Raw genomic sequence first — 57,302 nt, 5'->3', positions numbered from 1 at the left:
GGCGCCTTCCTCACCGGCTACCCGAAAATCATCGCCACCGGCCCGAATGCGGAAGGGGCGCCGCAGAACAACCGCACCCGCACCGGCCACGCCATCGTGCGCGACCGCCTGGCCGCGGCCGACGGCCTGGCGGGCAACCGCTTCACCATGGCCAACCTGCAGCAGATCTACCTGCAGGCGCGCTTCTTCAAGGCGCAGAAGTGGCTGCCGGAATTCACCAGCGCCTGCCTGGCGTCCGGCAGCGCTTCGGCGGCGGCCAAGGATGCCTGCACCGTGCTGCAGGATTGGGACAAGACCCATGCGCCGGGCAGCGCGGGCGCCATTCTTTTCTTCGAGCTGTATGCCGCGCTGGGCGAGCTGAATGCCGGCTCGTGGTGGAGCGTGCCTTACAACCCGGCCGATCCGCTGGAGACGCCGCGCGGCGCGGCCAATATCCCGGCCGCCATGGCCAAGCTGGAGGCCCTGGTCGCCGGCAGCCAGTTCGACACGGCGGCCAAGCGGCGCACCCGCCCGGAAGAAGTGCAGACCCTTTCGCGCCCGGATGGCAGCCTGGCGCCGCCGGGTGGCCGCTACACCTTCATGAACTGGCGCGGCGTGAAGAACCAGATCTACCCGGGCATCTGGATCTACACGGCCGATTCCAAGACCAATGCCGGCGCCTACGGCAACAGCTATCTCCAGTTCGTGACCTGGGACGACGGCGGCCCGGTGGCGGAAGGCATGCTGACCTACGGCCAGTCGTCCAATCCGGACAGCCCGCATTTCAACGACCTGACCAAGCTGTACGTCAAGGGCCAGTGGGTCAAGCTGCCCTACACCGAGGCGCAGATCACCGCCGACCCGAACTACAAGTTGCTGAATATCTCGGAGTAGCGGCGGCGATCGCGCCCGGTGTCCTAGCGGACGGTCCAGCCGTTGCGCGCCATGAGGGCGGTGGCGGCTGGATAGGCTGCGGTGTGGATGCTGACATCGGTGAAACCGGCCAGCATCGGGTAGGTCCAGGCGTCGGCGCCGAACTCGGTCTGCACCACCAGGTCGTCGCTGGCGGTCGCCGGGTTGCCGTGGAAGCTCTTTTGCAGACCGCTGCGGTCGCGGGTCATGCGGCCCACGATGGTCGGCACCGTATAGCACAGCGCGCCGCCCGGCTTGAGCACGCGCCGGCACTCTTTCAGCGCATGCACGAAGTTCGGCACATGTTCCAGCGTATCGGAGTGGATCACCACGTCGAACGTGGCGTCGGCGTACGGGATGGCGTGCATGTCCACCTCCGGGTAGGCGCCGAAGACATAGCCGCCGAAGCGCCGCAGGAAGGGAGTGAGCGTGCCCGCTTCATTGATTTCAAGGATAGACAGCGTCCGGCTATCCGGGCCATGCAAGGCTTCCTGCAGCGTCTGCGCGGTGCCGAGGAAGGCGCGCACGGCGTTTGCCAAGGCGATCGAGCGCAGGTTCGCGCCGCACTGGTCGCAGGTTTCGCCCTGCTGGCGGTCGATGTAGTCCGCCTCGCTCCGGGAGAGCTGCCACTCTTTGATCAAACCGTCCCACAGCACCGGCCTGCAGGAAAAAACAGTACCACCACAAACCCCGCAATGCATTTTCAGCCTTTCGATCGTGTGTCAGAGGCTGGCAGTATCGCACACACAGCACAACTTGATTGGCCCGGGCCGGCCAATATCATGAAAACAGCCACCGGGTTTTGCGGTATCCTCGACGCATGACCGATGCCCTGGAACGCTTGCCCGAGCTGTTGATGGATGCCGTCTTCATGGTGGAGGAGGGCGGGCGCATCGTGTTCGTCAATCCCGCCTGCCAGGTGATCTTCGGGTACGCGCCGGAAGAAATGGTCGGTCGCGTCATCCTCGACTTCATCCATCCGGACGACCAGGCGCGCACTGTGGCGGAAATGGGACAGGTGCTGAACGGCCGCCCCGGCCTCGGTTTCGAAAACCGCTACCTGCGCAAGGACGGCAGCGTGGCCCACATCATGTGGAGCGCGCGCTGGTCGGCGCAGGACCGCCTGCGCATCGGCGTGGCGCGCGACATCAGCGAGCGCAAACTGGCCGAGCAGCGCCAGGCTGGCATGCTGGCCCTGGCGACCGCGGCGCACGGGGCGGAAACGCTGCCCGAGCTGTTCCGCGCCGTCGAGCGCATCCTGCAGGAGCTGCTGCCGCTGCGCGCCATGGCCGTGCTGCTGCAGCCGGGCGATCGCTTGGCCTATTCCAGCGCGCGGACCGGCGCCGGCGTGGGCGGCGCCGCCGGCTGGCACCACGTCACCTTGTCGGGCTCGGGCATCGCCTTCGGTGAAATGCGCCTGGACCTGGGCCGCCGCGGCGCGCTCTCGGCCAAGGAAATCGACCTGCTGGAATTCACCGCCGGCCAGGCCGGCGCCGTCATCGAAAGGCTGGCGCTGCATGCCGACCTGGCCCACGCGGCGCGCTACGACGAGCTGACCGGCCTGCCCAACCGGCGCCTGTTCCAGGACCGCATCCTGTCGGCCATTGCGCGCTGCCGGCGCGGCCAGTCGCGCGGCGCGCTGCTGTTCATCGACCTGGACGACTTCAAGCAGGTGAACGACGAGTGCGGCCACGTGGCCGGCGACCAGCTGCTGCAGGCCATCGCGCGCCGCATCACGTCCTGCGTGCGCGAAGCCGATACAGTGGCGCGCATCGGCGGCGATGAATTCGTCGCCTTGCTGGAAAACGTCGCCGACCAGGCGCAGGCCGCGGCGGTGGCCGGCAAGATCCGGCAAGTCATCGCCACCCCGCTGCTGCTGGCCGGCCGCACCCTGCAGCCGCATGCCAGCATCGGCATCGCCCTCTATCCCGAACACGGGGAAGTCATCGACCAGCTGATGCGCCATGCCGACCAGGCCATGTATGCCGCCAAGGCTTTGCGCAAGGCCGCCGCCGCGGACTGAGGCCGCTGCGCCCATCGATTTTCTTCATGCCGTTGGAAACTTCGTCATAGCGCCGTCATAAAGCGCCGCTATCGTGGCAGCTTTTCAACCATGCTGGAAATACACCACATGAAACGCAAAGCCTCCCTGTTCACGGCCATCAGCGTTGCAGTCGCCACTTTGCTGGCCGGATGCAGCCAGAGCGGCACCAACACGTCCGCCGAAAACGGCCAGACCCCCGCCACGCCGCCGACCAATGTCATCTTCTTCCTCGGCGACGGCATGGGCATGACCACCATGACGGCGGCGCGCATCTACGCCGTCGGCGAGGACGGCGAGCTGACCATGGACACGCTGCCGGAGACCGCTTTCGTCAAGACCTTCTCCAACGACGCCCAGGTTACCGACAGCGCGCCGTCGATGTCGGCCTACATGACCGGCGTGAAGATGAACAATGAAGTCATTTCGATGTCGACCGAGACCCAGGCCATCGATCCGGTGGCCGATGCCAACGGCAACAAGCTGGGTAACAACTGCGGCGCCGCCAACGGCAAGCCGGTGCCGACCCTGATCGAGCAGGCCAAGGCCAAGGGCCTGTCGACCGGCGTGGTGACGACCACCCGCGTCACCCACGCCACCCCGGCCGCGACCTATTCCCACGTCTGCCACCGCGACCTGGAAAACGATATCGCCGCGCAGGCGGTGCCGGGCGGCACCGGCTACAACAGCGCGCTGGGCGCCAACGGCCTGGACGTGCTGATGGGCGGCGGCCGCCAGTTCTTCCAAAGCAGCAAGGACGGCGGCAAGCGCGCCGACGGACGCGACCTGATCGCTGAAATGAAGGCCAAGAACTACGCCTACGCCAGCAACGCGGCCGAATTCAACGCCATCGACGCCAGCAAGACCGACCGCCTGCTGGGCCTGTTCACCTCCGGCCATATGAGCTACGACCTGGACCGCGACCCGGCCAAGGAACCCAGCCTGGCCGAGATGACCACCAAGGCGATGGATGTGCTGGCCAAGAACAGCAAGGGCTACTTCCTGATGGTGGAAGGCGGCCGCATCGACCATGCGCTGCACGAAACCACCGCCAAGAAAGCACTGCAGGACACCGCCGCTTTCGACAATGCGATCAAGGCCGCCCTGGCCAAGGCGCGCAGCACCGATCCTGAACTGAAGAACACCCTGATCGTGGTGACCGCCGACCACGACCACACCCTGGTGCTGAACGGCTACGCCAAGCGCACCGGCAAGACCACCGCGTCCAACGCCGGCGTGCTGGGCGTGGTCAAGGATTACGTCACCGGCGCCGTGACCAAGGACAACGACGGCGCACCGTACTCCATCATCGGCTTCGGTAACGGCGAGAACCGCACCCAGAGCAGCCGCGCGGCGATGGCCAGCCTGGACGACAGCGTCACCGGCGCCAACACCTACCACCAGGAAGCCGTGGTACGCGTCAGCGCCGGCAACGAGACCCACGGCGGCACCGACGTGTTCCTGGGCGCAATCGGCAAGGGCGCCGACACCTTCAACGGCACCATCGACAACACCCGGGTCAACGCCCTGGTGAAGGCCGCCGCCGGACTGTGATCACATACTAAGAACTGGAACCGCATATGAAGCACACTATGATTGCCGGAGCACTGGCGCTGGCATTTTTCAACGTGGCCAACGTCGCCAACGCGGCTGGCGAAGCCAAGAACATCATCTTCTTCCTGGGCGACGGCATGGGCCCGTCCACCATCACCGCGTCGCGCATCTACAAAGTCGGCGAAGACGGCAGCCTGAACATGGACAAGCTGGAGCGCACCGCGCGCGTCAAGACCTACTCCTACGATGCCCAGACCACCGACAGCGCGCCGTCGATGGCGGCCTACATGACTGGCGTGAAGATGGCCAATGAAGTCATCTCCATGTCTTCCGACACCGTGGCGACCTCGCCGTCCAAGGACGCCAACGGCAACCTGACCATCGACAACTGCGCCGCCGGCAACGGCAAGGCGGTTGCCACCATCCTGGAACTGGCCAAGGCCAAGGGCAAGGCGGTCGGCTCGATCACCACCACCGAACTGACCCACGCCACCCCGGCCGCGACCTATGCGCATATCTGCAACCGCAATGCGCAGTATGCCATCGCGGCCCAGGCGGTGCCGGGCGGCGCCGGCTACAACAGCGCGCTGGGCGACGGCGTCGACGTCCTGATGGGCGGCGGCCGCAACCACTTCACCCCGTACAATGCCAGCAGCAACAAGTCCGGCCGCGCCGACGGCCGCGACCTGCTGGCCGAACTGGCCGCCAAGGGGTACACCGTGGCCGCCACCAAGGCGGAAATGAATGCGGCGCCGAACGGCAAGAAGTTCATCGGCATCTACAGCAGCAAGAGCCACCTGGAGTATGAGCTGGACCGCAGCGCCACGCCGCCGGTCGGCGAGGGCGCCAACCAGCCCAGCCTGGCCGAGATGACCGTCAAGGCCATGGACTTGCTGTCGCAGAACGGCAATGGCTACTTCCTGATGGTGGAAGGCGGCCGTATCGACCACGCCCTGCACGGTACCAATGCCAAGCGCGCGCTGACCGATACCATCGCCTTCGACGACGCCATCAAGGCCGCGCTGGACAAGGCCAGGCTGAGCGACCCGACCCTGGCCAACACCCTGATCGTGGTCACCGCCGACCATGACCACACCTTGGCCTTCAACGGCTACGGCAAGCGCGGCAACCCGATCCTGGACATCAACCGCGACTACAAGAGCGGCCAGCCGAGCAAGGATGCCGACGGCAACACCTACACCACCCTGGTGTTCGGCAATGGCCCGAACCGCCCAGCCCTGCGCACCAGCGTCGACAGCGCCACCGCGCTGGGCAACGACTACCTGCAGGAAACCGGCGTGCGCCTGTCCAGCGAAACCCACGGCGGCGGCGACGTCAAGCTGTTCGCCACCGGCGCCGGCGCCAAGTCCTTCAAGGGCACCATCGACAACACCAAGGTGTTCACCCTGCTGAAGTCCGCCTTCGGCTTCTAAAGAAGTACGGGGGCGGCCCGCGGGCCGGCCCCCGGTTTACCGGTTCCAACAAGCATGCTCCTGCGCACCCTAGTCCTCGCCCTGGCGCTCGCCGCCCCCACAACCCAAGCCGCCACCAGCGCCCCGCCGCTCGACCTGCGCGTCGAGTACTACAGCAAGGCCGTCAGCCCGGAAGGCGTCACGCGCGAAGTGCGCTATGCCGAAACCATGCTGCGCCGTCCCGGCCATGTATGGGTCATGCGCGTGCTGCCGCAGCAGGCGCCGGCCGCCGAGCATGAACACAGCGTGCACAAGCATTTCAATCCAGTGCTGCTGCCGCGCCACGTGCAGCAGGACGGCGACAAGACGCGCCTGGAATACGTGGACGCCCGCAACAAGGAAGTGATCGCCGTGCCGCCCGGCGAATACGGCAATGTCGACTTCGACGGTTCCTGGACCAATGCCTATTACCTGTTCGACCCGAAACTGGTGCAAGCCATGCCGCTGTCGCAGCGGCCGTCGGCCGTGGCCGGCGCACGCTGGCGCGAACAGCAGCGCAACGGCTCCTTCCGCCGCGTGCTGTGGGATGAGCAGCGCCAGATCCCGCTGCGGATCGAAAGCGGCGACCTGGCCGCCACCACCTTTCACCGCGTCGAAGTGCAAGCCCAGGCCAACCTGGCCACTGCGCTGCCCTGGCAGCAGACCAAGGGCTACGCGCAGCGCGAATACGGCGACTTCCTCGACTGACAGCACGGCGGTGCTAAACGCCTGAAATATGGTTAAAATGGCATCTTTTTAGCGGAGATGCCCCGTGAACAGCCCGACCGCCTTCCCGCCGCCCCCGGGGCCGCCCGGCCCCCATCCTTCCCTGAACCGCTGGCCCACCGCCGCCGCCCTTGCTGGACAGCGCGGCGCGGCATCGCTGCCGCGCTGAGTTATCATCTCTTGCTTTGCCGGATCAACGCCCAATTCATATTGCCGCGCCGGCAAGAATAATAATCTGGCATCTTAGACCCGGGTGGTGCGATGTAATCGCGCGGCGTGCGCCGGGAGCCAGGCGCAATCACGACCGGACTGTTATTCAGAAAAGGATGCGCATGAAGATTCTCGTAACAGGCGGCGCCGGCTATATTGGATCGCACACTTGCGTCGAATTACTGGCGGCCGGGCATGACGTTGTGGTGTTCGACAATTTCAGCAACAGCCAGCCGGCGGCCCTGGCGCGCGTGGCGCAGATTGCCGGGCGCTCTGCCGTGCTGGTCGAAGGCGACATCCGCGACCAGGCCGCCATCGAAAGCGTGCTGCGCCAGTACCGCTGCGCAGCCGTGATCCACTTTGCCGGCTTGAAAGCGGTCGGCGAATCGGTCGAACAGCCGCTGGCCTATTACGACAATAATGTGGTCGGCACCCTGCGCCTGCTGGCGGCGATGCAGGCTTGCGGCGTGCGCACGCTGGTGTTCAGTTCCTCGGCGACGGTCTACGGCGAGCCGCAGCGCCTGCCCTTGCGCGAGGACCATCCCCTGTCGGCGACCAACCCGTATGGGCGCAGCAAGCTCATCATTGAAGAGATGCTGCGCGACCTCTACCGTGCCGATCCGGCCTGGGGCATCGCCATCCTGCGCTACTTCAATCCGGTGGGCGCGCATGAGAGCGGCCTGATCGGCGAAAACCCGCTGGGCATCCCGAATAACCTGATGCCTTTTGTGGCCCAGGTTGCCGTGCAGCGGCGCGAGTTCCTGCATATCTGGGGCAGCGACTACCCGACCCCGGACGGCACCGGGGTGCGCGACTACATCCATGTGGTGGACCTGGCGCTGGGCCACCTGAAGGCGCTGGAGCGGCTCGGCACGCCCCAGTGCAGCGCCATCAACCTGGGCACCGGCATCGGTTACAGCGTGCTGGACGTGGTCCAGGCGTTTGAACGCGCCAGCGGGATCCGTATTCCCTACCGCCTGTCGCCGCGCCGCGCCGGCGACGTGGCCGCCTGCTACGCCGATCCGGCGCAGGCCGAGCAGCAACTGGGATGGAAGGCGCAGCGCGATCTTGCCGCCATGTGCCGCGACCATTGGAATTGGCAAAGGCAGAATCCCGAGGGTTACGCCTAAATGGATAAGGTTGTGACGAGATGTTAGAATGTTGGCCAATTTTTGTGTATGCGGGCAGAATGTCCGCGCCTGGCCGGAAGGCTGGCGCACCTGCGACCGGTGATGGTGACAAAAGGCCCGCGAGGGCCATTTGGCGTTAACCATAATTATTTATTTGGCAAAAGTAACAGGTTTGGTCGGCATGACTGCACCAAACGATAAGGCGTTTTGAATATGCAAGTGAACGATGCTTTGCCAAAAGTGGCGATTCTGCTCTGTACTTACCACGGTCAGCACTATTTGGCGGAACAGCTCGATTCGATCGAGCGGCAGACCTATACGAATTGGGAAATATGGGCATCCGACGATGGTTCGGAGGATGACACGCACGCGATTCTCGAGCGCTATCGCGCCAAGTGGGGCGCGCACCGTATTTCCGTGCATAACGGCCCGGCCGAAGGCTTTGTCTCCAACTTCCTGTCCCTGACCTGCAAGGCCGATATCCAGGCCGACTTCTACGCCTATTCGGACCAGGACGATATCTGGGAAGACGACAAGCTGGAGCGGGCCATGGACTGGCTGCGCAGCATCCCGCAAGGGGTGCCGGCCCTGTACTGCTCGCGCACCCGCCTGGTGGATGCCGAAAACCGCGACATCGGCCTGTCGCCGCTGTTTGCCAAGCCGCCCAGCTTCGCCAATGCCCTGATGCAGAATATCGGCGGCGGCAACACCATGGTGTTCAATGAAGCGGCGCGCCAGCTGTTGCGCGAGGCGGGCGAAAACGTCAAGGTGGTCTCGCATGACAGCTGGGCCTATATGGTGGTGACCGGCTGCGGCGGCCAGGTCAAGTACGACCACTATCCTTCGCTGCGCTACCGCCAGCACGGCGGCAACGTGGTGGGCATGAACTCGGACTGGGCGGCGCGCCGGGTGCGCATCCGCATGCTGTGGGAAGGCCAGTTCCGCGCCTGGAACGACCGCCACCTGGTGGCGCTCAAGCGCCTTCACCCGCACCTGACGCCGGACAGCCGGCGCACCCTGGAGCTGCTGGAACGGGCCCGCAAGCGCTCGCTGCTGCCGCGCCTGATCGGCCTGAAGAAATCCGGCATTTACCGCCAAACCCTGCTGGGCAACCTGGGCCTGGTGGCGGCGGCCATTTTTAAGAAGATCTGACACTATGACTATTCTGGTAACCGGCGGCGCGGGTTTTATCGGCGGCAATTTCGTGCTGGACTGGCTGGCCCAGTCCGATGAGAAAATCGTCAATCTCGACAGCCTGACCTACGCGGGCAACCTGGACACCCTGCGCAGCCTGGACGGCGACGCGCGCCATGTGTTCGTGCACGGCGATATCGCCGACGGCGCCCTGGTGGCGTCCCTGCTGGCTGAGCACCAGCCGCGCGCGGTGCTCAATTTCGCCGCCGAGAGCCATGTCGACCGTTCGATCCACGGCCCGGCCGCCTTCATCCAGACCAATATCGTCGGCACCTTCAATCTGCTGGAAGCGGTGCGCGCCTACTGGAACGGCCTGGACGCGGCGGCGCAGGCCGCGTTCCGCCTGCTGCACGTGTCGACCGACGAAGTCTACGGTTCGCTGGACGCGGAGGCGCCGGCCTTCACCGAGCAGCACCGCTACGAACCGAACAGCCCGTATTCGGCCAGCAAGGCCGCCAGCGACCACCTGGTGCGCGCCTACCACCACACCTACGGCCTGCCGGTGCTGACCACCAATTGCTCGAACAATTACGGCCCTTACCATTTCCCGGAAAAGCTGATCCCGCTGGTCATCCACAATGCCCTGGCGGGCAAGGCCCTGCCGATCTACGGCGACGGCCAGCAGATCCGCGACTGGCTGTACGTCAAGGACCACTGCAGCGCCATCCGCCGCGTGCTCGACGCCGGCCGGCTGGGCGAAACGTATAACGTGGGCGGCTGGAATGAAAAGGCCAACCTGGACGTGGTGCACACCCTGTGCGCCATCCTCGACGAGCTGCAGCCGCGCGCCGACGCCCAGTCGTACCGGACCCAGATCACCTTCGTCAAGGACCGTCCCGGCCACGACAAGCGCTACGCCATCGACGCCGGCAAGCTCGAGCGCGAACTGGGCTGGAAGCCGGCCGAGACGTTCGAAACCGGCATCCGCAAGACCGTGCAGTGGTACCTGGACCACCAGGGCTGGGTGCAGAACGTCACCAGCGGCAATTACCGCAACTGGGTGGAGCAGCAGTACGCATGAAAATCCTGCTGATCGGTAAAAACGGCCAGGTCGGGCAGGAGCTGCAGCGCACCCTGCTGCCGCTGGGCGAGCTGGTGGCCCTGGGGCGCGCCGAGCTCGACCTGGGCGACCTGGCCGCCGTCCGTGCCGCGCTGGCGCAGCACGCGGCCGACGTGGTGGTCAACGCCTCCGCCTACACGGCGGTGGACCGGGCCGAAGCCGACGAAGCCGGCGCGCAGGCCGTGAATGCCAGCGCCGTCGGCGCGATGGCCGAGTACGCGCGCGCCAGCGGCGCCCTGCTGCTGCATTATTCCACCGATTATGTCTTCGACGGGACCAAGGACGCGCCCTATGTGGAGGGCGACGCCACCGCGCCGCAAAGCGCCTACGGCCGCAGCAAGCGCGCCGGCGAAGAAGCCATCGCCGCCAGCGGCTGCAAGGCCCTGGTGTTCCGCACCAGCTGGGTGTTCTCGGCCCATGGCGGCAACTTCATCAAGACCATGCTGCGCCTGGCCGGCGAGCGCGACAGCCTGAACGTGGTCGCCGACCAGTTCGGTGCTCCCACCTCGGCCGAGCTGATCGCCGATGTCAGCGCCCTGGCCCTGGCCGCCTACCGCCGCGGCGCCCTGGCCGACGGCATCTACCACCTGACCGCTGCCGGCGCCACCAGCTGGCACGGCCTGGCCAGCTACGCCATCGCACGCGCCCAGGCGCGCGGCGCGGCCTTCCAGGTCGACCCGGCGCGGATTTGCCCGATCGCCACCGAAGCCTACCCGCTGCCGGCCAAACGGCCGAAGAATTCCCGCCTCGACACCAGCAAGCTGGCCGCCGCCCTCGGGCTGCAGCTGCCGGACTGGAAAATCCACGTCGACCGCCTGATCGATCAATTGTCCTGAATGGAATCCCGCATGAAACGCAAAGGCATTATTCTGGCCGGAGGCTCCGGCACGCGGCTCCATCCCGCCACCCTGGCCATCAGCAAGCAGCTGCTGCCGGTGTTCGACAAGCCGATGATCTACTATCCGCTCAGCACCCTGATGCTGGCCGGCATCCGCGAGATCCTGATCATCTCGACGCCGCAAGACACGCCGCGCTTCCAGCAGCTGCTGGGCAGCGGCGCGCAGTGGGGCTTGAACCTGGAATACGCGGTCCAGGATTCGCCCGACGGCCTGGCCCAGGCCTTCCTGATCGGCGAGCGCTTCATCGGCGACGACCTGTCGGCCCTGGTGCTCGGCGATAACATCTTCTACGGCCACGACTTCCACGACCTGCTGGCCAATGCCATGGCGCGCAGCGACGGCGCCAGCGTGTTCGCCTACCATGTGCACGACCCGGAACGCTATGGCGTGGCCGAATTCGACGCCCAGCGGCGCGTGCTCTCGCTCGAGGAAAAACCGGCCCAGCCGAAGTCCCATTACGCGGTCACCGGCCTGTACTTCTACGACCAGCAGGTGGTCGAGCTGGCCCAGCGCCTGAAACCGTCGGCGCGCGGCGAGCTGGAAATCACCGACCTGAACCGCCTGTACCTGGAGCAGGGCAAGCTGAATGTGGAAATCATGGGGCGCGGCTACGCCTGGCTGGACACCGGCACCCACGAATCGCTGCTGGAAGCCAGCCAGTTCATCGCCACCCTGGAAAACCGCCAGGGCCTGAAGGTGGCCTGTCCCGAGGAAATCGCCTTCCGCCAGCGCTGGATCGATGCCGCGCAGCTGGAACAGCTGGCGCGCCCGCTGGCCAAGAACGGCTACGGCCAATACCTGCTGCGCTTACTGAAAGAGACGGTGTACTGATGAACGCCACCCGCTTGAGCATCCCCGACGTCGTCCTGCTCGAACCCAAGGTGTTCGGCGACGAGCGCGGTTTTTTCTATGAAAGCTTCCACCAGGCCCGCTTCGATGAGGCGGTCGGGCGCCGCGTCAACTTTGTCCAGGATAACCATTCGCGCTCGGCCAAGGGCGTGCTGCGCGGCCTGCACTACCAGATCCAGCAGCCGCAGGGCAAGCTGGTGCGGGTGGTGGCGGGCGCCGTGTTCGACGTCGCCGTCGACCTGCGCAAGAGCTCGCCGACCTTCGGCCAATGGGTCGGGGAAATCCTGAGCGCCGACAACAAGCGCCAGCTGTGGGTGCCGGAAGGCTTCGCCCACGGGTTTGTCGTGCTCAGCGACAGCGCCGAGTTCCTGTACAAGACCACCGATTACTACGCCCCGCAGCACGAGCGCAGCATCGCCTGGAACGATCCGGCGCTGGCGATCGACTGGCACTTCGACGGCAGCCCGGCGCTGTCGGCCAAGGACGCCCAGGGCGTGCTGCTGCGCAACGCGGAGGTATTTGCCTGATGCAGCAATTTTCCATCGCCCCCCGCGAATTGCTCGCCACCTCCTGGCGCAACCGCGGCCTGATCAAGGCCCTGGTCGAGCGCGAAGTGATCGGGCGCTACCGCGGTTCCGTGTTCGGCATCCTGTGGTCCTTCTTCCATCCGCTGTTCATGCTGACGGTGTACACCTTCGTCTTCAGCGTGATCTTCAAGTCGCGCTGGAGCGGCGGCAGCGATTCCAAGACGGAATTCGCGCTGGTGCTGTTCGCCGGCCTGATCATCTTCAACCTGTTTGCCGAATGCGTGAACCGGGCCCCGACCCTGATCCTGAGCAACGCCAACTACGTCAAGAAGGTGGTGTTCCCGCTGGAAATCCTGCCCTGGGTGGCGCTCGGTTCGGCACTCTTCCACGCCTGCATCAGCTTGCTGGTCTGGCTGCTGGCCTACGTGCTGTTGTTCGGCATCCCGCATGCGACGGTGCTGCTGCTGCCGCTGGTGGTGCTGCCGCTGCCGTTCTTCATCCTCGGCCTGAGCTGGGCCCTGGCCTCGCTCGGCGTCTACCTGCGCGACGCCACCCAGTTCATCGGCATCCTGACCACCACCCTGATGTTCCTGTCGCCGATCTTTTACTCGGCCGATACGCTGCCGCCGAAATACCAGCATTTGCTGGCGCTCAACCCGCTGGCGCCGGTGATCGGCCAGGCGCGCGATGTGCTGTTCTGGGGCCGCATACCGGACCTGACCTTCTTCGCCGCTTACCTGTGCGGTTCGGCACTGATTGCCTGGCTGGGGTTCGCCTGGTTCCAGAAAACACGGAAAGGATTCGCCGATGTCATCTGAAATCGCGATCAAGATCGAAAACCTCAGCAAGTGCTACCAGATTTACGACCAGCCGCATGACCGCCTGAAGCAGTCCATCCTGCCGCGCCTGCAAAGGCTGGCGGGCGCGCCGGCCAAGCAGTATTTCCGCGAGTTCCAGGCGGTGCACAATGTTTCCTTTGAAGTCAGGAAGGGCGAAACGGTCGGCATCATCGGCCGTAACGGCAGCGGCAAGTCGACCCTGCTGCAAATGATTTGCGGCACGCTGAACCCCAGCAGCGGCAGCATCGTCACCAATGGCCGCATCGCGGCGCTGCTCGAGCTCGGTTCCGGTTTCAACCCGGAATTCACTGGCCGGGAAAACGTCTACATGAACGCCGCCGTACTGGGCCTGACCCATGCCGAGACGGCGGCCCGCTTCGCCGACATCGAAAAATTCGCCGATATCGGCGACTTCATCGACCAGCCGGTGAAGACTTATTCCAGCGGCATGATGGTGCGCCTGGCCTTTGCCGTCATTGCCCACGTCGATGCCGACATCCTGGTGGTGGACGAGGCGCTGGCCGTCGGCGACGCCTTCTTCACGCAAAAATGCATGCGTTTCCTGCGCAGCTTCATGGCAACCGGCACCGTGCTGTTCGTCAGCCACGATACCGGCGCCGTGGTCAATCTGTGCAACAAGGCGGTGCTGCTCGAGCACGGCAGCCTGACCATGCTCGACACCCCGAAAAACGTCATCGAGCAATACCTGGCCAAGCTGTATGAATCGAGCCAGGACATCCAGGGCGTGGCCGAGGTCCAGGTTGCAGCCGAGGCGGTGCGCGCCTTGCCGGCTGAATACCGCGATATGCGCGCCGACCTGATCAACGGCTCGACCCTGCGCAACGATATCGAAGTGTTCAAGTTCAAGTCGGACGGCGAGGGCGGCTTCGGCGCGGGCGGCGCCATCATCAATTCGGTGCGACTGCTGGACGCCGAAGGCGCCCCCCTGTCCTGGGTGGTCGGCGGCGAAGACGTGGTGCTGGAAATCCGCTGCGCCACCCTGCATGCGATGTATCAGCCCATCATCGGCTTCCAGTTCAAGGACCGGCTGGGACAGGTGATTTTCTCGGACAACACCTTCCTGACCTATAAGTTCAATGCGATCGAGGCGGCGCCGGGGCAGCAACTGGCGGCCCGTTTCAGCTTCCGCATGCCGGTGCTGCCGACCGGCGACTACAGTATCTCGCCGGCGATTGCCGAAGGCACCCAGGAAAACCATGTCCAGCACCATTGGCTGCATGATGCGCTGATCGTGCGCGTGCATGCCAGCTCGGTATGCTTTGGCCTGGTCGGGCTGCCGATGCGCGATATCAATATTCAAGTTACATCGCCTGCGAACCGAGCGGGCGAGCATACGGAACAGAGTTTATGAAATTTACCGGCGAGCGTTTTATCCCCACCGAACAAGGCAAGATCCGCCTTGAGCATTACCACCGCTATGCCACCATTCTTGAGATGGTGGCCGGCAAGGTTGTCCTGGATGTCGCCTGCGGCGAGGGTTATGGTTCGGCCATGCTGTCGCAGAGCGCTGCCACGGTGACCGGCGTCGACATTTCCGCCGAAGCGGTGCGGCATGCGGCCAATACCTACCGCCTGCGCGACAATCTGCGCTATCAGCAAGGCAGCGCCACTGCGCTGCCGTTCGCCGACGCGTCCTTCGATGTCGTGGTGTCGTTTGAAACCATCGAGCACCTGGCCGAGCAGGAAGAAATGCTGGCGGAAATCCGCCGCGTGCTGCGTCCCGAAGGCTTTGTCGTGATTTCCTCGCCGAACCGTCCGGTGTATACCGAGGAGAGCGGCGAGCACAACGAATTCCACGTCAAGGAACTCGATTTTGTCGAGTTCGACACCCTGCTGAAGGCGCGCTTCCCGGCGGTGCAGTACTACGGCCAGCGTATCCAGATGGGGTCGGTGATCCAGTCGCTGCAGGGCGGCGAGGCGGCCTTCAATGCCTGGCGCGACGATGGCCATCACATCCTGCCGCAGACGGGCGAGATGACGGCGCCGGTGTACTTCATGGCCATTTGCGGCGCCCAGCCCGGCCTGCCGGGCCTGCCGGCCTCGCTGATGCTGCCGGACCAGCTCGACCTGGTCAAGCATTACGTCAGTTTCGCCAAATGGGCCCAGGACCTGGACAAAGAGGTGGCCCAGCGCGACGCCCTGGTACGGCATTTGCAGGCCGAGCTGGCCAAGCACGAGCGCTTCGAGGAAGCGCAGGCGGTGCGCCTGGAAGAACGCGAACACGCCATCGAACAGTTCGTCCAGTCCCACTCCACGGCCGGTCTGCTGCACGAGATCGAGCTGCGCAATGCCGCCATTTTCCGCCTGGAGCGGCGCTGCCAGGAACTCGATGCGGAAGCTGTGCGGCGCGGGCAATGGGCACAGCGCCTGGAAGGCGAATTGCAGCAGGCCTCGAGCGATATGCTGGCCATCACCCAGACCAACTCCTGGCGCTTGACCAAGCCGCTGCGCGAGGCGCGCCGCTGGGTCTCCATGCCGCGCATCCAGGGCAAGCGCTACGCCAAGGGCGGCTTGCGCGTCGCCAAGCGCCTGTACCAGGCTCTGCCACTGAGCCACCAGACCAAGGCCGCCCACCGCCAGCTCCTGGCGCGCGTGATGCCGCGCGTCCTGCTGGCGACCGGCAGCCATTCCAGCACGATTCCGGCGCAGGCTTTGCCCAGCGCCCTGGTCGCGACCCCGGTGCCTGGCGCCGCCGAGATGGCGCAGTACGCCGCCGCCATTGCCCTGCCGCTGGCGCCGCAGCCCCAGGTGTCGGTGATCATCCCGGTGTATGGCCAGATCGGCTACACCCTGCGCTGCCTGGCGTCGATCCAGCGCCAGCTGCCCGGCATGCCGTTCGAAGTGATCGTGGTCGACGACTGCTCGCCCGATAATTCGCTGGCGATGCTGGAGCAGGTGGGCGGTATCCGCCTGGTGCGCAATGAACAGAACCAGGGCTTTATCCGCTCCTGCAACGCCGGCGCCGCCGCGGCCAAGGGCGAGTACCTGTGCTTCTTGAACAACGATACCGAAGTGGGCCAGGGCTGGCTCGATGAACTGCTGCGCACCTTCAGCGCCTTCCCGGACACCGGCCTGGCCGGTTCCAAGCTGGTGTATCCGGACGGCCGCCTGCAGGAAGCCGGCGGCATCCTCTGGCAGGACGGCAGCGCCTGGAACTTCGGCCGCCTGCAAGACCCGCAGCAGCCGCAGTTCAACTACGCGCGCGAAGTGGATTACTGCTCGGGCGCCTCGATCATGGTGCCGGCCGCGCTGTACCGCGAACTGGGCGGCTTCGACGAGCATTATCTGCCGGCCTATTGCGAAGACTCGGACCTGGCGCTGAAAATCCGCGCGCGCGGCCAGCGCGTCGTCTACCAGCCGCTGTCGGCCATCATCCACTACGAGGGCGTGACCTCGGGTACCGACCTGAACCAGGGTGCCAAGGCTTACCAGGTCAGCAACAGCAAGAAGCTGTTCGAGCGCTGGCAGGAGCGCCTGGCCAGCCACCAGGCCGCCGGCGTTGACGCCGACCGCGCCAAAGACCGCGCCGCGCGCTGGCGCGTGCTGGTGCTGGACCACTGCACCCCGACGCCCGACCAGGACGCCGGTTCGGTGACCGCCTTCAATACCATCCTGCTGCTGCGCGATATGGGCTTCCAGGTCACCTTCGCCGCCGAGGACAACTTCCTCTACATGCCGGAATACACCCCGGCCCTGCAGCGCATGGGCGTGGAAGTACTGTATGCGCCTTACTGCGTCTCGGTTGACCAGCACCTGCGCGAATGCGGCGCCCGTTACGATCTGGTGATGCTGGTGCGCCCGGTGGTGGCCGAGCGCCACGCCAAGACGGTGCAGCAATACTGCCCGAACGCCAAAGTGCTGTACCACACCATGGACCTGCACTTCCTGCGCATGGAGCGCGAAGCGGAATTGCAGAACGATGAGGCCAAGCGCAAGGCTGCGGCGGAAATGAAGGTGCGCGAATTCGCCGCCATGCGCGCGGCGGACGCCACCATCATCCACAGCACCGCCGAACTGGAACTGGTCAAGCCGCAGCTGCCTGATGAAAACCTGTGCCTGTTCCCGCTGATTGTCGATGTGCGCGGCACCCAGCGAGGCTTTGCCGGGCGGCGCGACATCGTCTTCGTGGGCGGCTACCAGCACGCGCCCAACGTCGACGCGGTGCAATTCTTCGTCAACGACGTCATGCCCTTGCTGCGCCCGCTCCTGCCGGGCGTGCGCCTGCACGTGATCGGCAGCAATCCGCCGCCGTCGATCCACGCCCTGGGCGGCGAGGACGTGCTCATCACCGGCTTCGTGGAAGACCTCGATCCGGTGCTGGACCAGATGCGCGTATCGCTGGCGCCGCTGCGCTACGGCGCCGGCATCAAGGGCAAGATCGGCACCGCGATGGCGGCCGGCCTGCCGGTGGTGGCCACCGCCGTGGCGGCCGAGGGCATGTCGCTGGTGGCCGGCGAGCAGCTGCTGGTGGCCGACGATGCGGCCGGCCTGGCCGCCGCCGTCGCCAGGCTGTACCAGGACGAGGCCCTGTGGAATAAGCTGAGCCGTGCGGGCATTGCCTTCGCCGACCAGACCTGGGGCGCGGAAGCGGTGTGGAAAGTCATGGCCGGCATCCTGGGCGGCCTCGGCTTCGCGCCGCAGCGCGGCGCCCGGCGCCTGACCATGTACCGCCGCGGCCAGTGAACGCGGCGGGCCGATCGGAATGAATGCCCCGGCTACGGCCGGGAAAGGAACTATATGATGAAGTTGGACGTAGGAGGCAAACCATGACTGTGATCCGCGCGCGCGCGCCATTGCGCCTCGGCCTGGCCGGCGGCGGCACCGACGTCGCCCCGTACTGCGACCTGTACGGCGGCCAGGTACTGAACGCCACCATCGACCGCTATGCCTATGCGGTCATCAAGACGCTCGAGGAACCGCTGCTGCGCTTCGTGGCGACCGACCAGCAGGCCGAGACTACCCAGGAGCTGGCCTATCCGCTGGCCCTGAACGGCCAGCTCGACCTGCACAAGGCCGTGTATAACGAGATGATCGGCGCCTACCACGACGGTGTGCCGATCGCGCTGGAACTGAGCACGTTCTGCGATGCGCCGGCCGGCTCCGGCCTGGGATCGTCGTCGACCCTGGTGGTGACCATGATCCGCGCCTTCGTCGAGCTGCTCAACCTGCCGCTGGACGACTACACGATCGCCCAATTGGCGTACAAGATCGAACGCGTCGACTGCGGCCTGCAGGGCGGACGCCAGGACCAGTATTCGGCCACGTTCGGCGGCTTCAACTTCATGGAGTTCTACGCCGACCGCACGGTGGTCAATCCGCTGCGCGTCAAGCCGTGGATCCTGTGCGAACTGGAAGCGTCGCTGGTGCTGTTCTACACCGGCGTGTCGCGCGAATCGGCCAAGATCATCGCCGACCAGAGCCGCAATGTGGAAGCGGGCCTGGCCGACCGGATGGAAGCGATGCACGGCATCAAACGCGAAGCGCTGATCATGAAGGAATGCCTGCTGCGCGGCGACTTCGACGGCATCGTGGCCTCCATGCGCGACGGCTGGGAAAGCAAGAAGCGCTCGGCCAATACCGTGTCGAACTCGCACATCGAGGACATCTACAACGCCGCGGTCGCGGCGGGCGCCCTGGCCGGCAAGGTGTCCGGTGCCGGCGGCGGCGGCTTCATGATGTTCTTCGTGCCGCCGGACAAGCGCATGGATGTGATACGCACCCTGAAACAATTCGACGGGCAGGTCAGCAACTGCCACTTCACCAAACACGCAGCACAAGCATGGAGAATCTAATGAAAGACTATATCAACGCCCAGATCGCCGAAGCGCAGCGCGTGATGGCGGCCATGCTGGCCGACCAGAACCTGCACACCACCATGGCCGACGCCGCGGCAGCCTGCATCGCTTGCATGCAGGCCGGCGGCAAGCTGCTGCTGGCCGGTAACGGCGGCAGCGCCGCCGACGCCCAGCACATCGCCGGCGAATTCGTCAGCCGCTTCGCCTTCGACCGCCCGGGTCTGCCAGCCATCGCCTTGACCACCGACACCTCGATCCTGACGGCCATCGGCAACGACTACGGCTACGAAAAGCTGTTCTCGCGCCAGGTGCAGGCGCACGGCAACAAGGGCGACGTCTTCATCGCCTATTCAACTTCCGGCAAATCGCCGAATATCCTGGCGGCGCTGACCGAAGCGCGCAGCCGCGGCCTGATCTGCATCGGCCTGACCGGCAATCGCGGCGGTCCGATGCGCGCGATGTGCGACTTCACCTTCGAAGTGCCATCGGCCGACACGCCGAAAATCCAGGAAGGCCACCTGGTGCTGGGCCACATCCTGTGCGGCCTGATCGAAAACGCCTTGTTTACGCCACCGCAGTAATGGAAGCCATCATCCTGGCGGGCGGGTTCGGCACCCGCCTGCGGCAAGCCGTGCCGGACCTGCCGAAACCGATGGCGCCGATCGCCGGTCGGCCTTTCCTGGAAATCCTGCTCGGCTCCCTGGCCGCCAAGGGTTTCACGCGCGTGGTACTCTCGCTCGGCTATATGGCGGAAAAGATCAGCGGCCATTTCGGCGCCCGCCACGCCGGCATGGAACTGGTCTATACGGTGGAAGAGGCGCCGCTGGGCACCGGCGGCGCAGTGCGCCTGGCCATGGCCGAGTGCCGCCAGGACCACGTCTTCGTGTTCAACGGCGACACCTACCTCGACCTTGAAATCGATGCGGTGGAAAGCCAGTGGCAACGCCGGCGCGAACCGATCATCGTCGGCCGCGAAGTGCCCGACACGGCGCGCTACGGCCGCCTGCAAACCGACGGTGCGCGGGTCACCGGCTTCGCGGAAAAAGGGGCCGGCGGACCGGGCCTGATCAACGGCGGCACCTATGTGCTGAACCGCGGCCAGCTGGACGGCTTCGCGCTGCAGCAGGCGTTTTCGCTGGAGACCGACTACCTGATGCCGGAACTGGCGCGCCGGTCCTTCGACTTGTTCGCCACGGCCGGTCATTTCATCGACATCGGCGTGCCGGAAGATTTCGCCCGCGCCCAGACCGAACTGGCAGGACGCTGAGCGATGGCCCGTCCCGCACTGTTCCTTGACCGCGATGGCGTGATCAATGTCGATCACGCCTACGTGTATCAAAAGGAAAACTTCGATTTTATCGACGGCATTTTCGAGCTGGTCGCCGCCGCCAAGCAGGCCGGCTACCTGGTGGTGGTGGTCACCAACCAGGCCGGCATTGGCCGCGGCTATTACTCGGAAGACGATTTCCATGTCTTGATGGACTGGGTCGGCCAACAGTTCGCCGCGCATGGCGGCGCCCTGGATGCCGTCTACTTCTGCCCGCATCACCCCGAGCATGGCATCGGCGCCTACCGGCAGGACAGCGCCGACCGCAAGCCGGGCCCGGGCATGCTGCTGCGCGCGGCGCGCGACCTCGATATCGACCTGCCGCGTTCGCTGATGGTGGGCGACAAGGCGTCCGACGCCCAAGCCGGCCAGGCGGCCGGCCTGAGCAAGCTGTTTTATTTCGGCAGCGATGGCATGCCGGGACCGGCACTGCCGATCGACCGTCTGACCGACCTGATCCCCCATCTGTAAAGCCGCGCGCAGGCTGCGCCCGTCCACGCCCGGCAAGGGCAACATCGCCAATGGTAACGACATGACCCTGAACGACGTCCTCAAACGCGAAAATAACAACTTCGATCTACTGCGCCTGATTGCGGCGGCCGCGGTAATCGTGGGCCACGCGGCAGTCATTTCGGGCGACCGGGGCGCGCACGATCCGGTGATGGACCTGATGCATTTCGAGTATTCCGGTTCGCTGGCGGTGAAATTCTTTTTCCTGCTCAGTGGACTCGTTGTCACCAACAGCCTGCTCCGGAACGCCGGCCTCGGCCGGTTCATCGCAGCGCGTATTGCGCGCGTCTTCCCAGCCTTGCTCGTGGTGCTGCTGCTGTCCGCCTATGTGATGGGGCCGTTGCTTTCGACCTTGCCAGCCGGCAGTTATCTGAGCAGCCGCGAGACGCTGGCCTATGTCAGCCGGAACGCGCTGCTCCACTCCAGTTACCTGCTGCCTGGCGTGTTCGACAATGCGCCCGAGCACGGGGTGAATGGGTCGATCTGGACCATTCCCATGGAAATGCTCTGCTATTTGGGCTTGGCCATCGCCGCCGGGCTGGGCCTGACGCGCAGCAAGATCGTATTTTCCCTCGCTACGGTGGGGGTCGTTACGCTGCTGCTGCTTGAACCGAGAGCCGTTGCGGTATTGCGCATGCCGCCGGAATCGGTGCCCATGTTCACTTTCTTTGCCTTGGGAGCGCTGCTGGCGAACTGGAAGAAGCAGGTGGTCCTGAACCCGTTTACCGTGCTGGGACTGGCGATCGCAGCCTATCTCGCCCGCAGCACGCCGGCGCTGCCCTACCTTTGCTGTGCGGCGATCTTTGCCGCTGCCATTTGCTTATCGAGTACGCCGCTCGTGCGCCGCCTGCGCCTGCCTGGCGATTATTCGTATGGCATTTATCTGTTCGGCTGGCCGATGCAGCAACTGGTGCATGCCGCCTTACCCGACATGGGGGCGCGCGGCAACTGGCTGCTCGCCTTGCCGCTGGCTGCCGGCTGCGGCGCGCTGTCGTGGTATCTGGTGGAGAAACCCTGCATCCAATGGGGTAAAAAGATCGGCGATTTTCTGCCCGCAGGGAAAGCCGTGCCAGAACCAGCTTGATTGCATGGCGCTGGCGATTGAACTAAACTTAAAAAATTTACATGCCATAGTGCAAAGCAATTCATGGGAAAAAACTCTGACATCGCAGTCGTCATACCGACCTTCAAGGCGCGCAATCATATCTTGGGCGTGGTCGCGGCCATCGGTCCGGAAGTCAAGCGGATTTATGTCGTCGACGATTGCTGTCCCGACCAATCCGGCGCCTATGTCGAACAGCATTGCCAGGATCCGCGAGTAACAGTCGTAAGGCACGCTGAAAATCAAGGCGTCGGCGGCGCCGTCATGACCGGCTACAAGGCCGCCATCGATGATGGCATGGGGATCATGGTCAAAATCGACAGCGATGGCCAAATGGATCCGGCCCTGATTCCGGATTTCGTGGCGCCGATTGTCAACGGCGAGGCTGATTATACGAAGGGCAACCGCTTTTTCGATCTGGAAAAAGTCCGCGCCATGCCCAAGCTGCGCCTGTTCGGCAATGCGGTGCTGTCGCTGATGTGCAAGCTCTCGTCTGGTTACTGGAACCTGTTCGATCCCACCAACGGCTACACCGCCATCCACGCCAACGTGGCGCGCCACTTACCATTCCATAAGATCAGCCGGCGTTACTTCTTCGAGACCGACATCCTGTTCAGGTTAAATACCCTGCGCGCGGTGGCGATCGACGTACCGATGGAAGCCGTTTACGGCGATGAAGTCAGCAACCTGAAGATTTCCAAGATCATTGGCGAGTTTTTGGCAAAGCATATCCGGAATTTTTCCAAGCGAATTTTTTACAATTACTATCTGCGCGATATGTCGCTGGCGTCGATCGAGTTACCGTTCGGGCTCGGGCTGCTCGGTTTTGGCATGGTCTACGGCATCTACCATTGGGCGCATTCGGCGCAGACCGGCTTGCCCACGCCGGCCGGCACAGTCATGCTGGCCGCGCTGCCGGCCCTGATGGGGCTGCAGCTGATCCTGGCCTTTATCTCTTACGATATTGCTTCCGTCCCGCGCCGGCGCATTCACCGTGCTTAATGGCGTGTCGCCAGTCGGATGGGAAGCATGAACCAATTTGTCGTCTATTTACTGGTGGGGGTCACCAGTGCGGTGATCGATGTGGGCCTGATGAAAATCCTGGGCCTGCTCGGCGTGCATTTCATGCTTGCCGCCAACGCGGGTTTTCTCGCAGGCCTGGCTGCCAATTTCCTGCTGCATTCGCGCCTGACGTTCCGCACCGGCTACTCGCATGCGACATTCGTGCGTTACCTGGGCGTGGTATTCGCCAACTATCTGCTGACCATGTTGTGTGTATCGGCGTTTCATTATTGGCTGGACATGCCGGTGTTGGGGAAGGTGCTATCCTTGCCGCTCGTTGCAGTAAATGGCTTTTATTTGAGCAAGCATTGGATCTATAAATAATGTGCGCAAGGGCGCACGCCTGACAGCACGGCCACGCGCCGGGCGCCTGCTTGCCGCCCGGTCTTCCCTTGATTGGCCGACGCCGCAAGTCGGAAGCAGTCGGTCGCATGCCTCAATTGGACAAAATAAGAAAATGAATTTCACGGGAACGAAGTTGAATGCCCTCTTGGGCTTGCTGGGCTTATCTGTGATCGGGAGTATGTGTGCACTCTTCACACCGCTTGCCCCGCTCGGCATCCTGGGCGGCCTCAAGCCTGCCGTCAGTGACGCCCTGGTGTGGCTGGCCGGCGTATGGCTGTGCGCCCTGCTGCTGCGCATATGGATCCCCCGCTTTGCCCACATGGGTTTGTTGGGCCTGGCCTTGCTCTACCTTGCCGGCGGTGTAGGCCTGGTCGAAATTTCGATCGTGACGTCCTGGCTTGCGCTTGCCTGGTGCACGGGCGCCATCGTGCTGCGCTGGTGCTGTTCAAGCGGGAAAAATACCGATGTCAAGCTATCGGAAGCGATCCTGCTCGGGTTCGCTATCTGGCTCGCTGTCTTGGGCGTCATGCTGCATTATCCAGTCAACCAGCGCGGCATGTACCTCGGGCTTTGCCTGCTGCCAATCCTCGGCATGCGCAGCTTGCCCGCGCAAACGGTTACGGACATGCGGCAGCGAATGCTGGGCTTGCATGGCTGGATGCGCTCGCTCCCATTCTGGCAATGGGCCATCGGCATCGCATCCATCGGCTGGGCCTTGCGCTGGGCGGTCCTGCCAAGCGTTTCATTTGATGACCATGCCTACCACCTGCGGCTTTGGACGGAATTGCTGACGGAACAGCGTGCCTTGTTCGATGTCCGGGCCCAGGTATGGTCGGTTGCCCCGTTTGCGGCTGACTTGCTGTATGCCGGCTTGTCCCTGATGGCCGGCGCGGACACCCGAAGCGCCACGAATCTCACGCTGGCGTTGCTGCTGCTGCTGCTGTTTGTTCGCATACTGCACCGCTTGCACGTGCCGGTAAGGGTGCAATGGCTGCTCGTTGTATTGTTGGCAAGCACGCCGATGCTGGGGGCGCTGTTGCTGTCGATGCAGGCGGAATTATTGCTGGCGGTGGTAGGCCTGGCGGGCCTGCACCTGGTGTTTGAGACTGCAGGAGGATGGCGCGCCCAGCAGGTGCTGGGAGTCCTGGCGTGCGCCGCCCTCTGCGCCGCGATCAAGCTGCCCGGGGCGGTGTTTGGCGCGACCATTATGGCTGCCCTTGCCCTGCGTGTATGGGGGCAGCGGGGCGCCATGCGGACCCCAGCTGCGCAACTGACATGGCCTGCGCTGGCCATCGTGGCGGTACTGGCCTTTGTGGCGCTGCATTCATATGCGGTCGCCTGGCGGATTACCGGCAATCCCTTGTTCCCCCTGTATAACGCTGTTTTCAAGTCGCCGTTTGCTCCCGTCGCCAACTTCAGCGACCAGCGCTGGGTTCACGGATTCAGCTTGACGAGCTATGTGCGGCTATTCTTCAAGACTTCGGAGTTTCTGGAGAGTGGCAACTATGTGGCCGGATGGCAGTATCTTGTGCTGCTGCCCCTGGCATTGCTTGCGATATGGCGTGCCAGCGTTCCAGCGGTGCTGCGGCTCGCGTTGCTGCCGCTATTCGGTTTCGGCCTGGCCATGTTCTCCGCCAGTCAGTACTGGCGCTACCTGTTCCCGGTGATGCCGTTCGCCGGCATCCTGTTCGCCGCGCTGTTCATGGGCAAGAACCGCAAAGTCCAACGGGCGGTCCAGGCGCTGGCCTTGCTGATTATCGTCTTGAATTTCGCCGTCTTTTCGAAGATCTCGTGGCTGACGAGCCAACCCGCCGGAAACGCATATACGCAAGCGGGAAAGCAGGAATTCATACGCATGTTTGCGCCGGCGGCCGTGCTGACGGAAAAGGTCAATCAGTTGGCCACCGGGGCGCGGGTATTCTATCCGCCTGACGCGCCATACGGTGCGGGCCTTCACGGCACGCCCGTGTATGCCAATTTCTACTCGCCCGATCGCGATGCGCGCTATGCTGCGTTGAAGGACCAGCAAGCGATGGCGGATTTCCTCGCACAAGAAAAAGTGGATTTCGCCATTTTAAGCATGGCGGATATGAGGGTTGCCGATTCGCCGCAAGTGCTGCTGCGTAACCACGTGGCAAAATATGGATCGGTGGTTGCACAGGAGGGCCCTTTCCTGCTCTATCGCTTGAGCGACAGCCCCGAGCTTTACCGCACGGTATTCGATTCTCGGACGGCGCGGCAAATGGAGCCGCGCGCAGACGGCTTGCCGCTGCCCTTCCCTGAAGCTGGGCTCACCGCCACGCAAAGTCCGCAGGTCGCGCCGGTCCGCACACTGCGTGCCAAGCAGGCACGCTATAGCGCCCACTTCCAATGCACGTCGGAGCAGGGATTCCTGATTGCGCAGATCAACTGGGATAAGGGCCCGCCGTACTACCGTCTGGTTCCGTGTCGGGTGAAGGGCGTATCTTTCACGGAAAACATTCCGATTCCATTCGGGGCGAGCGAGGGCTTGCTGTATGTCTCGGCGCGCGATACCGCTGCCGTCCAAGTCGAGGATGTGCTGGTCGAAGTGAACTAATGGATAGCCCGCCCTGGGCGAAGCAGGGCGGGCTGAATCGGGGATGCGGACGCTGCCGGCTCAGCGGGTCGTGCGGTGCAGGACCTCGACGACGCGGTCCTGCTGTTCCTTCGACATGCCAACCCACAGCGGCAGCCGGACCAGCCGTTCGGACTGCTCGTTGGTGACCGTCAAGTCGCCGTGCGCCCGGCCGTAGCGCAAGCCAGCTGGCGATGAGTGCAGCGGCACGTAGTGGAACACCGATTTGATATCGCTGCGCCGGAAGGCCTCGAGCACGGTATCGCGGCTGATGTCCGGCCCCAGCAAGACGTAATACATATGCGCGTTGTGCTGGCATTCTCCCGGCACGATCGGCCGCCGCAACATGCCGCTCGCCTCCAGCGGTGCGAGCAGTTCATGATAGCGTTGCCAGCTTGCCAGCCGCTCGCTGGTGATGCGGTCCGCTTCTTCCAGCTGCGCCGACAGGAAAGCTGCGATCAGCTCGCCTGGCAGGAAGGACGAGCCCACCTCTTGCCAGGTATATTTGTCGACTTCGCCGCGGAAGAAGCGGCTGCGGTCGGTGCCTTTTTCGCGGATGATTTCCGCCCGCAGCGCGAGGGCGGGATCGTTGACGAGCAAGGCGCCGCCCTCGCCGGAGATCACGTTCTTGGTTTCATGGAAGCTGTAGGCGCCCAGGTCGCCAATGCTGCCCAGCGCCTTGCCCTTATAGCTCGCCATGACACCCTGGGCCGCGTCTTCAACCACGCGCAAACCATGCCGGCGGGCGATGCCCATGATGGCATCCATCTCGCAGGCGACCCCGGCGTAATGCACCGGCACGATCGCCTTGGTGCGTGCCGTGATGGCCGACTCGATCAGGCGCTCGTCGAGGTTGAGCGTGTCCTGGCGGATGTCGACAAACACGGGCACCCCGCCGCGCAGGACGAAGGCGTTGGCGGTCGAGACGAAGGTATACGACGGCATGATGATTTCGTCGCCCGGCTGAATGTCCAGCAACAAGGCCGCCATCTCGAGCGCCGCGGTGCAGGAATGGGTCAGCAGCGCCTTGCTGCAGCCGGTCCGCTGTTCCAGCCAGGTGTGGCAGCGCTTGGTAAACGGCCCGTCGCCTGCCAGGCTCCCATTGAAGTGGGCCTCGGCGATGTAGTACAGCTCCTTGCCCGTCATGTGCGGCCAGTTGAACGGGATGTGGTCGCTTATTTTTTTCATCTGGCTATTTATCCTTTCGTGCCACAATGAGCCTGGAACCGCCGACCGGGTAATTCAACCCGAGCCTGATTCCCGCAAACTCCATCATGGTCAATGCGTAAAATGCTTGATTCAGCACCGGATTGATTTTGAGTTCATCATCCGGGTTGAAGGCGGCCTTGTTTCGTTTCTGAAGCTGCCGCGAAAGCATCATCGCGGGCAGCAAAGCGGTAATGAATGAGGTACTTCTTACCAGTTCGAAGCCGCCTGCCCGGACCTTGTCTTCAATTTCCCGGGCTGAGTAGCGCCGTACATGGCAGGCGTATTCATCGGCGGCGCTCCACAGCCAGCGATGCTGCGGAACAGTCAGCAACAGCAGCCCGCCCGCTTTCAATCCCCTGTGTAGCTGTGCAAGCACGGCATCATCTTCTTCAATATGTTCCAGTACGTCAAAGGCACCGATGGCGTCGAATTCGTCGGCATAGGGCACATGGCGTGCATCCATCTGCATGAACTGTGCGGCGGGTACCCGTTCCTTGGCGTGGGATAAGCCGGCCAGGAAAATTTCGCTGCCGCTCAATTGGATGGCGGGATGTGCGCTTGCGATGCCGGACAGTACAAAGCCCGTGCCGCAGCCAACTTCCAGGAAGTTGTGCGCATTCGGCATATAGGTTTTAAGGGCCCAGAGGATGACCTCATTGCGCGCCCGAAACCAGAAGCTGCCGGCTTCGGCCTTGGCCAGTTCCGCAAAATATTCCGGCTTGAACCCGCCGCCGCCATTGGCGAACCCGGCTGCATGGGCCACAATATTGTTCATCCGAGCAGGTTCGTGGCCGCACGAAGGGCATACCCAGCCGTCCGACGAAAAACCCTTCCCGCAATTCAGACATACTTTCACGGCGCTCTACTCCACTGCAGGCTGCTTGTGCGCGAATACAAAAAATCGCGACAGGATAAATAGGTAGATAGCGATCACGACGATTGCTACCGCTTGTACAAATTGATGAGGAAAACCCAGCCAGTCCACGAATACCACCAGGAAAATCAAATTCAGCAAGTAGCCCGACAGTTGTACCAGCAGGTAGCGGGCGCCTGCCGCGCCGATATGGCCGTGGTGGCGAAACGTGAAGCGGCGATTGGCAAAAAAGCTGCTTAATGCGCCGACCGCATACAGCAGCGTCATCGTCAGCTTGGGTGCTCCCCACAGGTAGGTCAGGAGCAGGTAAAGCATATAACCTGCAAGATTGGTCAGTGCCCCGACCAGGGCATAGCTAAAAAATTGCCGTAACATTTTCTTCTACAGTCAAAAAGCCGATGCTGCGTTCTGCAGCACTGCCAGGCCAAATCCCGTCTTGCCGAACCCGTTGCCGTTGTACAGCATATAGCGTTGACCCGCGTGATCGAAGACAAATGGATACTCGATCATTTCAGCGTCCCAGCCGTCGGGCGAGACAGCGATGCCCGCCTTGGACAACCCCAGTTGCCAAGCCTTTCCGTCGCTGGAGCTGGCGTAGCCGATGCGATACGTTTCACCGGTGCCGCTGCGATACGAGAACCACATCTGGTAAGTGCCGTTCGCATCCATGGCGACGGTCGGCCGCGAAAATGCCTGGGCCTTGCCCAGCGCGTACGGCACTGCCAGGCCGTTCCGGTTCCAGCGCTCGCCGTCCAGCGAATCGGCATGCTGGATTATGTGCAGCATCTCGCCATTGCCGGCATCCCAGGCCAGTGTCGACCCGTACCACATATCGAAGCCGCCCTGCGGCCTGGCCTGGACCCAGGGATACGATAGGCTGACCGGATCAATGGCGTTGCTTGCCATGAAAGGTTTAGGGCTTGCCAGTTCCAGCGTGAGGTCCGGCTTGACCCGCAGGCGACCGATATCGCCGCGCCAATGACCGCCCGCAGGAGTTTGCCATCCCATGAACAGCATGTAACGCTCGCCGTCCACATCGTAGCAGTTGCCAATGCTTACCCCATCCGCGAAAAAGCTGCCTTCCGGACCATGCTCGAAAAAGGGCAGGGCATGTTCCTGCACGACCTTGCGCTGAAGGATGTCAATATCCACCGCTCCCACGGAGGAGCGGTTCTGTTCGTCGCGGCCACTGAAGAATACCCGATAGACATCGCCTTCCAGGTGCACCGGCAGCGGGTTTGCCGCATGCGAGCGGAGTTTCGGATGCCGGCCAGCGGTTTCCGGAACATAAATCCTGCCCAGCTTTTCCCAGGATTGGTTCATATGGCCCTCAATCTGGAACTCGGGACGCGGGAGCGCTCGGTGGCCGTGCCGATATACACGCCGTCGGGTTCGGCATCGCCAAGGAGCAGGGCGCCCGCGCCGATCACGCAGCGCTCACCCACCTTGATATGGTCGCGCAGCGTGGCGTTCACACCGATGAAACATTGCTCGCCAATTTCAACGCGGCCAGAGATCACCGCGTGCGATGCGATGAATGTGTGGTCATGTATGACCGAGTGATGGCCGATATGGTTGCCGCTCCAGAGCGTCACGTTATTGCCGATCGTCACAAAGGGCTGGATGGTATTGTCTTCAAAGATGAAACAGTTCTCGCCGACCTGTCCATCGTTGAGGAGCGTGGCGCGGGAACTGATGAAACTGGCGAGACTAAAGCCCTTCTCTTTGGCCGCCAGGAATTTTTCCTTGCGGACCGCGTTCACCTTTGAATAGCCCAGTGCGACAAAGCAGTCATGGGATGCTGGCGGATACATCCGCTCGACGTCTTCGAACGCGACAACCGGCAAGCCGCAAAAGCTGGCTTCCTTGAGATAGCTGGCGTCGACGGTAAAGGCGACAACCTCGTAAGCGGACGCGGTGCTGAAGTAGTAGTGCGCTAGTTGCGCCATGTCACCGTAGCCAAAGATTACCAATCGTTTCTTCATGGTGCCTTTCTATTCTCTAAATACTGTTCGATCGTCACGGGCTCCTGATATCCGAAGCCAAAGAGTTCGCGCTGGGCGGGCGTCAATTCATGATGATGCATGAGGCCAGCGAGCTTGATCTGTTGCTTGAAGTACGGGATTGTGTAGACATGGTTGACGGCACGCCGCTCTTTGTGCGTGCGGTTGAATCCGCCGCTGTGGAACATCATGCAGTCCAGCAGGAGATATTGACCGGCCTTCGCCTCCAGCTGCACCGCGTGCTTCTCGATATAGGCGGCGGACGGATAATTGATTGACTTGTGCGTGGCGGGCAGTACAAACGTAGAGCCGTTCTCCCGCGTGAAATCGTCCAGGCAAAACAGTGCATTGAGCGCGAGCGGGCTGCTGGAAACAAAATGCTGATACGGCAGGTCGCGATGCCAGGCGGCCTGGTTGTAGGTTTCGCCTGGCGGATTGATGATGCCATTTTGCTGATTCAAGATGAACTTGCCGACGATCAGCCGGCCGAGCACGTCCAAAATCCTTGGGTTGCCTGCCAGCTCCAGGAAGGCAGGATCGGCTTGCGTCAGCGGCGCGCGGATCGTGTGCAGTTCGTTGATGTTGCGCAGGCGGTCGGCCCCCCATGCCTGCACATACTGCTGCCGTGTTTGGTTGAAGGCAGCGGACAGGCGGTTCAACTCCGCGGCAGAATAGCCGGAATCGACTACCGCGTAGCCAAGCCGGCGGATCTGGTCGGCGATCTCATCGAGCTCGCACGCGGGCTGGTCCCGCAACAGGACGCCATAATGGGCTTCGGGGGGGAGGCTGGCAGGCGGCTTCATGCGCTTAGTCCGTTCCAGTGGTTTTTCGGTGGATTTGCCGCACGATGGTGTAGGGGCGCTGTTTCACTTCCGAGAAAATCTTGGAAATATAGATGCCCTGCACGCCGACAAAGAAAATGATCAGCCCCGAGAAAAGCCAGACTGAAGCAATCAAGGAGGTGTATCCGCTTGGCGGAGAAAAAATAAAATAGCGCACCACCAGGTAGGCAATGAAGAACAAGGCGGAAAGCGAGATCAGCAGCCCTGTATAGAAGGTGTACACAAGCGGCAGGCTGCTGAACGAGGTGATCGCGTTGACCAGGTGGCTGATCTTGTGGGACAGGGTGTACGTCGTCGGGCTGCTCGAGTGTTTGCGAACGACTTGCGTTGCCTGTTTAAAGCCGGTGATGATCCATAGGCCACCAATGTTGAGTTCACGTTCCTGATGGCTCAGCAAAGCTTGCACGTATTGCCGGCTCATGAGGCGAGCGGTGACGATGTTGTCGGGCTGGTTAATGCCTGTCAAGGCGCGGAATACCTTGTAGAAAATGCTTCCGGTCACGCGTTCCATCATGCCGCCCTTGCGTTTTTCCTGGACGCCGTAGACGACATCAGCGCGCTCATCCTGCATCTGCCGGTTGAATGTGAGCAGCCATTCAGGCTCCTCTTCAAGATCGCTGTCGATCAGGAACACGCGTTCGCCGCTGGCGGCGGCCAGTCCCGTCATCATGGCCTTGTGGTGCCCGAAATTGCGCGACAAATCCACCACCACGACCCGCGGGTCGCGCTGATGCAGTGCGATCGCCAGGTCTACGCTATCGTCTGGCGATCCGTCATTGACGAGGATGATCTCGAAGTCCTCCCCGGCCAGCTCGCGCGCCGCGGTGCAGCTGCGCTCATAGAACTCCTGGATGTAGGGCGCGGACCGGTACAGCGTCGCAACAATAGACAATTTCATTTGACGAATCTCATAAAACGCGGTGAATCTTTGCCACAGTTGAACAACAGGTCCAGAATGCTGACGCCATGGGTGAATTCGCCCCATAACTGCTGATATTCCGGATAGCCGGCATAGTCGAACCAGCTCAATTTGATGTCCTTGCCTGCGAACACTTCAGGCTCGATGTAATCCTTGGCGGATGGGCCCGAAATATATTCGGTGCCGCCGGCTTGGGCGCAGAGCTCGGCGAGCCGTTCTGTCCTGCCTTCGACCAGATCGTAATCCCATGAGGTGGAAATGACCGTTTTGATCGAGAGATAGTTGCAGACGGCTTCAATCAGCCGGCGGTTCAATTGCGAGATATGCGAGAAATTCTCGGCAAGATAAATCGGCGCGAGCCATCCGGCGATCTCTTCAAAATGCGGCGCGCGCCGATAATTCTGCGCCAGCGCTTTCCAATGTGCGCCGGCCCAATCCGTACCGTCGATTTCGGTCTCGCGGATCTTTTGGTGGTATTTCCCCTTGACCTGGACCGGGACGGTAAGCCACTGCAGGCCTTGCGGGGTCTTGATCTGGTTCCGGTTGCGCCAATCGCGGCGCGTGTATTGCATATCGTCGTAGAGGATGAACTCATCCACTGCGGCGATCATGTCGAAATAGCCCTTCCAGGGGATGTAATTGGACTGCAGGATGGCTATTTTTTTAGTGTTAGCTGCTGACAAACCTGGACTCCTATTTTGCCCGGACCACAAAATCCCCGACGATCGAGGCCGAGCCATCTGCGACGTTATAAATGGTGACGACTTTTTTGCCAGGCGTCAGGAAGACTTTGGGATCAATCGATGCCGTCATCAGGTCGGCCGCCACATTGGTATTGTTTGCTGGAACGCCATCTACGCTCACCCGCCAATTGCCTGGCTGCGGCGGTTGGCGCAGTTTGATCCAGAGCCCTGCATTGCCGTCCAGCTGCAGGTTGGGAATCGCCCCCGCAGTGCTTTCCTGCGGGCCCCAGCTGTCCACCTGGAGCGGCAGCGCATCCTTGGCGCTTGCCAGCGACTTGCCATAGCCCGCGTAGCGCGCCATCAGGAATTGCGACACGACGTTGCGCGGTCCCGCATAGTCGGGCCTGAAGCCCGGCGCCGGTAGCGGCATTTGATTGCCGAGACGGACGGTGCAATCGCTACCGCAGGTCCAGTCACTAAGCCCGATCTGCTGCAGCGGCAAGCCATTGCTGGAATCCAGCAATACACCGGCCACCGCTTGCGATGACAGCAAGGTGCGCCTGCCGCCGCCCTCGGCGCGTTCCTCAATGTAGACGACGGGATTGCCGCCCGGCGTCGCGACGTACGCGACCTCGACCCCGTCCTGGCCTGGCGCAAGGCCGTCGCTCGCAAACAAGAGTTTTTGCCCAAGCACGGTCGCGGAATATTGGGTCCAATAATTGGCGCCAGTCGCGGCATCATCGCCCGGTATCGAACTGACCCCGGTAGCGGTCCAGAAGGCGGGGGCGTGGAATGTGCGGTTCAAGAGATCGGGCCGCGCCGTGCGAACGTGGGAGACCAGCAGTTCCATTGCCTGCCACTTTTGCTTGTTCGCCATCATGGCCTGGCGGTTGGCGTTGTTGTAGATGAAGGTCAGCGTCGCGTACGCCGCGAGTACAACAGCCAATGCCACGACCACCATCGAGCGCACGCGCGCCTGGAAGCGATTGCTGATGGCCGCGCACAACAGGAATAGCAAGCCGGACAGGCCAAGGTGGGAATAGAAGGTCAGCAAATGGCCATGCAGCCATCCGGCCAGGACAATTTTCTGGTAGTGCGCGGAGGCGGAAACGATCGCCGCCGGAATGGTGCCGATCGCCAGCAGCACGGCTGCCGTCAACGCCAGCGTTCGTTTGTTGAGATTCTGAAAATGGAGCAGGGCGGCCGAGACCGGCAGGAACGCCAACAATGCAATGGCCACGGCACGCCAATCACCTGCCAGGCCCAGCATCGTCGCATAGCTGAATTCAGCGGGAAGCTGCGGCACACCTTGCGCCGAGGCGCCGGCAATCTTGATGCCCTTGAGCAGTCCAAGCGGCAGGAAGGCCTTTTCCTGCAGCACCAGGAAGGTGCTCATCCAGGCCGCGGCATCAAAACCGGGCGATACCCGGCCGTAGGAGTCGCCGCCGGTATTGCGCGCCATGATGGAAAATGCGAGGTAGGCGCCGACGGATAACAGCAAGCCAAGCAGATAGGGCCAGGCCAGGAGGCACAGTTTTTTAACACGCTTGTCGGGCGCTGCGGCAAACCAGGCAAGCAGCAGGAAAATAGGGTGCAGGATGAAGTTATATTCCGGCCCCCACAGCGAAATGGTGAACATGATCGCCGACGCAACAAGTTTCCGGCCGTCAGGCCGTTTCAGATGGGAGGCGAGCAAGGTCGCCGCAAGCATGCCCAGGGCCAGTCCGTAAGGGCCCATCACGGGATATCCCTGCGGGAAGGTGAAATAGTAATGCAGCGGGAAAAGCAAGGCCGTCGCGGCAGCCAGAATCAGGGCGTTTGAGCGTCCCGCAAGGCACGACAGGAAACAGATAATGGCCGCGTACAGCGAGACAAACACCAGGATGCCGATGGCATCAAACCAGGCCGAAGCTTGCAGGCTGTTGATCCACAGGAACAGCGGCATATTGATAAACGCCTGCGCCCTGGCCTGCAAATACGCAGTATCTTTGGCGAATTTGAAAAAATCCCCGGCAAATATTTTTGAATACAGGTGAAAATAAATGTCGTCGTGATTTTCGAATCGAATGCCGATAAGCTGCCATGCGACATACATTATCGCCAGGAGTGCAATGGCTGCCGGAATAACGGGCTGGGCGCGGCGCGTTTTTGTCATTATTGAATGGGCTGGGTTATTGGCAGAGGCCCAAAGCATTGCCGCCGCGCAGGCGCTATTATATTCGAGCGAAGTAGGGGTGTCTGCCTGGCCCGAACAATGAAAAAAGCCGACCTCAAGGGGTCGGCTTTTTTCGGATTCTTGGTGGCCCGGGGCGGAATCGAACCACCGACACAAGGATTTTCAATCCTCTGCTCTACCAACTGAGCTACCAGGCCAAGGCGCGCAATTATAGCAGAGGATTTTTCGATTTGCCAAGGCCCTGTTGAAGTCGGGCTAAAATGTTGTGATCTGTGCAGCAGGGGGGCGGACAGTTTGCCCTCAGGCGCGGCCGTAGGCGCCAGCTCGGTGCGCGCCACAGGCAGCCGCATCAGCGATGAGGATAGTTGCCTGGCGTGGTCTATACCGGCCTCCAGGTCGCAGGCCGTGCGGCGCGATATCGTTGCCGGCGGCGCCATGCCGGTGGCGTTCACTTGGCTATCGACCCATCGCAGCATGGCCCCGAGGGGCAGTTGCCCAACGTCAGTCACAGGTTGACGGCGCGCCTGCGGCTGCCGGATGCCTGAAGGGCGGGCTGCCTTGACTTGCCCTTGGCCCTGCTGTAAGCTGCCCGGTCGCTCCGCGACTGCCCGGGACCTGCCTTCTGCGCGGGGCAAGACGCCGGCGCACCATATCGCTTATATATGAACACACTGCCGCTGATCATCGACCTGGACGGCACCCTGATCCATACCGACATGCTGCACGAGTCGGCGTTGCGGGCGCTGCGGGACAACCCTGTCGAGGTCTTGCGCATCCCGTATTTCCTGGCACGCGGCAAGGCCGTGCTGAAGCGCCGCCTGGCCCAGGGCAGCGATTTCGATGCCGCCTCCTTGCCCTACAACCAAGCCTTGCTGGAATGGCTGCGGCAGCAGCGCCGCGACGGCCGCAAGCTGATCCTGTGCACCGCCTCCGACCTGTCGATCGCCAATGCCATCGCCGGGCACCTGGGCGTGTTCGATGAAGTCATGGCCAGCGACGGCGTGCGCAATCTGTCCGGCGAGAACAAGGCGGCGGCGCTGGTGGCGCGCTTCGGCCAGGCCGGCTACGACTACGCGGGCAATTCGCAGGCCGACCTGCCGGTGTGGCGCAGCGCGCGCCGCGCCGTGGTGGTCAATGCGCCCGCCGGCGTGGCGCGGCGCGCGGCCGGCTGCTGCGAAATCGAGCGCGCGTTTGCTGCGCCGCCGGCCGGCTTCAGCGCCTGGCGCCGCGTCTTCCGCGTGCACCAGTGGCTGAAGAACCTGCTGTTGCTGGTGCCGCTGTTCGCCTCCCACCAGTTCGCCGACCCGGCGCACTGGCTGCCGCTGCTGCTGGCCTTTATCGCCTTCAGCCTGTGCGCCTCCTCGGTGTATATCGCGAATGACCTGCTGGACCTGGAAAGCGACCGCCAGCATCCGCGCAAACGCAACCGCCCCTTCGCCAGCGGCCAGGTGGCGGCCTGGCTGGGCGTGTTGTGCGCGCCGCTGCTGCTGCTGGCCAGCGCGGCGGTGGCATGGCAGGTGGGCGACGCTTTCTGCGCCTGGCTGGCGGCTTATTTCGCCCTGACCTGCGCCTATTCCTGGGGCCTGAAGCGCCTGCTGTTGGTCGATTGCCTGGCGCTGGCGGTGCTGTACACCTTGCGCATCGTTGCCGGCGCGGCCGCACTGGACATGCCGCTGTCGCCCTGGCTGCTGGCCTTCTCGGCGTTCCTGTTCCTGTCGCTGGCCTTTGTCAAACGCTATGCGGAGCTGCAGGTGCAGGCCCTGCACGGCAAGCAGAAAGCCCACGGACGCGGCTATTACACCACGGACGCGCCGCTGATCCAGATGCTGGGCGTCGGCGCCGGCTATGCGGCGCTGGTGGTGCTGGCGCTGTATTTGAACAGCGCCGCCGTGCAGATGCTGTACCGCACGCCTGAATTCGTGTGGGGCGCGGTGGTGGTGATGCTGTTCTGGGTCAGCTGGATGTGGATGCAGGCGCATCGCGGCCTGATGCACGACGACCCGCTGGTATTTGCCGTCAAGGACAAGGCCAGCCTGCTGGCCGGCGCCTGCTTCGCCGCGGTGCTGGCGCTGGGCACGGCGGGGTGGCCGTGGTAATGGTGTCGTCCTGGGGACGGCTGGGCCAGTGGGAGCATGAGCTGCGTCCGCTGGCCGAGCGCGCCCAGTTGCCGCGCCAGTTGCAGGCGGCCGGACCGGGTCTGGCGCATGGCATGGGGCGCAGCTACGGCGACGTGTGCCTGAATCCCGGCGGTGTGCTGTGGCGCACCACCGGGCTGGACCGCTTCATCAGCTTCGACCAGGACAGCGGCCTGCTGCGCTGCGAGGCCGGGCTGCTGCTGCGCGATATCCAGCGCCTGGCGCTGCCGCGCGGCTGGATGCTGCCGGTCACGCCGGGCACCCAGCTGGTCACCGTCGGCGGCGCCATCGCCAACGACGTGCACGGCAAGAACCACCATGCGCAGGGCTCCTTCGGCGACCATGTGCGCCGCCTGGAACTGCTGCGCACCGACGGCCGCCGCATCGACTGCGGCCCGCAGCACGAACCGGCCTGGTTCGCCGCCACGGTCGGCGGCCTGGGCCTGACCGGCGTGATCAGCACCGCCGAGCTCCAGCTGCGCCGCGTGGCCGGCCCATGGCTGGAGACGGAGACCCTGCCGTACGCCAGCCTGGACGAGTTCTTCCAGCTGGCCGACGCTTCCGAGTCCGGCTGGGAGCACACGGTGTCGTGGATCGACTGCCTGTCGGGCAAGGGGCGCGGCATTTTCCTGCGCGCCAACCACTGCGCCGCCGCCGGCCGTGCCGTCCCGCCCGCGCGGGCGCGCAGCATGCCCTTCGTGCCGCCCGTCTCGCTGGTCAACCAATTCTCGCTGGCGCCGTTCAACAGCGCTTATTTCAATCTGCAGAAAAGCCGCGCCGGCAAGGCGCTGGCGCATTACGAGAAGTATTTCTACCCGCTCGACAACCTGCACGAATGGAACCGCATGTACGGCCCCCGGGGCTTTTACCAGTACCAGAGCGTGGTGCCGCGCGCCGTAGGGCGGGCCGCGGTGCAGGCCATGCTGCAGGCGATCGCCGCCAGCGGCGAGGGCTCCTTCCTGGCGGTGCTGAAGACCTTCGGCGAGCGCCCGGCGCCCGGCATGCTGAGCTTCCCGCAGCCGGGCGTGACGCTGGCGCTGGACTTTCCGAACCGCGGCGAACGCACGCTGCGCCTGTTCGAACGGCTGGACGCCATCGTCGGCGAGGCCGGCGGCCGGATCTACATGGCAAAAGACGCGCGCATGCCGCGCGCACTGTTCGAGGCCGGCTACCCGCGCCTCGCCGAATTTACGCAGTACCGCGACCCGGGCATCAGTTCCGCGATGTCGCGCCGCCTGATGGGGAATTAAGTGTCTGAGCAAAAGAAAAGCATCGTGATCGTTGGCGCCACCTCGGCCATGGCCGAACACTGCGCCCGCCTGTGGGCGGCCAGCCAGCCGGCCGCCCTGACCCTGCTGGGCCGCAACCTGGAAAAGACCGAAGCGGTGGCGGCCGACCTGCGCGTGCGCAGCCCGGGATCGCAGGTCAAGGCGCTGCAGGCCAATTTCAGCGATCCGCAGCAGATCCGCGCCAGCGTCGACGCCATCGCCGCCGCCGGCGTGCCGGACATTGTGCTGATCGCCCACGGTTCCCTGCCGGACCAGGCCGCCTGCCAGGACGACCTGGCGCTGGCGGCCGACGCTCTGCAGGTCAACGGCATTTCGCCGGCGCTGTTCGCCGAAGCGTTCGCCGGCCATATGCAGCGCGCCGGGCGCGGCACCCTGACCATCCTCGGCTCGGTGGCCGGTGAGCGTGGCCGCAAATCCAACTATGTCTACGGCGCCGCCAAGGGGCTCTTGACGCGCTATGCCGAGGGCCTGCAACATCGCCTGGCCGGGAGCGGGGTGAACGTGGTGCTGGTCAAGCCGGGGCCGACCGCCACCCCGATGACGGCGCACCTGCCGCAGCGCGGCATGGCCAGCGTCGAGTCGGTGGCGGCGCAGATCGTGGCGGCCACGGCCAAGGGCCAGCCGGTGCTCTACACGCCCGGCAAATGGGCCCTGATCATGCTGGTCATCGCCAACCTGCCGCGCGCCATCTTCAACCGGATGGACATATGAGCGGCATCGCTGCGTCGGTGCGTGCGCCGCTGCTGCGCAAGCTCTTCACCTGCTTTGCGGTGCTGATGATCGGGCTGGCGCTGGCCGGCGCCTGCCGCAACTATTCGCCAGTGCCGTTCTGGGACATGTGGGGCTCCTACCTGCACTTCCTGGACGCGGCCGCCAATGGCGACTGGCACGTCTGGTGGGCGCAGCATAATGAACACCGCATCGTGCTGGCGCGCCTGTTCTTCTGGGCCGACCTGCGCTGGTTCGACGGCGCCGGCTGGTTCCTGATCGCCGTCAACTACACCCTGGTGGCGCTGGGCGCCTTGCTGTTCTGGCGCATCCTGCGCCAGGTCGAGGCGGCGCCCGGACGGGCCGCCGACAAGCCGGCGCTGGCCGCTTTCCTGGCTGGCGCGCTGTTCTTCTGGAGCCAGCATGAAAACCTGACCTGGGGCTTCCAGAGCCAGTTCATCCTGGCGCAACTGGTTCCGCTGGCGGCCCTGTACGCGCTGTACCGCGCCATCGAGGGCGGGGCAGCGGTGTTCGCGCTGGCCTGCCTGCTGGGCGTGCTGAGCGCCGGCACGATGGCGAACGGCGTGCTGGCCCTGCCGCTGATGGCCGTCTACGCCCTGCTGACGCGCCAGGGCGCGCGGCGCACGGGCGTGCTGGCATTGCTGGCCGCGCTCGTGTTGTTCGCCTACTTCCACGACTATGCGGCGCCAGCCGGACACGGCTCCCTGTCGCAGTCGCTGCGCGAGCATCCGCTGAAGTTCGCCGGCTATGTGCTCAATTACCTGGGCAGCCCATTCCACTTCGCTTTCGGCGCCAAGGCAATTGGCCGGCTGGCGGCGATGCTGGCCGGCCTGTTCCTGGTGGCGAGTGCCATCCGCTTCGCCTTCCGCTTCCTGCGCCAGCCGCGCCAGTCCGCCTTGCCGCTGGCGCTGCTGTGCTTCATCGCCTACATCGGCGGCACCGCGTTCGGTACGGCGGGCGGGCGCCTGATTTTCGGCCTGAGCCAGGCGCTGTCGCCACGCTACACCACGCCAGCCCTGATGGCCTGGGCCGCGCTGGCGCTCCTGTATGCGCCTGCGCTGCTGGCGCTGCAAGAGCGCAGCCGCCGCCGCGCCTGGGGCGCGTTCGCGGTGCTGGCCCTGCTGATGCTGGCGTACCAGCTGCGGGCGCTGCATTCGAACGCGGACGAGCTGTTTGGCCGCACCGTCGCCGCCCTGGCGGTCGAACTGCGTATCAAGGACCAGGTCGAGATCGGCCGCGTGGCGCCGGACACCGAGGTGGTCGATTCCAGCGTGCCGGTCGCCGACCAGCAGCGTTCGGTGTTCGGGCTGTATCCTTATCGCGGCGCACGGGCGGACATGGGCAAAGCGTTTGCGCCGCTGGCGCTACCGCCTTGCCGCGGCGCGCTGGCACTGGCCGAAACGATCGAGGGCGATGCACGCTTCCTGCGCGTGAGCGGCTGGCTGTACGAGCCGGCCGGGAAAACGGTGCCGCGGGTGGTGCGCATCCTGGACGCCGATGGCAAGCAGGCCGGCTATGCGCTCGGTGGCTGGGCCTGGAACGAGGCGGCCGCCGCCCAGCACCAGGTGGCGCGCGAAGCCGGCTACCGCGGCTACCTGTCGTCCGCGCCTCTGGAAATTCTGACGCTGCGCGGCGAGGGACCGGCGGGGCCGGTCTGCCAGTTGCAGCTCAAAGCGCCGGCGGCGCAGCACAATTAAGGAGTAGGGAAAATTAACAAGAAAATTTTGCTCCCCGGCGGGGCCGGCCTGGTTGGCCAAAACCTGGTGGCGCGGCTCAAGGCCAAGGGGTATACCGACGTCGTGGTACTCGACAAGCACCGTCCCAACCTGGCGGTGCTGAAGCAGGTGCAGCCCGACATCACGGTGGAATATGCCGATCTGGCCCAGCCGGGCGATTGGCAGCGCCACTTTGCCGGCGCCGGCGTGGTGGTCATGCTGCAGGCCCAGATCGGCGGCAACGATTACCGCGACTTCGTCCACAACAATGTCGACTCCACCCGCCTGATCCTGGATGCGGTCAAGGCCAACCAGGTGCCGCAGCTGGTGCATATCAGTTCCTCGGTGGTCATGTCGGTGGCCGACGATTTCTACACCAATTCCAAGAAGGAGCAGGAGCAGATGGTGCTGGCGAGCGGCATCGCCTGCCCGATCCTGCGCCCGACCCTGATGTTCGGCTGGTTCGACCGCAAGCACCTGGGCTGGCTGTCGCGTTTCATGAAGAAGGTGCCGGTCTTCCCGATCCCGGGCCATGGACGCTATATGCGCCAGCCGCTCTACGTGGGCGACTTCTGCAATGTCATCATCAGCTGCATCGAGAACAACATCGACCACGGCATCTACAATATTTCCGGCCATGAGGAAGTCGACTACATCGACATCATCCGCCAGATCAAGCGCGCCACCGGCGCCCGCGCCGTGATCGCCAGGATTCCCTACCGCCTGTTCTACGCCTTGATCTGGCTGTGGGGCCGGTTCGACAAGAACCCGCCGTTCACCACCCAGCAGCTGACCGCCCTGAGCGCCAGGGACGCGTTCGAAGTGACCGACTGGCCCGGCATGTTCGGCGTGCCGTGCACCCCGTTTGCGAAGGCGATCGACGAGACCTTCAACGACCCGCAGTACAGCAAAATCGTACTGGAGTTCTGAACCATGGGACAACGCATTGCGGTGCTGGGCGCCGGGCCGATGGGGCTGGCGGTCGCTTACCAGTTGGCGCGGGACGGTCACCAGCCGGTGGTGTTCGAGGCGGACGACCGGGTCGGCGGCATGGCTGCCGGCTTCGATTTCTCGGGCCTGACGATCGAGCGCTATTACCATTTCCACTGCATCTCGGACACGGCCTTCCTGCAGCTACTGGGCGAGCTTGGCCTGTCGGACCAGATGCATTGGCACGCCACCAGGATGGGCTACTGGTACCAGGACCGCCTGCAGGCCTGGGGCAACCCGCTGGCGCTGCTGAAATTCCGCGGATTGGGCCTGGCGGCCAAATTCCGCTACGGCCTGCACGCCTTCCTGTCCACCAAGCGCAAGCGCGAGGATTGGAAGGCGCTCGACCACGTCGAGGCGACCGGCTGGATCCGGCGCTGGGTCGGCGCCGAAGCCTATGAAGTATTGTGGCGGCGCCTGTTCGACTACAAGTTCTACGACTACAGCAGCAACCTGTCGGCGGCCTGGATCTGGAGCCGGATCCGCCGCATCGGCACCTCGCGCGCCAGCCTGTTCGAGGAAAAGCTCGGCTACCTGGAGGGCGGATCGGACACCCTGTTGAACGCCATGCGCGACGACATCGTCAAGCACGGCGGCGAAGTGCGGCTGGGCAGCCCCGTCGCCAAGGTGGTGATCGCGCAGGACCAGGTGCGCGGCGTGGAAAGCGGCGGCCAGTTCGAGGCCTTCGATAAAGTGGTCAGCACCATTCCGCTGCCCTATGTGCCGCGCGTGATGCCCGACCTGCCGCCGGCCGTCCTGGCGCAGTTCCAGGCGGTCAGGAACATCGCCGTGGTTTGCGTCATCGTCAAACTGCGCAAGCAGGTGACGGAGAATTTCTGGGTCAACACCAACGACCCCGAGATGGATATCCCGGGCCTGGTGGAATATACCAACCTGCGGCCGCTCGACCAGCACATCGTCTATGTGCCGTTCTACATGCCCGGCGAGCACGCCAAGTACGCCGACCCGGACCAGGTCTTCCTGGACAAGGTGCGGCGCTACCTGAAGAAGATCAATCCGTCCTTGAGCGACGCCGACTTCCTCGATATGCGCGCCAGCCGCTACCGCCACGCCCAGCCGATTTGCGAGCCGGGCTACCTGGACCGCCTGCCGGCGCCGGCCCTGCCGGTGCGCGGCCTGTGGGTGGCGGATACCTCATACTACTATCCGGAAGACCGCGGCATTTCCGAGAGCATCGACTTCGGCCTGAAAATGGCGAAGGATGCCGCCGCATGATGCAGCAGTTCATGTCGCGCCAGTTCCTGGCCTTCCTGCTGACGGGGGGCACGGCGGCAGCGGTCAATTTCGGTTCGCGCATGGTGTACAGCCAGTGGCTGGGCTTTTCCGCCGCCGTCGTGCTGGCCTACCTGACCGGCATGGTGACGGCGTTTGTGCTGGCCAGGCTGTTCGTGTTCAAACAAAGCCAGCAGACGGTGGGGCGCTCGGCCGGCTTTTTCGTCCTGGTCAACCTGGTGGCGGTGCTGCAAACCTGGGGCATCAGCGTCGGCCTGGCTTATTACGTCCTGCCGTGGCTGGGCGTAAGCGCCTACCGTCCCGAAATCGCCCATGCCGTCGGCGTCGCCGTGCCTGTATTTACCAGTTATATCGGCCACAAGCGCTGGTCCTTCCGCTAGCGCATAGATGGCCGAGTGGTTGCCGTCAGCGTCTGCAGGGCACCGGCGGCATCGCGGCCGCTGATCGATGCGCGCACTAGGCGGTAGGTGGCGGCGCCATCGGGAACGGCGCCACCGAAGCGCAAGCCCCGCGCAATCTGCGACACCCCGAAGTTACGGTTGAATAGGACGTTTTGCGCATCGCCCATCACGCTGATGGCGGCCGCGTTCACGCTCAATGGTTGCGACCAGGCCATTTCCACGCCAACACCATAGCTGCCGGGCGTGCCGCCCCCGTAAGGGCGGGCGTTCATATGTTCGACGACGATCGGGGAGTTCGGCATGGATTTGCTGCTGCTCAGGAGCGCATTCTGGCTGCCGCGCCGGAGGAAGGGGATGCAGACATCGATGGCGTAGCGGGCGAAGTCGGCATACGAAATGTAGAAATACCCTTTCTGGCCCCAGGCCGTTCCCCACGAGTTGATCACCTTGTACAGCTGGCGGCTGTCGTCATAGCCGATAATCGACAAGGCGTGGCCGCCGCCGGTCCCATTCGGTGCCCAGATAATGTTGCCGGTATTGAGGCTCTGGAACGTCTGATTGACGAGGATACCGAAACTGACCGGTTGCCCAGCCTGCACCGAGCCGCGGATGGAAACTGTGTCGGCGGCATTGACCCGGGAGTAGCCATCGAGGTTAAACGTTCTGGCCGCAGTCGCGATGCCGCACTGCCGGTCGGAGTACGGTGCAAGATCGAGTGTTGTCGCGCCTTCCTGCACCAGAACGTCCATGGCATAGTGTATTTGCGAACCCTGGGCGCAGGCGTCGGGTGAAAGCCGGTTGCGGATTTTTGCAAACAGGTCGGCAGGACTGATGGCGGCGGGCAGCGATTTGCCCGAAGCGCGCATGCACTGCGTCGCGCCCGCATATCCCACCGCCCAGGCCGTACAGGATCCCTGGGCGCCCTGGTCGCCTGGCGTTGGCAGCTGAATCGGGTAGCTGCCGCGCGCCAAAAAAGACTGGTCGCTCAGGTCGAAGCTCGGAAAGCCTCCGTCAAACGGAATCGCACCGCCGACCGGCGGCAGGTTGCTGTAGGTCTCGACCGGCATTTGTGTCCAGCCTGTGGCGCGATCCGTGGGACCGGATGGGGGGGGCGTGTCCGGATCGCTAGCGCCTCCTCCGCCACCACTGCAACCGGGAAGGCCAAGTAGGCCGAGCGCACCAAGCGCCAAGAATGAACGACGAGTGGTCATTTCCCCCTCCTTTATCGGGCGGCCCCGCATGTCTGCAGTCTGGTAACGGAGCCGGTACCGGTCAAGGTTCAGGGATGAGAAATGTCAAACGCGAGGGAAATTTTGCACGCGCACGCGGAACGCGTTCAACATTTCTTGATCAGGGAGCGCGCTGGCGCGCTTTCAGCGTACTGCCGTCGGGGGCGAACAGCAACACGTGCTCGCCCAGGCGCGGGCGGCCGTCGGCAGCGGGATCGAGGCGGATGGGCGGGGCGGACTGGTAGAGCCATGCTTCGCGGCCGCTGTCGAAATGTATGCTGAGCTGGGGCGGGCCCAGGCTTGCCAGCGCAGCGTTGCGGTCTTGCGGTGCGGCCCCGCTGGCCGGTGGCGGGTCATCCATATATTCGAAAGCCAGCAGGGTGTCGTCCGGCCAGGAGCGGTCCCACACGGGCGCGAAATAGCTGCTGTCCAGCATGACCTGGCAATCGCAGTAAGGCATTTCAGCGGGCGGCGGATTGCCCGCATACAGGGCGTGGAAGGGCAGGCTGGCGCGCCGTGCTCCGGCTTGCAGGGTAATAGCAAACAGTGGCCGTTCCGTGAAGAATAAATAATTGCCGTTTGGATCGCTGCATACCTTGTCCGGGCTGCGCAGGAATTCATCGAGCCAGGCGAACAGGTGGGCGTTGTTCGATACCAGGCCGGCCTGCATGCCGACCAGGCATTCCAGCCGCAGATCGCCCAGGCGCCGCATGCCTTCCGGTACGCCCGGACTGCGCACGTCGGCGCGCCATGTCATGGACAGGGTCTTGCGGTTGGCCAGCACGGCGGCGTCTTCGCGCCACAATTGTTCCTGGTAGTCGAGGGTGAAGCTGTTGTCGGCGGCCACCGGCACCGCCATGCTGGTGGTATCGCCAACAAGTTTCAGCTGGATGCCCGTCATGTCCGTGCCAGGCTGGCGTTGCAGCAGGCGAAAGCGCAGCGTGGCCTGCGGCGCCAGCGCATGCTCGCGCTTGAAGAGTTCCACGCCCTGCAGCATCTTGCGATAGGACTTGTCCACCGGCGTTCGGGTGCTGGGGACTTGTACTGTGGGAAGGGCCAGGGCCATGGCCAGCAGCAAAGCCGTTTTCCACATAATTCCAGATTGTGGCATTCTCCAGTAATCCCCGCACAATCCATGCGCCAGCAGTGCGCACCGCTACTGATGATTAAAGATCCGCCAGCGATTGAGAGTCTATCAACCCGCTATGAACTGCTGGTGGCCAGCATCAGCGACTATGCGATCTATATGCTCGATACCGAAGGCCGCATCAGCAGCTGGAACGCGGGCGCACAGCGCTTCAACGGCTTCAGCGAAACCGAAGTGCTGGGTAGCCATTTCTCGCGCTTCCATACCCAGGAGGACCAGCGCGCCGGGGTGGCGCAGCGTGCCCTGGCCACGGCCTTGCGCGAGGGCCGCTTTGAATGCGAGAGCTACTGCCTCCGCAAGGATGGTTCGCACTTCTGGGCCAGCGTGGTGATCGATCCGATCCACACGCCCGAAGGCGAGCATGTGGGCTTTGCCAATGTCACGCGCGACATCACAGAGCGCAAGCGCGTGATGGAGGCGCTGCGTGAAAGCGAGCAGCGTTTCCGCCTGCTGGTGCAAGGGGTGATCGACTACGCGATCTATATGCTCTCGCCGCAGGGCTTGATCACCAACTGGAATCTGGGCGCGGAGCGCATCAAGGGCTATACGCTGGACGAGGTGGTCGGCACCCATTACCGCCGCTTCTTTACGGAAGAGGACAAGGCGGCCGGCGTGCCGGAGCGGGCGCTGGAGGTGGCCGCGCGCGAAGGCCGCTACGAAAGCGAGGGCTGGCGGGTACGCAAGGATGGCACGCGCTTCTGGGCCCATGCGGTGGTCGATGCCTTGTACGACGACGACGGCGAACTGCTCGGCTTTGCCAAGGTCACGCGCGACAATACGGAGCAGCGCCAGGCGCAGCAGTCGCTGGAGCAGGCGCGCGCGGCCCTGTTCCAGGCGCAGAAGATGGAGTCGATCGGCCAGCTGACGGGTGGCGTGGCGCACGATTTCAACAACCTGCTGGCGGTGGTGTCGAACGGTATCGATATCCTGCGCACGGCGCCGCCGGAGGCAACCGGGTTGCGCGTGCTGGACAGCATGCGGCGCGCCGTCGACCGCGGCGCCGCGCTGACGCAGCAACTGCTGTCGTTCGCGCGCCAGCAGCCGCTGGCGCCCAGCGTGCAGCAACTGAACCGGCTGGTGACGGGTTTTGAAGGCGTGCTGCGGCGCGCCGCCGGTCCGCTGGTCAATTTCGAACTGAACCTCGATCGCCGACTGCGCCAGGCGTCGATCGATGAGGCGCGCTTCGAGGCCGCCCTGCTCAACCTGGTGGTCAACGCGCGCGATGCGATGCCCGAGGGCGGCACGCTGGAAATCACCACGCGCAACGTGACGCTGGCCGCCAACCAGGCCGGCGCGCTGCCGGCCGGCGATTATGTGCGGGTCAGCGTCACCGATAACGGCAGCGGCATGAGCGACGAGGTGCGTGAGCGCGCCTTCGAACCTTTCTACACGACAAAAGAAGTGGGCAAGGGCACGGGACTGGGCCTGAGCCAGGTGTACGGCTTCTTCGTCCAATCCGGCGGCGGCGTGACCATCGATACCGAAGCCGGCAAGGGCTCCACCATCAACCTTTATCTGCCGGCCCTGGCCGAATCGCTGCCGGAAGCGAGCCGGCCGCGCGGTGTGCGCGAAGAGCGCGTGCTGATCGTCGACGATGATCCGCTGGTGATGGAGTCGGCGCGCGAATTGTTCCAGTCCATGGGGTATGCGACCGTGCATGCGAACGACGCGGCGTCGGCCTTGCGCGCCTTGCAGCGCGACGGCGACGTCGACGTGCTGTTCAGCGATGTGATGATGCCGAACGGGATGACGGGGCTTGAGTTGGCGCGCGAAGTGCGCCAGCGCTACCCAGGCATCAAGATCATCCTGGCCTCGGGCCTGCCGCAGCCGGTGGAGGGGTTTTCCTTTGTCGGCAAGCCCTACAGCCTGGCCGACGTGGCCCGCCAGCTGCGCGTGGCCTGAGGTACACTCTACCGCTTTGACACAAGCCGTAGGGGAGACGATGAAAAAACTGGTATTGGGGGGACTGGCCATGCTGATGGCAGGCAGCGCCATGGCGGCATCGGTGCAGGACGTGGCGGAGCGCTACCGCAAGCTGGCGCTGGCAATCGGCCAGCATGACAGCAGCTATGTGGATGCCTATTACGGACCGCCGGAACTGGAGCAGCAGGCTGCGAAGAATAAGCAAAGCCTGGCCGCGATCAAGGCCGATGTCGTTGCCGCCCAGCGCGACATCGCGCAACAGAAAGCCGGCAACGCCGACGAAGCGCTGCGCATCGAATTCCTGGCCAAGCAGCTGAAGGCGATGCAGGCCCGGGTCGAAATGATGGAAGGCCGCAAATTCAGCTTCGACGAGGAGACTGCGCTGCTGTACGACGCCGTCACCCCGCACCACGAGCGCGCCTATTACATGGCGCTGGTGGCCCAGGTGGAGAAGCTGCTGCCGGGCGCGGGCCCGCTGCCGGCGCGGCTGAAGGCTTTCCGTGCCAAGTTCGCTATCCCGAAGGACAAGCTGAAACCGGTCTTCGACGCCGCCATCGCGGCCTGCCGCGAGCGCACCGCCGCGTTCATGGACTTGCCGCAGAAGGAAAGCTTCGTGCTGGAATTCGTCAGCAACAAGCCATGGTCCGGCTATAACTGGTACAAGGGCAATGCGCACAGCCTGATCCAGATTAATACCGAATTCCCGATCTACATCGAGCGCGCCGTCGACCTGGGTTGCCATGAAGGGTATCCCGGCCACCACGTCTACAACGCCCTGCTGGAGCAGGCGCTGGTCAAGCAGCGCAACTGGGTGGAGTTCAGCGTGTATCCGCTGTATTCGCCGATGTCGCTGATCGCCGAGGGCAGCGCAAACTACGGCATCGAGATGGCGTTCACCGATGCGGAGCGCCTGGCCTTCGAGCAGAAGGTACTGTACCCGCTGGCCGGCCTCGATCCTGCGCTGGCGCCGCAATATGCGCAGCTGATGAAGCTGCTCGGCAAACTGAGCTACGCCGATAACGATGCGGCGCAGGCTTACCTGGAGGGGAAGTGGACGCGCGAACAGACCATCGAGTGGCTGGTGAACGTGAGCCTGTATCCGCCGGAGAAGTCGGCGCAGCGCCTGTCCTTCTATGACGCCAACCGCGGCTACGTCATCAATTACAACCTGGGCAAGGACATGGTCAAAGCCTGGGTCGAGCAGCATGTGACGGCCGCCGATCCGGAAGCCGCCCGCAAGCAGCGCTGGGATGCGTTCAAGGTGCTGCTGTCGTCGCCGCGCCTGGCGAGCGGCTTGCGCTGAGGCGCAGGGTTGTCCGGCCCGGCGCTGCCGGGCCACGCTACGCCGCTCAGGCGGCTTTCTTCGCGCTCAGGCATTCTTTCATGAAGGCCTTGCGCTCATCGCCTTTCTTGCCGGCCGCGTCCGTGTTGCAGGTCTTCATCTTGTCTTGCTGCGTCGCCGGTGCGGCTGGCGCAGCGGGTTTATTGCTCAGGCATTCCTTCATGAAGGCCTTGCGCTCATCGCCTTTCTTACCGGTGGCTTCCTTATTGCAGGTCACCATTTTCGATTGCTGGGCGGTCTTTGCCGGCGCCGGGTCCGCGGCAAAGGCAGCGGTACAAGACAGGGCCAGGGCGGCAATGATCAGTTTTTTCATGGGTCGTTCCTTGTAACGGTTGAGTTGGTCTTGCGCCTATAACTATACATAGATTTTTTGTCGATGTGATCTATTCTCAAAGAACGCCGATGAGTTCAAACGGCCGTTACTTCTCGGGGAGTGAACATGGACAACAAGAAGGTCTTCCAAACAGGGACTGTCTGCGCCGGGCTGGCATTGCTGGTCCTGTCGGGGTGCGCGGGGACGGAGCCCAAGCTGGGCGGTGCACCAAGCATGGCAACTGGAGCGGCAGGCGGCGAGACCGCATCCAACGCCAGCACGCAGTTGGAGAAATGCGACAAGCCGCTGGGGACGCTGGGCGTGGTGGAAGACACGGCGGCGCCGTGGTACCACCACCTATCGCAATACAAGCTCGGTTCGACGGTGCCGGTGCTGCGCATGATGATCCAGCAGTCGAACTGCTTTGTCGTGGTGGAGCGCGGCGCGGCCATGAACAAGCTGATGCAGGAACGTGCACTGGCCTCGTCCGGTGAAATGCGGGCCGGCAGCAATTATGGCAAAGGGCAGATGGTGGCGGCCGACTACACCATGAGCCCGAGCATTGCGTTCAGCCAGAAAGGCACGCAGGGAATCGGGGGCGCCTTGGGTGGCCTCGGGCTGCTGGGCAGCGTGGCCGGCGTGGTGGCTGGCGGGCTGAAGGCAAACGAGGCCTCGACCACCTTGCTGATGGTGGATAACCGTTCCGGCATCCAGCTGGCGGCGGCCGAGGGCAGCGCCAAGAACTATGACTTCAATGTCGGCGGTGCGCTGTTCGGCGGCGGCGGTTTCGGCGCGGCCGGCGGCTATTCCAACACGCCGGAGGGCAAGATCCTGATCGCCTCCTTCATGGATTCATACAACCAGCTGGTCAAGGCCGTGCGCAATTACAAGGCGCAGGAAATCGCCGGCGGCATGGGCACGGGCGGTGCGCTGGGCGTGCAGGGCGGTTCGACACCGGCCTCGAAAGACCTCGAGAAAAAATCGAGCAAGAAGAAGAACTGATTCACTGCCCGGCGCTTGCGGGCGGGGTTACGGCGATTTCGCCGCCGCCCGCGCCTGCGCCTGCGCCAGGCTGTCGCGCGCATTGGCCGATTGCGGGAACAGCTGGGTGTTCAGTTCGAAAATCTTCACCGCGGTGGCGCTGCCGCGCGTTTCCAGCATGGCGTAGCCGGTTTCGTTGATACGGCGTTCCAGCGCCGCGCCATCGCGTGCCGCATCGGCCTGCAACTGCCGCAGCAAGGCCTCCCTGCCCGCCGCATCCGGCTGGGTGGCATAGCCGATCAAGCTCTCCGAGATCGCCTCCATGCGGAAGCGGGCGGGATCGATCGCCGCCATCAGGCTTTCCACCAGGGTGCGCGACCAAACGTTGCTGGCGCTGCCATTGGTCAGGTAGACGATGGTGTAGGTATCGCCGTCGCCTTGTTCGGGCCACAGCAGGCGCACGCGGACCTTGGTCCCACCATCGTGGCCGACGAAGGCATAGCCGCCGCTGCGGCCGAATTCCCAGCCGGAGGCGAACCCGCCGTCCTGGCCGTTATTCAATTTCTGCGGCAGCCATAGCTTGCGCAGCATTTCCTTGCCGACCAGGTCGCCGCGCGCCACGGCGTGCAGGAAGGCGGCAAGGTCATCCAGGGACATGAACAGTTGCGCATGCACGTTGGCATACTCGGGCCATTGAACTGGGGGATCGTCCTGCAGCCTGCCATCCTTGCCGATGAAGCTGCGCACCATCTCCTGGCGGCTGGCATTGGCCAGGCCAAGGAAGCTGTGCTTCAAGCCCAGCCGGTCGATGATGCGCTCCCGGGCGATTTGCGTATAAGGCTGGCCGTACTGTGCTTCAAGCACGGCTTCCAGCACCAGGAAATTGGTCTGCGTGTAGCGCGTGCTGCTGCCCGTGTCGAAGACCAGCGGCTGGCTGGCCAGCGCGTCAAAGGCGGCCTGCAGGGTGGGCGGGAAGCTGCCCGTGTTCTTGCCGCCGAGGTCGAAATACTCGGGCAGGCCCGAGGTATGGTTCAGGAAATGCCTGAGCGGGATCGCCTGCCAGTGCTGCGGCAGGCCCTGGACGTAGCTGGCGGCGGGTTTGTCCAGGTCCAGGCTGCCATTCTCGACCAGCTGCATCACCAGTACGCTGGCCAGCAGCTTGCTGAGCGAATAGAGCGGGAATAGTTCGTCGCGCCGCGCCCCGGCCACGTGGCGGTAGATGGACACACCGTTGCGTGCGACCAGCACCGCTTGGCTGGCGATTACATAACGCTGGGCGTTGGCCTGCATCTTCTGGCTGAGCGGGCGGTCCAGCGGCGCCGCCAGCGCGCTGCCGGCAAGCAGGACAACTACCAAGGCCATCGATCGTCGCAGCATCGCACTCCCCGCATCCTTGTCGAGGCGGCCAATGTAGCATGGAAATGTCGGCCAAACAGCCTATAGTGTAAGTAGCGCTTCGGAAGGGAGGTCGCCATGACCCGTAAATATATCGACTGCCGTGAATTCCCCAGCGAGACGAACTGCAGTGTCGCGATTTCGGCAGACAGCGATGAGGAATTGCTGGAGGTGGCAGTCCAGCATGCCGTGTCGGTCCACAAGCATACGGATAGTCCGGAACTGCGCAGTGCGATTCGCGGCCTGATCCATGAAGGCACGGCACCCGAGCATGTGCTGCCGCCGGGCGCCTCCACGGGCGTCCCCGTAGGCGTGCGCACGCACTAGGCAGCCGGTGCTCCTGGCCGGGTTTCCAGCTGGCGCACCAGGTCGCGCCCCAGCACGCGCAGGCGTGCCGTTTCAACCTGCCGCTTCTTGTAAGCGTCATGGCTGGCCGGACCTTCCAGGGTGCGGTCATGGCTGGCTTTGTCCATCAGCTGGATTTCGTACTCGAAGAAGAAGCCGATGTCGTAGTCCGGGCCGCTCGCCGCCGGGTCGTCCGACGGCGCGTGGATCATCTTGCGCACCGTGACCTGGATGCTGTTGAAGCCGGCGCCGCTGTGCGGGTTGTCGGCGCGCGTCTGTGGCGAGGAAATGGCCATCAGCTCGGCATCCATCTTCTCCAGCAGGCTGGCCGGATAGCCCTCAGCCGACTCCAGCATGCAGCGGTATTGGGTGAAGATCTCTTTTGCCGCCTCCATATCGAGCAAGGTGTTGCGGGTGCGCTGGGAGTCCACATTGGTGACGGAAATGACGTGGGCGCGCTGCAGCGTGCGCAAGGCCAGCAGGCATTCGAAGCGGGTATTGAAGATCAGCCGCACGCCAAGGTGATCGAAGATGTCGGCTGCCAGGTAGGCGGACTTTTGCAGCAGCTTGAGCAGAATGCTGCTGCGGCTCTTATTGTTCTTGCGGTCAAAATGCAGCAAAGGCAGGCAAATCTCGCCATCGCTTAAAAAGAATTGCCCGTCTTCCTCGCTGATGACTTCATCCAGGCTGGCGAACACTTGTTGGCGGATGATGTTGAAATAGCGAAGTTTGAGGTTGTTATCGATGTAGAAGACGCCGTGCATGACCTTCAGCACGGCGCAGGACCACATGCGGCGCAGCTCCACCGGTTCATTGCCGTGCAGCGAAGCGAAGACCAGCAAGTCCAGCGGATCTTCCGGCAGGCACACTTCGGGCGGAATCAGCGCCGCCTGTTCCGGCGCCAGGAAGTTGGTGCAGATGAAATCGAGCGCTTCGCCATGGGCGCGGGCGATCACGTCGCGGGCATGGGGATTGTCGATGTCGAAGCCATATTCGCGCACAAACTGGTGGGCGTCATGCTTGTTGCGCAGGGCCAGCCCGCCAAGGTCGATGGCCGACACGCCGGAGGCGATGGCATTCAGGTAGGTCCAGTTCAGGGAAAACTTGCCCTGGCACTTGAGTGAGGGATGCATGGCGGCGTTCGTGTAGTGGTGCAACCGTCCAGTCTTTAGAGAAAGTATCGCAGTCACCGGTGCATGCCGCAAGGTGGTGTTGTATTCGAATCGCGCCCTTGTGTCTTAGTAAAAGAGTAATGTAATATTTTCTTGGTAGTAATTTTTATAATATTTTTTGCTGACTGGAGTGACCGTGACCAATCCCTATTCCATGCCTCAATCGCAGCTGGGCGAAATCGCCGGCGACGAGACTTACGATCCCAAATTCTTTTCCACCTCGGGCCGTATCGGCCGGGTGCGCTACCTGGGCTACAGCGTCGGCGCCGGCCTGCTGGTCTTCCCGATCATGGTCATCATGATCGCGGTCATGGGCGTGGCGACGTTCGCTGGCGGTGGCGGCCGGGCCTTCGGCGCGGGCGCCATCGGTGCCATTGTCGCGATGTATGCCTTGCCGGTTGCCGTGATGATCATTTACGCGCGCCGCCGTCTGCATGACCTTGGCCAATCGGGTTGGCTCAGCCTTTTATTGTTGATCCCCCTGATTGGTTTCCTCTTCGGGCTGTGGCTGATCTTTGGCCCGGGCGATGCGCATGCGAATGAATACGGCCCTGCGCCCGGCCCGAATACCACCGGCGTGATCATCCTGGCGGCGGTGGTGCCAGTGTTCTGCATCATCGGTATCCTGGCGGCCATCGCATTGCCAAGCTACGCGAATTACAAGGCCAAGGCGGAAGCCGCACGCCTGGAAAACAGCCAATAGTTATGCCACGCTAAAGGCAAGCCCGGAGCTCAGCTTCGCGCTTGCTTTGCGCTGACTGGAGTGAATTTGACCAATCCCTATTCCATGCCTCGAGCGCAGCTGAGCGACATCGCCAGCGACGCGAGGCGCAACCCTGAAGTGTTTTCCACGGACGGCCGCATTGGCCGTTTGCGCTACTGGAGCTACAGCTTTGGCGCCGCCCTTCTGATGCTGTTCGTGGATGGCGCCGCCGAGGTGTACGACGCCTTATACAACGCGACTGGACTCGCGCCCGCTTTCGTGACGGTGTTGCTGGCTATCCTGTCATTCATTGCCACGGTGATCCTCGCGCGCCGCCGCTTACAGGACTTGGGCAAGTCCGCAAAATCCAGCATCCTCGTGTTGATCCCGCTGGTCAATTTGGGCGCTTTCCTGTGGCTGCTGTTCGCCCCCGGTGATGATGGCGCCAATGCGTATGGTCCGCGGCCGGAGCCTAACTCCACTGGTGTCAAGATCGTTGGCATTGCACTGCCCCTGCTCATTCTCGCGCTGATCGTTTTCGTGGGGATTCCTGCGTACCAGCACAGATAACTGCCCAATCATCGACACTTTTTGAGTGATTGGCGGCCTTGGCTGTTCCACGCTACGGCATCTGAGCCGCTTCCAGCGTCACAGGGCGCCGCTTTCCTTGATATCGAGATAGCGGTTCAACAGCGCGCCGGCCAACTGCTCCGGCGCGACATCGACCAGGTGGCCGGCGCGCAGGCCGAGGCGGCGGATCGCATCCTGGCGCTGCTGCAGGTAATGCTCGCTGGCCGCCAGCCGCAAGGCATCGTCAAACCCCTGCACCGGCGCCGCGCTGGCGGCGTCCAGCGCGCGTTCGCGCAGGCTGGCACACAGCACCAGGTGGCGCGAGGACAGCAGGTCGACAGCCTGGCGCAGCGCCAGGTCGTCTTCGTCGCGCACATTGGTCACCAGTACGATGAAGGCGCGCCGGTTCAGGCGATTCAGCAGGTCGTTGGCGGCGCGCAGGTAGTCGGGCGCCGCTTCGCCTGGCTGCAGGTCGTAGACCCCGGCCAGCATGCGGTCCAGGCCGATGCGTCCCTTGGCCGGCGCCAGCCAGCGGCTGTCGACGCCAAAGCTCATCAAACCAATCGCGTCGCCCTGCTTGCCGGCGACGAAGGCCAGCGTCAGGACCGCGTACAGGGCATGGTCGAAGTGGCTGGTGCCATCGTCGCGCGCCAGCATGCGGCGGCCGGTGTCGACCAGGAACACCACCTGCTGGTCGCGTTCGAGCTGGTATTCGCGGCTGATCGGCTTGCGGTGGCGTGCCGTGGCTTTCCAGTCGATTGAGCGCAGGCTGTCGCCGCGCCGGTATTCGCGCAGCTGGCGGAAGTCGGTGCCTTCGCCGCGCTGGCGCTTGACCAGCGAGCCGGCGGTCGGCGCCTGGCGGTCGGTGGCGCGCAGGGCTTGTCCCAGCAGGCGCGCCACGTCGGGAAAGACCTTGGCGGTCTGCTGCGGGCCGATGCGGTGCGTGGCCTGCCACAGCCCAAGCGGACCGGCCACGCGCAGCCAGGGCGTGCCGAATTGGCCGTCGCCGCGTTCCTGCGGGCGTACGCGGTAGGTGACGCTGGAGAAGGCGCCGGGCGCCAGGCGCGCCGCATGCGGCATGCCTTCCAGCTCCCAGGTGGTCGGGTAGTCGTCGAAGATGTCCAGCTGCAGCGGCGCCGTGCCTTCGTTGTGCACGGTCAGGCGCACATCGTGCCAGGCGCCCACCGGCAGCACGCCGGCCATGCTGCGCTCGGCGCGCAGGGCGGGGCGGCGGCGCGCCAGCAAGGCGTCGGCGCCGGCCGCCAGCAGCAGGGCGCCGCCCAGCAGCTGCCAGGGCAGTTGCAGCTGCGGCCACACGCTGGCGGGCACGCCGAGCGCGGTCACGCCCAGCAGGGCGTGGAACATGCGGCGGGTTGGATTCATCAGCTGCGCGGCGCGGCGACGGAGTCGATCAGGGCGGCCAGCACGTCGTCCGCGCTCAGGCCATCGAGTTCGCTTTCCGGCGACAGGGCGATGCGGTGGCGCAGCACCGGCAGGCTGGCTCGCTTGATATCGTCCGGGGTGGCGTAGTCGCGGCCCGCCATCAGGGCCATGGCGCGCGCCAGGCGGATCAGGGCAATGCTGCCGCGCGGTCCGGCGCCCACCGAGACGCCCGGCCACTGGCGCGTGGCGCGCACCATGCGCACAGCGTAGTTGGCGACCGCCTCGTCGACGCGGATGCGTGCCACCAGTTGCTGCAGCGCGACCAGGATTTCCGGCTTCATCAGGGTGCGCACCTGGGCCACTTCCAGCCCGTCGCCGACGCGGTCCTGGGTCACGGCCAGCAGCATGGCGGTTTCTTCCTGCTCGCTCGGGTAGGCGATGCGCGCCTTGATCAGGAAGCGGTCCAGCTGCGCTTCCGGCAGCGGATAAGTGCCTTCGCTTTCTAGCGGGTTCTGGGTGGCCAGCACCATGAACGGCGCCTCCAGCGTATGCGGCTCGCCTTCAATGGTGACCTGGCGCTCCTGCATGGCTTCCAGCAGGGCCGACTGGGTCTTGGCCGGGGCGCGGTTGATTTCGTCGGCCAGCAGCAGGTGGGTGAACACCGGGCCTTTGCGGATGGTGAAGGTTTGCTGGCGCTGGTCGAACACGGCGTGACCCATGACGTCGGCCGGCATCAGGTCGGGGGTGAACTGGATGCGCGAAAACTCGCCGGCGAAGGTCTTGGCCAGCGCCTTGACCAGCAGGGTCTTGCCCAGGCCCGGTACGCCTTCCAGCAGCACGTGGCCGCCGGCCAGGCAGCAGGCCAGTACTTGTTCGACCACCGCTTGCTGGCCGACGATGGCGCGGCCGATTTCTTCGCGCAGGCGCTGCACGATGTCGATGGCCTGCGCCAGGCGGTCGGGCGGGATGGCGTTGTGGCTGGTTGGAGGCATGCTATCGCTCATGGTGGGCTCGCAATTGTTGGAGTGTTGATATCTGTCTTGTGAATTCGGCGGCGCGCGTGGCCGGCGCGCCGAGCAGGGCGTCGAGGATGTGCGCTTCCGGCAGCCTGGTCAGGCGCGCCAGGCGGCGCGCGCGTTCGTTGCCATCCATGGCGTGCAATTCCGGCAGGCGGCGCAGCAGCAGCTTTTCGGTGCGCGCACGCACGGCTTGCAGCAGCAGGGCGCGGCCTTGCGGCAGCCGCCACAGCCAGCGGCCGCTGGCTTCGATATGCTCGATCAGCGCGCGGCGCGGGGCGGCAGCTTCCGGCAGCAGCGGGCCGAAGCGGCGGGTGGCGTTCCAGAGCCACAGCAGCAGCAAGGCGGCCAGGCCCAGCAGCACCGGGCGGGCGTGCTGCCACAGCCAGGCGGCCCAGCCGACGGTTTCGTTGTGCTGCACCAGCAGTACCGGGG

General features: G+C 63.9%; 54 protein-coding genes and 1 tRNA gene (2 of these 55 only partly in view). 36 read left to right on the top strand and 19 right to left on the bottom strand.

The features are described 5' to 3' along the window. A protein-coding gene (locus H597_RS0106820; RefSeq protein ID WP_028101469.1) for a penicillin acylase family protein crosses the window boundary here: on the top strand, window positions 1-873 show its 3' portion. It extends 1,566 nt beyond the left edge of the window; 873 of the gene's 2,439 nt are visible here — the last part of the coding sequence; its start codon lies beyond the left edge, outside the window; it ends in the stop codon at window positions 871-873. Window positions 874-896: 23 nt separating this feature from the next. On the opposite strand, the gene H597_RS0106815 is transcribed toward H597_RS0106820, so the two are convergent. Beyond that, window positions 897-1,532 carry a class I SAM-dependent methyltransferase gene (locus tag H597_RS0106815; protein WP_229632117.1) on the bottom strand — a complete coding sequence of 212 codons (636 nt, stop codon included), beginning with the start codon at window positions 1,530-1,532 and terminating at the stop codon, window positions 897-899. Window positions 1,533-1,711: 179 nt separating this feature from the next. Here H597_RS0106815 and H597_RS0106810 point away from each other — a divergent pair, with 179 nt between their 5' ends. The 22 genes from H597_RS0106810 to H597_RS0106710 all read left to right on the top strand — a co-directional run bounded on the left by H597_RS0106810 (window position 1,712) and on the right by H597_RS0106710 (window position 26,111). Continuing rightward, a complete protein-coding gene (locus tag H597_RS0106810; RefSeq protein WP_028101467.1) occupies window positions 1,712-2,914 on the top strand; it encodes a diguanylate cyclase domain-containing protein in 1,203 nt (400 codons plus the stop codon). Window positions 2,915-3,022: 108 nt separating this feature from the next. Beyond that, window positions 3,023-4,486: an alkaline phosphatase gene (locus H597_RS0106805; RefSeq protein WP_035373355.1), complete on the top strand. Its 1,464-nt coding sequence runs from the start codon at window positions 3,023-3,025 to the stop codon at window positions 4,484-4,486. A 26-nt stretch (window positions 4,487-4,512) separates the two neighbouring features. After that, window positions 4,513-5,919, top strand: a complete 1,407-nt coding sequence (locus H597_RS0106800; protein WP_028101465.1) for an alkaline phosphatase — start codon at window positions 4,513-4,515, stop codon at window positions 5,917-5,919. A 54-nt stretch (window positions 5,920-5,973) separates the two neighbouring features. After that, the gene (locus H597_RS0106795; RefSeq protein ID WP_028101464.1) at window positions 5,974-6,645 is read left to right on the top strand and encodes a hypothetical protein; all 672 of its coding nucleotides are present in this window, start codon (window positions 5,974-5,976) and stop codon (window positions 6,643-6,645) included. A gap of 64 nt (window positions 6,646-6,709) precedes the next feature. Continuing rightward, entirely contained in the window at window positions 6,710-6,832 is a 123-nt protein-coding gene (locus H597_RS36075; RefSeq protein WP_267871882.1) for a hypothetical protein, read from the top strand. A 163-nt stretch (window positions 6,833-6,995) separates the two neighbouring features. After that, window positions 6,996-8,003: a UDP-glucose 4-epimerase GalE gene (galE, locus tag H597_RS0106790; protein ID WP_028101463.1), complete on the top strand. Its 1,008-nt coding sequence runs from the start codon at window positions 6,996-6,998 to the stop codon at window positions 8,001-8,003. A gap of 213 nt (window positions 8,004-8,216) precedes the next feature. Beyond that, window positions 8,217-9,155 carry a glycosyltransferase family 2 protein gene (locus H597_RS0106785; protein ID WP_035373352.1) on the top strand — a complete coding sequence of 313 codons (939 nt, stop codon included), beginning with the start codon at window positions 8,217-8,219 and terminating at the stop codon, window positions 9,153-9,155. A 4-nt stretch (window positions 9,156-9,159) separates the two neighbouring features. Beyond that, on the top strand, window positions 9,160-10,218 hold the full coding sequence (gene rfbB / locus H597_RS0106780) for a dTDP-glucose 4,6-dehydratase (RefSeq protein WP_028101461.1): 1,059 nt from the start codon (window positions 9,160-9,162) through the stop codon (window positions 10,216-10,218). Next, complete coding sequence (rfbD, locus tag H597_RS0106775) at window positions 10,215-11,093, top strand: dTDP-4-dehydrorhamnose reductase (RefSeq protein WP_028101460.1); 879 nt, start codon at window positions 10,215-10,217, stop codon at window positions 11,091-11,093. Before rfbB ends, rfbD begins: the two co-directional genes overlap by 4 nt. A 12-nt stretch (window positions 11,094-11,105) precedes the next feature. Beyond that, window positions 11,106-11,987 carry a glucose-1-phosphate thymidylyltransferase RfbA gene (gene rfbA, locus H597_RS0106770; protein ID WP_028101459.1) on the top strand — a complete coding sequence of 294 codons (882 nt, stop codon included), beginning with the start codon at window positions 11,106-11,108 and terminating at the stop codon, window positions 11,985-11,987. After that, entirely contained in the window at window positions 11,987-12,532 is a 546-nt protein-coding gene (gene rfbC, locus H597_RS0106765) for a dTDP-4-dehydrorhamnose 3,5-epimerase (RefSeq protein WP_028101458.1), read from the top strand. The genes rfbA and rfbC overlap by 1 nt, the downstream gene beginning before the upstream one ends. Further along, window positions 12,532-13,350, top strand: a complete 819-nt coding sequence (locus H597_RS0106760; protein WP_028101457.1) for an ABC transporter permease — start codon at window positions 12,532-12,534, stop codon at window positions 13,348-13,350. The genes rfbC and H597_RS0106760 overlap by 1 nt, the downstream gene beginning before the upstream one ends. Next, complete coding sequence (locus H597_RS30035) at window positions 13,340-14,743, top strand: ABC transporter ATP-binding protein (RefSeq protein ID WP_051293599.1); 1,404 nt, start codon at window positions 13,340-13,342, stop codon at window positions 14,741-14,743. The genes H597_RS0106760 and H597_RS30035 overlap by 11 nt, the downstream gene beginning before the upstream one ends. After that, complete coding sequence (locus H597_RS30030) at window positions 14,740-18,075, top strand: glycosyltransferase (RefSeq protein ID WP_051293598.1); 3,336 nt, start codon at window positions 14,740-14,742, stop codon at window positions 18,073-18,075. Before H597_RS30035 ends, H597_RS30030 begins: the two co-directional genes overlap by 4 nt. A gap of 83 nt (window positions 18,076-18,158) precedes the next feature. Further along, complete coding sequence (locus H597_RS0106745) at window positions 18,159-19,184, top strand: GHMP family kinase ATP-binding protein (protein WP_028101456.1); 1,026 nt, start codon at window positions 18,159-18,161, stop codon at window positions 19,182-19,184. Then, entirely contained in the window at window positions 19,172-19,768 is a 597-nt protein-coding gene (locus tag H597_RS0106740) for a D-sedoheptulose 7-phosphate isomerase (RefSeq protein ID WP_028101455.1), read from the top strand. The genes H597_RS0106745 and H597_RS0106740 overlap by 13 nt, the downstream gene beginning before the upstream one ends. Further along, complete coding sequence (locus tag H597_RS0106735; RefSeq protein WP_028101454.1) at window positions 19,768-20,454, top strand: nucleotidyltransferase family protein; 687 nt, start codon at window positions 19,768-19,770, stop codon at window positions 20,452-20,454. The genes H597_RS0106740 and H597_RS0106735 overlap by 1 nt, the downstream gene beginning before the upstream one ends. 3 nt (window positions 20,455-20,457) lie before the next feature. Next, entirely contained in the window at window positions 20,458-20,985 is a 528-nt protein-coding gene (locus H597_RS0106730; protein ID WP_028101453.1) for a D-glycero-alpha-D-manno-heptose-1,7-bisphosphate 7-phosphatase, read from the top strand. A gap of 61 nt (window positions 20,986-21,046) precedes the next feature. Continuing rightward, window positions 21,047-22,108: an acyltransferase family protein gene (locus H597_RS0106725; RefSeq protein WP_028101452.1), complete on the top strand. Its 1,062-nt coding sequence runs from the start codon at window positions 21,047-21,049 to the stop codon at window positions 22,106-22,108. A gap of 63 nt (window positions 22,109-22,171) precedes the next feature. Next, window positions 22,172-23,128, top strand: coding sequence for a glycosyltransferase family 2 protein (locus H597_RS0106720; protein WP_028101451.1), 957 nt, complete (start codon window positions 22,172-22,174; stop codon window positions 23,126-23,128). Between the two features lie 27 nt (window positions 23,129-23,155). Beyond that, complete coding sequence (locus tag H597_RS0106715) at window positions 23,156-23,512, top strand: GtrA family protein (protein WP_229632116.1); 357 nt, start codon at window positions 23,156-23,158, stop codon at window positions 23,510-23,512. 133 nt (window positions 23,513-23,645) lie between these two features. Next, entirely contained in the window at window positions 23,646-26,111 is a 2,466-nt protein-coding gene (locus tag H597_RS0106710) for a hypothetical protein (protein WP_154667996.1), read from the top strand. Window positions 26,112-26,171: 60 nt separating this feature from the next. Here the strand turns inward: H597_RS0106710 and rffA are convergent, their stop codons facing one another. The 10 genes from rffA to H597_RS0106660 form a co-directional block, all read right to left on the bottom strand. Next, window positions 26,172-27,317: a dTDP-4-amino-4,6-dideoxygalactose transaminase gene (gene rffA, locus H597_RS0106705; RefSeq protein WP_028101448.1), complete on the bottom strand. Its 1,146-nt coding sequence runs from the start codon at window positions 27,315-27,317 to the stop codon at window positions 26,172-26,174. Between the two features lie 4 nt (window positions 27,318-27,321). After that, window positions 27,322-28,113 (bottom strand): class I SAM-dependent methyltransferase, encoded by a 792-nt coding sequence (locus tag H597_RS0106700; protein ID WP_083940982.1) that lies wholly within the window; start codon window positions 28,111-28,113, stop codon window positions 27,322-27,324. Window positions 28,114-28,200: 87 nt separating this feature from the next. Then, on the bottom strand, window positions 28,201-28,587 hold the full coding sequence (locus tag H597_RS30025; protein ID WP_035373349.1) for a GtrA family protein: 387 nt from the start codon (window positions 28,585-28,587) through the stop codon (window positions 28,201-28,203). A 12-nt stretch (window positions 28,588-28,599) separates the two neighbouring features. After that, window positions 28,600-29,535, bottom strand: a complete 936-nt coding sequence (locus H597_RS0106690; protein ID WP_028101446.1) for a glycoside hydrolase family protein — start codon at window positions 29,533-29,535, stop codon at window positions 28,600-28,602. Beyond that, window positions 29,532-30,197, bottom strand: a complete 666-nt coding sequence (locus tag H597_RS0106685; RefSeq protein ID WP_028101445.1) for an acetyltransferase — start codon at window positions 30,195-30,197, stop codon at window positions 29,532-29,534. Before H597_RS0106685 ends, H597_RS0106690 begins: the two co-directional genes overlap by 4 nt. Next, window positions 30,194-31,018, bottom strand: a complete 825-nt coding sequence (locus H597_RS0106680; RefSeq protein ID WP_035373347.1) for a phytanoyl-CoA dioxygenase family protein — start codon at window positions 31,016-31,018, stop codon at window positions 30,194-30,196. Before H597_RS0106680 ends, H597_RS0106685 begins: the two co-directional genes overlap by 4 nt. A gap of 4 nt (window positions 31,019-31,022) precedes the next feature. Next, on the bottom strand, window positions 31,023-31,955 hold the full coding sequence (locus H597_RS0106675; RefSeq protein ID WP_028101443.1) for a glycosyltransferase family 2 protein: 933 nt from the start codon (window positions 31,953-31,955) through the stop codon (window positions 31,023-31,025). Continuing rightward, complete coding sequence (locus H597_RS0106670; RefSeq protein ID WP_028101442.1) at window positions 31,952-32,659, bottom strand: WbqC family protein; 708 nt, start codon at window positions 32,657-32,659, stop codon at window positions 31,952-31,954. Before H597_RS0106670 ends, H597_RS0106675 begins: the two co-directional genes overlap by 4 nt. 10 nt (window positions 32,660-32,669) lie before the next feature. Continuing rightward, window positions 32,670-34,991, bottom strand: coding sequence for a hypothetical protein (locus H597_RS0106665; protein ID WP_154667995.1), 2,322 nt, complete (start codon window positions 34,989-34,991; stop codon window positions 32,670-32,672). After that, window positions 34,957-35,032, bottom strand: a tRNA-Phe gene (locus H597_RS0106660). Before H597_RS0106660 ends, H597_RS0106665 begins: the two co-directional genes overlap by 35 nt. Before the next feature lie 465 nt (window positions 35,033-35,497). On the opposite strand from H597_RS0106660, the gene H597_RS0106655 reads away from it, so the two are divergent. The 7 genes from H597_RS0106655 to H597_RS0106625 are packed head-to-tail and all read left to right on the top strand — an operon-like array spanning window position 35,498 to window position 43,327. Beyond that, window positions 35,498-36,931 (top strand): UbiA family prenyltransferase, encoded by a 1,434-nt coding sequence (locus H597_RS0106655; protein WP_028101440.1) that lies wholly within the window; start codon window positions 35,498-35,500, stop codon window positions 36,929-36,931. Continuing rightward, window positions 36,925-38,220, top strand: coding sequence for an FAD-binding oxidoreductase (locus tag H597_RS0106650; RefSeq protein ID WP_028101439.1), 1,296 nt, complete (start codon window positions 36,925-36,927; stop codon window positions 38,218-38,220). Before H597_RS0106655 ends, H597_RS0106650 begins: the two co-directional genes overlap by 7 nt. After that, window positions 38,221-38,970: an SDR family NAD(P)-dependent oxidoreductase gene (locus H597_RS0106645; RefSeq protein ID WP_028101438.1), complete on the top strand. Its 750-nt coding sequence runs from the start codon at window positions 38,221-38,223 to the stop codon at window positions 38,968-38,970. Then, window positions 38,967-40,685 carry a hypothetical protein gene (locus H597_RS30020; protein ID WP_051293596.1) on the top strand — a complete coding sequence of 573 codons (1,719 nt, stop codon included), beginning with the start codon at window positions 38,967-38,969 and terminating at the stop codon, window positions 40,683-40,685. The genes H597_RS0106645 and H597_RS30020 overlap by 4 nt, the downstream gene beginning before the upstream one ends. Before the next feature lie 27 nt (window positions 40,686-40,712). Continuing rightward, window positions 40,713-41,633 carry an NAD-dependent epimerase/dehydratase family protein gene (locus H597_RS0106635; RefSeq protein WP_371850721.1) on the top strand — a complete coding sequence of 307 codons (921 nt, stop codon included), beginning with the start codon at window positions 40,713-40,715 and terminating at the stop codon, window positions 41,631-41,633. Window positions 41,634-41,636: 3 nt separating this feature from the next. Beyond that, complete coding sequence (locus H597_RS0106630; protein ID WP_028101436.1) at window positions 41,637-42,929, top strand: NAD(P)/FAD-dependent oxidoreductase; 1,293 nt, start codon at window positions 41,637-41,639, stop codon at window positions 42,927-42,929. Then, the gene (locus H597_RS0106625) at window positions 42,926-43,327 is read left to right on the top strand and encodes a GtrA family protein (protein ID WP_028101435.1); all 402 of its coding nucleotides are present in this window, start codon (window positions 42,926-42,928) and stop codon (window positions 43,325-43,327) included. The genes H597_RS0106630 and H597_RS0106625 overlap by 4 nt, the downstream gene beginning before the upstream one ends. Here H597_RS0106625 and H597_RS33140 read toward each other — a convergent pair. Together H597_RS33140 and H597_RS30010 are read right to left on the bottom strand one after the other, a co-directional pair. After that, window positions 43,324-44,415 (bottom strand): C1 family peptidase, encoded by a 1,092-nt coding sequence (locus H597_RS33140; RefSeq protein WP_028101434.1) that lies wholly within the window; start codon window positions 44,413-44,415, stop codon window positions 43,324-43,326. The two genes, H597_RS0106625 and H597_RS33140, sit on opposite strands and share 4 nt — an antisense overlap. A 283-nt stretch (window positions 44,416-44,698) precedes the next feature. Continuing rightward, window positions 44,699-45,670, bottom strand: coding sequence for a hypothetical protein (locus H597_RS30010; RefSeq protein ID WP_051293595.1), 972 nt, complete (start codon window positions 45,668-45,670; stop codon window positions 44,699-44,701). A gap of 69 nt (window positions 45,671-45,739) precedes the next feature. On the opposite strand from H597_RS30010, the gene H597_RS0106610 reads away from it, so the two are divergent. Both H597_RS0106610 and H597_RS0106605 read left to right on the top strand, forming a co-directional pair. Continuing rightward, window positions 45,740-47,626 (top strand): hybrid sensor histidine kinase/response regulator, encoded by a 1,887-nt coding sequence (locus H597_RS0106610; protein WP_035373455.1) that lies wholly within the window; start codon window positions 45,740-45,742, stop codon window positions 47,624-47,626. A gap of 40 nt (window positions 47,627-47,666) precedes the next feature. Next, window positions 47,667-48,950 carry a hypothetical protein gene (locus H597_RS0106605; protein ID WP_035373344.1) on the top strand — a complete coding sequence of 428 codons (1,284 nt, stop codon included), beginning with the start codon at window positions 47,667-47,669 and terminating at the stop codon, window positions 48,948-48,950. 46 nt (window positions 48,951-48,996) lie between these two features. On the opposite strand, the gene H597_RS0106600 is transcribed toward H597_RS0106605, so the two are convergent. Next, window positions 48,997-49,302 (bottom strand): PsiF family protein, encoded by a 306-nt coding sequence (locus H597_RS0106600; protein ID WP_028101431.1) that lies wholly within the window; start codon window positions 49,300-49,302, stop codon window positions 48,997-48,999. A 126-nt stretch (window positions 49,303-49,428) separates the two neighbouring features. Between H597_RS0106600 and H597_RS30005 the strand changes: the two genes are divergently transcribed. Beyond that, complete coding sequence (locus tag H597_RS30005; protein WP_035373343.1) at window positions 49,429-50,304, top strand: CsgG/HfaB family protein; 876 nt, start codon at window positions 49,429-49,431, stop codon at window positions 50,302-50,304. Between the two features lie 27 nt (window positions 50,305-50,331). Here H597_RS30005 and H597_RS30000 read toward each other — a convergent pair whose 3' ends face one another. Then, the gene (locus H597_RS30000) at window positions 50,332-51,645 is read right to left on the bottom strand and encodes a serine hydrolase domain-containing protein (protein WP_051293594.1); all 1,314 of its coding nucleotides are present in this window, start codon (window positions 51,643-51,645) and stop codon (window positions 50,332-50,334) included. Between the two features lie 111 nt (window positions 51,646-51,756). On the opposite strand from H597_RS30000, the gene H597_RS0106585 reads away from it, so the two are divergent. Further along, the gene (locus H597_RS0106585; protein WP_028101430.1) at window positions 51,757-52,005 is read left to right on the top strand and encodes a DUF1059 domain-containing protein; all 249 of its coding nucleotides are present in this window, start codon (window positions 51,757-51,759) and stop codon (window positions 52,003-52,005) included. Here H597_RS0106585 and H597_RS0106580 read toward each other — a convergent pair. Then, entirely contained in the window at window positions 52,002-53,156 is a 1,155-nt protein-coding gene (locus tag H597_RS0106580) for a TIGR04552 family protein (protein ID WP_035373342.1), read from the bottom strand. The two genes, H597_RS0106585 and H597_RS0106580, sit on opposite strands and share 4 nt — an antisense overlap. Before the next feature lie 175 nt (window positions 53,157-53,331). Between H597_RS0106580 and H597_RS0106575 the strand changes: the two genes are divergently transcribed. After that, window positions 53,332-53,898 (top strand): DUF805 domain-containing protein, encoded by a 567-nt coding sequence (locus tag H597_RS0106575; protein ID WP_051293593.1) that lies wholly within the window; start codon window positions 53,332-53,334, stop codon window positions 53,896-53,898. A 66-nt stretch (window positions 53,899-53,964) separates the two neighbouring features. Further along, entirely contained in the window at window positions 53,965-54,468 is a 504-nt protein-coding gene (locus tag H597_RS29995; RefSeq protein WP_051293592.1) for a DUF805 domain-containing protein, read from the top strand. A 78-nt stretch (window positions 54,469-54,546) separates the two neighbouring features. Here the strand turns inward: H597_RS29995 and H597_RS0106565 are convergent, their stop codons facing one another. The 3 genes in view from H597_RS0106565 to H597_RS0106555 are tightly spaced (at most 1 nt apart) and all read right to left on the bottom strand, a layout consistent with a single transcriptional unit that may run on beyond the window. Further along, complete coding sequence (locus tag H597_RS0106565) at window positions 54,547-55,851, bottom strand: DUF58 domain-containing protein (protein WP_028101427.1); 1,305 nt, start codon at window positions 55,849-55,851, stop codon at window positions 54,547-54,549. After that, window positions 55,851-56,843, bottom strand: coding sequence for an AAA family ATPase (locus tag H597_RS0106560; protein WP_211232019.1), 993 nt, complete (start codon window positions 56,841-56,843; stop codon window positions 55,851-55,853). The genes H597_RS0106565 and H597_RS0106560 overlap by 1 nt, the downstream gene beginning before the upstream one ends. Before the next feature lies 1 nt (window position 56,844). Continuing rightward, window positions 56,845-57,302, bottom strand: the 3' portion of a protein-coding gene (locus H597_RS0106555) for a DUF4350 domain-containing protein (RefSeq protein ID WP_028101425.1). Its footprint extends 853 nt past the window's final position; the window shows 458 of its 1,311 coding nt (coding positions 854-1,311); the start codon falls outside the window, past its right edge — the gene reads right to left on this strand; the stop codon is at window positions 56,845-56,847.

It is taken from the genome of Pseudoduganella violaceinigra DSM 15887 (genome assembly GCF_000425385.1).
GTDB classification, from domain to species: domain Bacteria; phylum Pseudomonadota; class Gammaproteobacteria; order Burkholderiales; family Burkholderiaceae_D; genus Rugamonas; species Rugamonas violaceinigra.
This window is presented reverse-complemented; position numbering and strand designations above follow the sequence as displayed.

Coding starts and splice junctions, on each gene's coding strand:
- H597_RS0106810 (WP_028101467.1), top strand. CDS start 1,712: ATGACCGATGCCCTGGAACGCTTGCCCGAGCTGTTGATGGATGCCGTC.
- H597_RS0106805 (WP_035373355.1), top strand. CDS start 3,023: ATGAAACGCAAAGCCTCCCTGTTCACGGCCATCAGCGTTGCAGTCGCC.
- H597_RS0106800 (WP_028101465.1), top strand. CDS start 4,513: ATGAAGCACACTATGATTGCCGGAGCACTGGCGCTGGCATTTTTCAAC.
- H597_RS0106795 (WP_028101464.1), top strand. CDS start 5,974: ATGCTCCTGCGCACCCTAGTCCTCGCCCTGGCGCTCGCCGCCCCCACA.
- galE (WP_028101463.1), top strand. CDS start 6,996: ATGAAGATTCTCGTAACAGGCGGCGCCGGCTATATTGGATCGCACACT.
- H597_RS0106785 (WP_035373352.1), top strand. CDS start 8,217: ATGCAAGTGAACGATGCTTTGCCAAAAGTGGCGATTCTGCTCTGTACT.
- rfbB (WP_028101461.1), top strand. CDS start 9,160: ATGACTATTCTGGTAACCGGCGGCGCGGGTTTTATCGGCGGCAATTTC.
- rfbD (WP_028101460.1), top strand. CDS start 10,215: ATGAAAATCCTGCTGATCGGTAAAAACGGCCAGGTCGGGCAGGAGCTG.
- rfbA (WP_028101459.1), top strand. CDS start 11,106: ATGAAACGCAAAGGCATTATTCTGGCCGGAGGCTCCGGCACGCGGCTC.
- rfbC (WP_028101458.1), top strand. CDS start 11,987: ATGAACGCCACCCGCTTGAGCATCCCCGACGTCGTCCTGCTCGAACCC.
- H597_RS0106760 (WP_028101457.1), top strand. CDS start 12,532: ATGCAGCAATTTTCCATCGCCCCCCGCGAATTGCTCGCCACCTCCTGG.
- H597_RS30035 (WP_051293599.1), top strand. CDS start 13,340: ATGTCATCTGAAATCGCGATCAAGATCGAAAACCTCAGCAAGTGCTAC.
- H597_RS30030 (WP_051293598.1), top strand. CDS start 14,740: ATGAAATTTACCGGCGAGCGTTTTATCCCCACCGAACAAGGCAAGATC.
- H597_RS0106745 (WP_028101456.1), top strand. CDS start 18,159: ATGACTGTGATCCGCGCGCGCGCGCCATTGCGCCTCGGCCTGGCCGGC.
- H597_RS0106740 (WP_028101455.1), top strand. CDS start 19,172: ATGGAGAATCTAATGAAAGACTATATCAACGCCCAGATCGCCGAAGCG.
- H597_RS0106735 (WP_028101454.1), top strand. CDS start 19,768: ATGGAAGCCATCATCCTGGCGGGCGGGTTCGGCACCCGCCTGCGGCAA.
- H597_RS0106730 (WP_028101453.1), top strand. CDS start 20,458: ATGGCCCGTCCCGCACTGTTCCTTGACCGCGATGGCGTGATCAATGTC.
- H597_RS0106725 (WP_028101452.1), top strand. CDS start 21,047: ATGACCCTGAACGACGTCCTCAAACGCGAAAATAACAACTTCGATCTA.
- H597_RS0106720 (WP_028101451.1), top strand. CDS start 22,172: ATGGGAAAAAACTCTGACATCGCAGTCGTCATACCGACCTTCAAGGCG.
- H597_RS0106715 (WP_229632116.1), top strand. CDS start 23,156: ATGAACCAATTTGTCGTCTATTTACTGGTGGGGGTCACCAGTGCGGTG.
- H597_RS0106710 (WP_154667996.1), top strand. CDS start 23,646: ATGAATTTCACGGGAACGAAGTTGAATGCCCTCTTGGGCTTGCTGGGC.
- rffA (WP_028101448.1), bottom strand. CDS start 27,317: ATGAAAAAAATAAGCGACCACATCCCGTTCAACTGGCCGCACATGACG.
- H597_RS0106700 (WP_083940982.1), bottom strand. CDS start 28,113: ATGAACAATATTGTGGCCCATGCAGCCGGGTTCGCCAATGGCGGCGGC.
- H597_RS30025 (WP_035373349.1), bottom strand. CDS start 28,587: ATGTTACGGCAATTTTTTAGCTATGCCCTGGTCGGGGCACTGACCAAT.
- H597_RS0106690 (WP_028101446.1), bottom strand. CDS start 29,535: ATGAACCAATCCTGGGAAAAGCTGGGCAGGATTTATGTTCCGGAAACC.
- H597_RS0106685 (WP_028101445.1), bottom strand. CDS start 30,197: ATGAAGAAACGATTGGTAATCTTTGGCTACGGTGACATGGCGCAACTA.
- H597_RS0106680 (WP_035373347.1), bottom strand. CDS start 31,018: ATGAAGCCGCCTGCCAGCCTCCCCCCCGAAGCCCATTATGGCGTCCTG.
- H597_RS0106675 (WP_028101443.1), bottom strand. CDS start 31,955: ATGAAATTGTCTATTGTTGCGACGCTGTACCGGTCCGCGCCCTACATC.
- H597_RS0106655 (WP_028101440.1), top strand. CDS start 35,498: ATGAACACACTGCCGCTGATCATCGACCTGGACGGCACCCTGATCCAT.
- H597_RS30020 (WP_051293596.1), top strand. CDS start 38,967: ATGAGCGGCATCGCTGCGTCGGTGCGTGCGCCGCTGCTGCGCAAGCTC.
- H597_RS0106630 (WP_028101436.1), top strand. CDS start 41,637: ATGGGACAACGCATTGCGGTGCTGGGCGCCGGGCCGATGGGGCTGGCG.
- H597_RS0106625 (WP_028101435.1), top strand. CDS start 42,926: ATGATGCAGCAGTTCATGTCGCGCCAGTTCCTGGCCTTCCTGCTGACG.
- H597_RS33140 (WP_028101434.1), bottom strand. CDS start 44,415: ATGCCGGTCGAGACCTACAGCAACCTGCCGCCGGTCGGCGGTGCGATT.
- H597_RS30010 (WP_051293595.1), bottom strand. CDS start 45,670: ATGTGGAAAACGGCTTTGCTGCTGGCCATGGCCCTGGCCCTTCCCACA.
- H597_RS0106610 (WP_035373455.1), top strand. CDS start 45,740: ATGATTAAAGATCCGCCAGCGATTGAGAGTCTATCAACCCGCTATGAA.
- H597_RS0106605 (WP_035373344.1), top strand. CDS start 47,667: ATGAAAAAACTGGTATTGGGGGGACTGGCCATGCTGATGGCAGGCAGC.
- H597_RS0106600 (WP_028101431.1), bottom strand. CDS start 49,302: ATGAAAAAACTGATCATTGCCGCCCTGGCCCTGTCTTGTACCGCTGCC.
- H597_RS30005 (WP_035373343.1), top strand. CDS start 49,429: ATGGACAACAAGAAGGTCTTCCAAACAGGGACTGTCTGCGCCGGGCTG.
- H597_RS30000 (WP_051293594.1), bottom strand. CDS start 51,645: ATGGCCTTGGTAGTTGTCCTGCTTGCCGGCAGCGCGCTGGCGGCGCCG.
- H597_RS0106585 (WP_028101430.1), top strand. CDS start 51,757: ATGACCCGTAAATATATCGACTGCCGTGAATTCCCCAGCGAGACGAAC.
- H597_RS0106580 (WP_035373342.1), bottom strand. CDS start 53,156: ATGCATCCCTCACTCAAGTGCCAGGGCAAGTTTTCCCTGAACTGGACC.
- H597_RS0106565 (WP_028101427.1), bottom strand. CDS start 55,851: ATGAATCCAACCCGCCGCATGTTCCACGCCCTGCTGGGCGTGACCGCG.
- H597_RS0106560 (WP_211232019.1), bottom strand. CDS start 56,843: ATGCCTCCAACCAGCCACAACGCCATCCCGCCCGACCGCCTGGCGCAG.